Annotated in this window: 52 protein-coding genes and 6 pseudogenes (1 of these 58 running past the window's edge); 32 read left to right on the top strand and 26 right to left on the bottom strand. The window is 44.9% G+C overall.

Annotated elements, in window-relative coordinates; genetic code table 11:
- Positions 1-26: 26 nt before the first annotated feature.
- Complete coding sequence (locus A6D97_RS22105; RefSeq protein WP_206208204.1) at positions 27-983, bottom strand: IS110 family transposase; 957 nt, start codon at positions 981-983, stop codon at positions 27-29.
- A 401-nt stretch (positions 984-1,384) separates the two neighbouring features.
- On the opposite strand from A6D97_RS22105, the gene A6D97_RS02275 reads away from it, so the two are divergent.
- Together A6D97_RS02275 and A6D97_RS02280 are read left to right on the top strand one after the other, a co-directional pair.
- Positions 1,385-1,666 carry a type II toxin-antitoxin system Phd/YefM family antitoxin gene (locus A6D97_RS02275; RefSeq protein WP_011080399.1) on the top strand — a complete coding sequence of 94 codons (282 nt, stop codon included), beginning with the start codon at positions 1,385-1,387 and terminating at the stop codon, positions 1,664-1,666.
- Positions 1,663-1,950: a type II toxin-antitoxin system RelE/ParE family toxin gene (locus A6D97_RS02280; RefSeq protein WP_017064044.1), complete on the top strand. Its 288-nt coding sequence runs from the start codon at positions 1,663-1,665 to the stop codon at positions 1,948-1,950. Before A6D97_RS02275 ends, A6D97_RS02280 begins: the two co-directional genes overlap by 4 nt.
- Before the next feature lie 153 nt (positions 1,951-2,103).
- Here the strand turns inward: A6D97_RS02280 and A6D97_RS02285 are convergent, their stop codons facing one another.
- Together A6D97_RS02285 and A6D97_RS02290 are read right to left on the bottom strand one after the other, a co-directional pair.
- Complete coding sequence (locus A6D97_RS02285; protein WP_017064043.1) at positions 2,104-2,382, bottom strand: type II toxin-antitoxin system mRNA interferase toxin, RelE/StbE family; 279 nt, start codon at positions 2,380-2,382, stop codon at positions 2,104-2,106.
- Entirely contained in the window at positions 2,379-2,663 is a 285-nt protein-coding gene (locus tag A6D97_RS02290) for a hypothetical protein (protein WP_017059448.1), read from the bottom strand. The genes A6D97_RS02285 and A6D97_RS02290 overlap by 4 nt, the downstream gene beginning before the upstream one ends.
- 185 nt (positions 2,664-2,848) lie before the next feature.
- Here A6D97_RS02290 and A6D97_RS02295 point away from each other — a divergent pair, with 185 nt between their 5' ends.
- Positions 2,849-3,550 carry a lipoate--protein ligase gene (locus A6D97_RS02295; RefSeq protein ID WP_065583745.1) on the top strand — a complete coding sequence of 234 codons (702 nt, stop codon included), beginning with the start codon at positions 2,849-2,851 and terminating at the stop codon, positions 3,548-3,550.
- Positions 3,551-3,694: 144 nt separating this feature from the next.
- Positions 3,695-4,702, top strand: coding sequence for a LacI family DNA-binding transcriptional regulator (locus tag A6D97_RS02300; RefSeq protein WP_017059450.1), 1,008 nt, complete (start codon positions 3,695-3,697; stop codon positions 4,700-4,702).
- 73 nt (positions 4,703-4,775) lie between these two features.
- Here the strand turns inward: A6D97_RS02300 and edd are convergent, their stop codons facing one another.
- Positions 4,776-6,572: a phosphogluconate dehydratase gene (edd, locus tag A6D97_RS02305; protein WP_065583746.1), complete on the bottom strand. Its 1,797-nt coding sequence runs from the start codon at positions 6,570-6,572 to the stop codon at positions 4,776-4,778.
- On the bottom strand, positions 6,569-7,093 hold the full coding sequence (locus tag A6D97_RS02310; protein ID WP_017072143.1) for a gluconokinase: 525 nt from the start codon (positions 7,091-7,093) through the stop codon (positions 6,569-6,571). The genes edd and A6D97_RS02310 overlap by 4 nt, the downstream gene beginning before the upstream one ends.
- A 242-nt stretch (positions 7,094-7,335) precedes the next feature.
- Between A6D97_RS02310 and ascF the strand changes: the two genes are divergently transcribed.
- The 3 genes from ascF to A6D97_RS02325 all read left to right on the top strand — a co-directional run bounded on the left by ascF (position 7,336) and on the right by A6D97_RS02325 (position 10,965).
- Entirely contained in the window at positions 7,336-8,814 is a 1,479-nt protein-coding gene (gene ascF, locus A6D97_RS02315) for a PTS cellobiose/arbutin/salicin transporter subunit IIBC (RefSeq protein ID WP_017064040.1), read from the top strand.
- Between the two features lie 71 nt (positions 8,815-8,885).
- The gene (locus A6D97_RS02320; protein WP_017067568.1) at positions 8,886-10,316 is read left to right on the top strand and encodes a 6-phospho-beta-glucosidase; all 1,431 of its coding nucleotides are present in this window, start codon (positions 8,886-8,888) and stop codon (positions 10,314-10,316) included.
- Positions 10,317-10,347: 31 nt separating this feature from the next.
- Positions 10,348-10,965, top strand: coding sequence for a bifunctional 4-hydroxy-2-oxoglutarate aldolase/2-dehydro-3-deoxy-phosphogluconate aldolase (locus A6D97_RS02325; RefSeq protein ID WP_065583747.1), 618 nt, complete (start codon positions 10,348-10,350; stop codon positions 10,963-10,965).
- Positions 10,966-11,055: 90 nt separating this feature from the next.
- Here A6D97_RS02325 and A6D97_RS02330 read toward each other — a convergent pair.
- The 3 genes and pseudogenes from A6D97_RS02330 to A6D97_RS22285 form a co-directional block, all read right to left on the bottom strand.
- Positions 11,056-11,930 (bottom strand): annotated as a pseudogene (locus tag A6D97_RS02330) (radical SAM protein).
- 215 nt (positions 11,931-12,145) lie between these two features.
- The gene (locus A6D97_RS02335; protein ID WP_065583748.1) at positions 12,146-12,967 is read right to left on the bottom strand and encodes an SDR family NAD(P)-dependent oxidoreductase; all 822 of its coding nucleotides are present in this window, start codon (positions 12,965-12,967) and stop codon (positions 12,146-12,148) included.
- Between the two features lie 210 nt (positions 12,968-13,177).
- Positions 13,178-13,336, bottom strand: a pseudogene (locus A6D97_RS22285) (enoyl-CoA hydratase/isomerase family protein); the annotation flags it as partial.
- 446 nt (positions 13,337-13,782) lie between these two features.
- Between A6D97_RS22285 and A6D97_RS02345 the strand changes: the two are divergent.
- Together A6D97_RS02345 and A6D97_RS02350 are read left to right on the top strand one after the other, a co-directional pair.
- Positions 13,783-15,156: an MATE family efflux transporter gene (locus A6D97_RS02345; protein WP_065583749.1), complete on the top strand. Its 1,374-nt coding sequence runs from the start codon at positions 13,783-13,785 to the stop codon at positions 15,154-15,156.
- A gap of 9 nt (positions 15,157-15,165) precedes the next feature.
- Complete coding sequence (locus A6D97_RS02350; RefSeq protein WP_017059460.1) at positions 15,166-15,576, top strand: LysR family transcriptional regulator; 411 nt, start codon at positions 15,166-15,168, stop codon at positions 15,574-15,576.
- A gap of 127 nt (positions 15,577-15,703) precedes the next feature.
- Here the strand turns inward: A6D97_RS02350 and A6D97_RS02355 are convergent, their stop codons facing one another.
- The gene (locus A6D97_RS02355; protein ID WP_065583750.1) at positions 15,704-17,776 is read right to left on the bottom strand and encodes an alkyl sulfatase dimerization domain-containing protein; all 2,073 of its coding nucleotides are present in this window, start codon (positions 17,774-17,776) and stop codon (positions 15,704-15,706) included.
- A gap of 188 nt (positions 17,777-17,964) precedes the next feature.
- Between A6D97_RS02355 and A6D97_RS02360 the strand changes: the two genes are divergently transcribed.
- Positions 17,965-18,867, top strand: a complete 903-nt coding sequence (locus A6D97_RS02360; protein WP_017059462.1) for a LysR family transcriptional regulator — start codon at positions 17,965-17,967, stop codon at positions 18,865-18,867.
- Here A6D97_RS02360 and A6D97_RS02365 read toward each other — a convergent pair.
- Positions 18,864-19,763, bottom strand: coding sequence for a DMT family transporter (locus A6D97_RS02365; RefSeq protein ID WP_083190204.1), 900 nt, complete (start codon positions 19,761-19,763; stop codon positions 18,864-18,866). The two genes, A6D97_RS02360 and A6D97_RS02365, sit on opposite strands and share 4 nt — an antisense overlap.
- Positions 19,764-19,961: 198 nt before the next feature.
- Here A6D97_RS02365 and A6D97_RS02370 point away from each other — a divergent pair, with 198 nt between their 5' ends.
- From A6D97_RS02370 to A6D97_RS02390, 5 genes are all read left to right on the top strand, one after another.
- Entirely contained in the window at positions 19,962-20,351 is a 390-nt protein-coding gene (locus A6D97_RS02370; protein WP_017089523.1) for a VOC family protein, read from the top strand.
- 51 nt (positions 20,352-20,402) lie between these two features.
- Positions 20,403-20,927 (top strand): hypothetical protein, encoded by a 525-nt coding sequence (locus A6D97_RS02375; protein WP_065583751.1) that lies wholly within the window; start codon positions 20,403-20,405, stop codon positions 20,925-20,927.
- Between the two features lie 169 nt (positions 20,928-21,096).
- A complete protein-coding gene (locus tag A6D97_RS02380; protein ID WP_065583752.1) occupies positions 21,097-22,536 on the top strand; it encodes a 6-phospho-beta-glucosidase in 1,440 nt (479 codons plus the stop codon).
- 99 nt (positions 22,537-22,635) lie between these two features.
- Positions 22,636-23,634, top strand: a complete 999-nt coding sequence (locus tag A6D97_RS02385; protein WP_017064029.1) for a LacI family DNA-binding transcriptional regulator — start codon at positions 22,636-22,638, stop codon at positions 23,632-23,634.
- Positions 23,635-23,836: 202 nt separating this feature from the next.
- Positions 23,837-24,397: a sugar O-acetyltransferase gene (locus A6D97_RS02390; RefSeq protein WP_065583753.1), complete on the top strand. Its 561-nt coding sequence runs from the start codon at positions 23,837-23,839 to the stop codon at positions 24,395-24,397.
- Positions 24,398-24,471: 74 nt separating this feature from the next.
- On the opposite strand, the gene A6D97_RS02395 is transcribed toward A6D97_RS02390, so the two are convergent.
- The gene (locus A6D97_RS02395) at positions 24,472-25,659 is read right to left on the bottom strand and encodes an MFS transporter (protein ID WP_017062388.1); all 1,188 of its coding nucleotides are present in this window, start codon (positions 25,657-25,659) and stop codon (positions 24,472-24,474) included.
- 281 nt (positions 25,660-25,940) lie between these two features.
- Here A6D97_RS02395 and A6D97_RS02400 point away from each other — a divergent pair, with 281 nt between their 5' ends.
- The 3 genes and pseudogenes from A6D97_RS02400 to A6D97_RS02405 all read left to right on the top strand — a co-directional run bounded on the left by A6D97_RS02400 (position 25,941) and on the right by A6D97_RS02405 (position 28,824).
- Complete coding sequence (locus A6D97_RS02400) at positions 25,941-26,822, top strand: LysR family transcriptional regulator (protein ID WP_065583754.1); 882 nt, start codon at positions 25,941-25,943, stop codon at positions 26,820-26,822.
- 200 nt (positions 26,823-27,022) lie between these two features.
- Positions 27,023-27,106, top strand: a pseudogene (locus A6D97_RS22340) (TetR/AcrR family transcriptional regulator); the annotation flags it as partial.
- Positions 27,107-27,291: 185 nt separating this feature from the next.
- The gene (locus A6D97_RS02405; RefSeq protein WP_065583755.1) at positions 27,292-28,824 is read left to right on the top strand and encodes a phospholipase D family protein; all 1,533 of its coding nucleotides are present in this window, start codon (positions 27,292-27,294) and stop codon (positions 28,822-28,824) included.
- A 107-nt stretch (positions 28,825-28,931) separates the two neighbouring features.
- Here A6D97_RS02405 and nfsA read toward each other — a convergent pair whose 3' ends face one another.
- Entirely contained in the window at positions 28,932-29,654 is a 723-nt protein-coding gene (gene nfsA, locus A6D97_RS02410; protein ID WP_017066969.1) for an oxygen-insensitive NADPH nitroreductase, read from the bottom strand.
- Between the two features lie 279 nt (positions 29,655-29,933).
- On the opposite strand from nfsA, the gene A6D97_RS02415 reads away from it, so the two are divergent.
- From A6D97_RS02415 to A6D97_RS02440, 7 genes and pseudogenes are all read left to right on the top strand, one after another.
- Positions 29,934-31,178 carry an NADH:flavin oxidoreductase/NADH oxidase family protein gene (locus A6D97_RS02415; protein WP_065583756.1) on the top strand — a complete coding sequence of 415 codons (1,245 nt, stop codon included), beginning with the start codon at positions 29,934-29,936 and terminating at the stop codon, positions 31,176-31,178.
- Between the two features lie 236 nt (positions 31,179-31,414).
- Positions 31,415-32,397 (top strand): annotated as a pseudogene (locus tag A6D97_RS02420) (HAD family hydrolase).
- A 194-nt stretch (positions 32,398-32,591) separates the two neighbouring features.
- The gene (locus A6D97_RS02425; protein ID WP_065583757.1) at positions 32,592-33,287 is read left to right on the top strand and encodes an aspartate/glutamate racemase family protein; all 696 of its coding nucleotides are present in this window, start codon (positions 32,592-32,594) and stop codon (positions 33,285-33,287) included.
- A 223-nt stretch (positions 33,288-33,510) separates the two neighbouring features.
- Positions 33,511-33,633: a hypothetical protein gene (locus A6D97_RS22290; protein WP_258182976.1), complete on the top strand. Its 123-nt coding sequence runs from the start codon at positions 33,511-33,513 to the stop codon at positions 33,631-33,633.
- A 199-nt stretch (positions 33,634-33,832) separates the two neighbouring features.
- Positions 33,833-34,705, top strand: a pseudogene (locus A6D97_RS02430) (radical SAM protein).
- Positions 34,706-34,972: 267 nt separating this feature from the next.
- Positions 34,973-35,209 carry a YdcH family protein gene (locus A6D97_RS02435; RefSeq protein WP_017067743.1) on the top strand — a complete coding sequence of 79 codons (237 nt, stop codon included), beginning with the start codon at positions 34,973-34,975 and terminating at the stop codon, positions 35,207-35,209.
- A gap of 193 nt (positions 35,210-35,402) precedes the next feature.
- A pseudogene (locus A6D97_RS02440) lies at positions 35,403-36,299 on the top strand (LysR family transcriptional regulator).
- Positions 36,300-36,552: 253 nt separating this feature from the next.
- Here the strand turns inward: A6D97_RS02440 and glpD are convergent.
- The 5 genes from glpD to A6D97_RS02465 all read right to left on the bottom strand — a co-directional run bounded on the left by glpD (position 36,553) and on the right by A6D97_RS02465 (position 42,775).
- Positions 36,553-38,112, bottom strand: a complete 1,560-nt coding sequence (gene glpD, locus A6D97_RS02445; RefSeq protein ID WP_065583758.1) for a glycerol-3-phosphate dehydrogenase — start codon at positions 38,110-38,112, stop codon at positions 36,553-36,555.
- A 270-nt stretch (positions 38,113-38,382) separates the two neighbouring features.
- Entirely contained in the window at positions 38,383-39,168 is a 786-nt protein-coding gene (locus A6D97_RS02450) for a DeoR/GlpR family transcriptional regulator (protein WP_017064020.1), read from the bottom strand.
- A 292-nt stretch (positions 39,169-39,460) separates the two neighbouring features.
- Complete coding sequence (gene glpK / locus A6D97_RS02455) at positions 39,461-40,981, bottom strand: glycerol kinase GlpK (protein WP_065583759.1); 1,521 nt, start codon at positions 40,979-40,981, stop codon at positions 39,461-39,463.
- A gap of 59 nt (positions 40,982-41,040) precedes the next feature.
- Positions 41,041-41,895 carry an MIP/aquaporin family protein gene (locus A6D97_RS02460; RefSeq protein WP_004732234.1) on the bottom strand — a complete coding sequence of 285 codons (855 nt, stop codon included), beginning with the start codon at positions 41,893-41,895 and terminating at the stop codon, positions 41,041-41,043.
- A 448-nt stretch (positions 41,896-42,343) separates the two neighbouring features.
- A complete protein-coding gene (locus A6D97_RS02465) occupies positions 42,344-42,775 on the bottom strand; it encodes a PACE efflux transporter (RefSeq protein ID WP_017066100.1) in 432 nt (143 codons plus the stop codon).
- A gap of 130 nt (positions 42,776-42,905) precedes the next feature.
- On the opposite strand from A6D97_RS02465, the gene A6D97_RS02470 reads away from it, so the two are divergent.
- A complete protein-coding gene (locus A6D97_RS02470) occupies positions 42,906-43,796 on the top strand; it encodes a LysR family transcriptional regulator (RefSeq protein WP_065583760.1) in 891 nt (296 codons plus the stop codon).
- 89 nt (positions 43,797-43,885) lie between these two features.
- On the opposite strand, the gene arsB is transcribed toward A6D97_RS02470, so the two are convergent.
- The 5 genes from arsB to A6D97_RS02495 all read right to left on the bottom strand — a co-directional run bounded on the left by arsB (position 43,886) and on the right by A6D97_RS02495 (position 47,846).
- Positions 43,886-44,941 (bottom strand): ACR3 family arsenite efflux transporter, encoded by a 1,056-nt coding sequence (gene arsB / locus A6D97_RS02475; RefSeq protein WP_017065681.1) that lies wholly within the window; start codon positions 44,939-44,941, stop codon positions 43,886-43,888.
- A gap of 109 nt (positions 44,942-45,050) precedes the next feature.
- A complete protein-coding gene (locus A6D97_RS02480; RefSeq protein ID WP_017064015.1) occupies positions 45,051-45,392 on the bottom strand; it encodes a winged helix-turn-helix domain-containing protein in 342 nt (113 codons plus the stop codon).
- 192 nt (positions 45,393-45,584) lie between these two features.
- On the bottom strand, positions 45,585-45,992 hold the full coding sequence (locus A6D97_RS02485; RefSeq protein WP_029235181.1) for a glycine zipper family protein: 408 nt from the start codon (positions 45,990-45,992) through the stop codon (positions 45,585-45,587).
- Positions 45,993-46,023: 31 nt separating this feature from the next.
- Positions 46,024-46,686, bottom strand: a complete 663-nt coding sequence (locus A6D97_RS02490; protein WP_065583761.1) for an START domain-containing protein — start codon at positions 46,684-46,686, stop codon at positions 46,024-46,026.
- Complete coding sequence (locus A6D97_RS02495; RefSeq protein ID WP_017065679.1) at positions 46,683-47,846, bottom strand: glycosyltransferase; 1,164 nt, start codon at positions 47,844-47,846, stop codon at positions 46,683-46,685. Before A6D97_RS02495 ends, A6D97_RS02490 begins: the two co-directional genes overlap by 4 nt.
- A 262-nt stretch (positions 47,847-48,108) precedes the next feature.
- Here A6D97_RS02495 and A6D97_RS02500 point away from each other — a divergent pair, with 262 nt between their 5' ends.
- The 5 genes from A6D97_RS02500 (at position 48,109) to A6D97_RS02520 (ending at position 54,231) form a co-directional block, all read left to right on the top strand.
- On the top strand, positions 48,109-48,906 hold the full coding sequence (locus A6D97_RS02500) for a Cof-type HAD-IIB family hydrolase (RefSeq protein WP_017065678.1): 798 nt from the start codon (positions 48,109-48,111) through the stop codon (positions 48,904-48,906).
- Positions 48,907-49,086: 180 nt separating this feature from the next.
- On the top strand, positions 49,087-49,734 hold the full coding sequence (locus A6D97_RS02505) for a DsbA family oxidoreductase (RefSeq protein ID WP_017060931.1): 648 nt from the start codon (positions 49,087-49,089) through the stop codon (positions 49,732-49,734).
- 34 nt (positions 49,735-49,768) lie between these two features.
- Complete coding sequence (locus A6D97_RS02510) at positions 49,769-50,989, top strand: crosslink repair DNA glycosylase YcaQ family protein (RefSeq protein ID WP_065583762.1); 1,221 nt, start codon at positions 49,769-49,771, stop codon at positions 50,987-50,989.
- A 240-nt stretch (positions 50,990-51,229) separates the two neighbouring features.
- Positions 51,230-51,568 (top strand): hypothetical protein, encoded by a 339-nt coding sequence (locus A6D97_RS02515; protein WP_017060926.1) that lies wholly within the window; start codon positions 51,230-51,232, stop codon positions 51,566-51,568.
- 431 nt (positions 51,569-51,999) lie between these two features.
- Positions 52,000-54,231: a hypothetical protein gene (locus tag A6D97_RS02520; protein WP_065583763.1), complete on the top strand. Its 2,232-nt coding sequence runs from the start codon at positions 52,000-52,002 to the stop codon at positions 54,229-54,231.
- A 43-nt stretch (positions 54,232-54,274) separates the two neighbouring features.
- Here the strand turns inward: A6D97_RS02520 and A6D97_RS02525 are convergent, their stop codons facing one another.
- The 4 genes from A6D97_RS02525 to ulaR form a co-directional block, all read right to left on the bottom strand.
- On the bottom strand, positions 54,275-54,736 hold the full coding sequence (locus tag A6D97_RS02525) for a hypothetical protein (RefSeq protein ID WP_017060924.1): 462 nt from the start codon (positions 54,734-54,736) through the stop codon (positions 54,275-54,277).
- Between the two features lie 206 nt (positions 54,737-54,942).
- Entirely contained in the window at positions 54,943-55,185 is a 243-nt protein-coding gene (locus tag A6D97_RS02530) for a hypothetical protein (RefSeq protein WP_017065673.1), read from the bottom strand.
- Between the two features lie 68 nt (positions 55,186-55,253).
- Positions 55,254-56,321 carry an L-ascorbate 6-phosphate lactonase gene (gene ulaG / locus A6D97_RS02535; protein WP_017060922.1) on the bottom strand — a complete coding sequence of 356 codons (1,068 nt, stop codon included), beginning with the start codon at positions 56,319-56,321 and terminating at the stop codon, positions 55,254-55,256.
- A gap of 120 nt (positions 56,322-56,441) precedes the next feature.
- On the bottom strand, positions 56,442-57,197 hold the full coding sequence (ulaR, locus tag A6D97_RS02540) for an HTH-type transcriptional regulator UlaR (RefSeq protein WP_017064005.1): 756 nt from the start codon (positions 57,195-57,197) through the stop codon (positions 56,442-56,444).
- A 339-nt stretch (positions 57,198-57,536) separates the two neighbouring features.
- Here ulaR and A6D97_RS02545 point away from each other — a divergent pair, with 339 nt between their 5' ends.
- Positions 57,537-57,671, top strand: partial view of a PTS ascorbate-specific subunit IIBC gene (locus A6D97_RS02545; RefSeq protein ID WP_065583764.1) — the start only. It continues 1,704 nt past the right edge of the window; only the first 135 of its 1,839 coding nucleotides appear in the window; it begins with the start codon at positions 57,537-57,539; its stop codon lies off the right edge, out of view.

Genomic DNA, 57,671 nt, shown 5'->3' on the forward strand with positions numbered 1-57,671 from the left:
ATAACAAACGACTATGGCGTCAATGATTAATTTTTGGCAGTGTTTTCATCCCACATGGCGCCATCTCTCAGCATAGAGTTAAGAGTCACAACCATCTTTCGAACACACGCGATTATTGCGACTTTCTTAGGCTTTCCGGCAGCTACAAGTCGAGCATAAGTTGCTTTGAATACGGGGTTACATTGCATGGCTGACATCATTGCCATATATAACACTGTGCGTACTTGCGCTCGACCGCCTTGGATCACGCGCTTACCTTTGTAGCGCCCACTTTCGCGTGTTATTGGAGCGACACCAATTAGTGATGCCGCTTGTTTATTTGTGATGTAGCCAAGTTCTGGTACGTTGCTAATTATTGATGCAGCGGCAATGTTTCCTATTCCAGGGACGCTCTGCAATATTGTGTTTTTAGCCTGATATTCAGGGCTATCTTCAATGAGTTTAACGAGCTTTTCTTCTAACTTGGTGATTTGATTTTTTATCGTGGTTAGCATCGGTTTGATAGTCGGATGGAGAGAAGCGGGAAGTATCTGGATTCGGTTCTTTTCCATGGTTTGCATGGATAACAACTGGTTTCGGCGAATGACTAAGTCACTCATTAGGCGTATGTTTTTTGGCTTTATGACAGTAAGAGCTGGTTTGATTGCTTCTCCATAGTGAGCAATCAATTCTGCATCTAAACGATCATTTTTGGCTCTGCGGCCAATAGCACCAGCGAACCGTTTTATGTGGACAGGGTTTGCTCTGACAATAGGTAATTGAGCCTCTGCACATGCAAGAACAAAAGGCATTTCTAATCGGCCTGTTGCTTCAATAACGATTCGTTCAGGACTGTGACTATTAATCGTTTTGAGTGCTTTTTTGATGCCTTTATCATTGTTCTCTACTGAGAAAAATAGGTCTAGTGGCCTGATGTGGATGTCTAATTGTGTTTTGCCGGTATCAACTCCAACGTTGATGCTTTGATTGATTTTGGTATTCATAATAAGCTAACTCATGCTTGCGTAATGCGGGTTCGAGACCCAGTCGACTATTCGAGGTTTATGCTTGAAGTCCTATGTAGCGTTCATGTTTGTTATCGGTCTCTCGATAGAGGAGCCAGCGTTTAAACGAACTACTACATAGAAAGCTTTAGTTGCAGCTAAAGCCTGGGTCTCACATTACCCGATTGGAGTGCTTATTATCCATACAAACTGTTTAAGAGTGATTCGCAACGCGTGGCATTTTTATTATGCGTTGCGTTCAGTGTTTAAGGCGGTATACGGTAGCATCGGTATTGCGTTGCTCACACCTTAACAGGGCTATAACACAAAATCAGGCTATTGCTCAAAATTGCTATTTGAACTATTATTTGTACATTAAATTGTACCATAGGGAGTTCAACATGAGCCGCATCCATTTTGATCAAGATATTCAGCCTTTGTCTGAATTTCGTGCTGGCGTGACGTCATTTATTAAACAGATTAACGAAACTCGCAGACCACTAGTTATCACACAACGTGGTAAGGGTGTTGCGGTTGTCCTTGATGTTGCAGAATATGAAGCAATGCAAGAGAAGATCGAGTTACTGGAAGAAATGCGTACTGCTGAAGCACAATTAGCTTCAGGTTTAGGTGTTTCCAATGAAGACGCTCGTGCTCAAGTATTGGGGCGCATTAAGAAATGAAAGTAGTCTGGTCACCACTAGCATTACAAAAGTTAGGTGATGCAGCCGAGTTTATTTCACTGGATAATCCAGTGGCGGCAGAAAACTGGGTTAATGAGGTTTTTGATAAAACTGATTTACTCTCAAGTATGCCTGACATGGGGCGAATGGTTCCTGAGCTGCCTCATACCAATTACCGTGAAATTTTGTTTGGTCACTATCGCATCATATATAGCCTTAGCCATGAAATTCGCGTCCTCACAGTACGAAATTGTCGTCAGATACTAACGGAAAGTGACGTGTAGCAATTGTATTATAACAATCAATTTAAGAGGGATTCCCAACGCTTGGCATTTTTGCTTCTACTTCAAATTTAGTGTTTATGGCACAATGCTTTAGGTTGGGTGGAGGCGTTGTTCACCCCTTAATTGGGCTAGTTAGTTGCCCAGAGGAAGTAATCAATCCATTGGGAACTTTTGTTTCTGGTGGAGTACGCGCATAATTCGGATAATGTCGCCTTCGATCCAATAGGAGACGATCATTGAAATCTCAGGAATTATAAGTAATTGCCCACGAATGCCGTCTCTCTGTACACCCATTAGAGGCTGCTCAAGCAAGTTTTCTACTTTTGTTTCAATGAGGTTGTCAGCGTTTTCTGCCGCATCAGGGTTGAAGTCATAGATAAACTCAAAGATCCTTTCACGATCATTGAGTGATTCTTCTTCCCATAAAATCATTGCTTACCTCGATTACGTATTCTGGCTTTGCGTTCTTCCATTCGAGATTTAGCAGTTTGGTGTTCAACGAAAACGGATTCTCCTGAGTCAAACTTCTCAAATGCTAGGTTTACTTGTTCAGTTAGCCATGCATCGTGAGATAATGTTTGTCTTTGTTGCTCAGCGAGTTGCTCAGTAAGCTCACGGCAAGCACCACTCAGTGTGCGACCTTGGCTCTCAGCCATCTGTTGAGCTAGGCGTTTTGTTTCTTCATCAACACGAAATTGAATTCTAGTGTCCATGATGTATTCCTTTATTGGTGTGTGTACAAATGTTAGCACTCACCTTTGAGATGGGCAACTGACAAGCTACTATGGCGCCAATAACTAACTTTTGGTGCTATGTTTCATCGCACATAGTCCCATATCTCATCAACCATTGCAGAACGTTAAATGATAGGTCACCACAATCTGTAGAGGAAAGTGCATTGAAGTTAACCAATAAACTCGTACGTTACCCGCACATTGATGTTGATCGTGCGTTTGAAAAAGAAGCTGAATTATTGCAGCAAATTCAGGCGGGTGAGATTGGGCAAGCCTTAATGTTGTGGCAAGCAAAAGCGCCGACACTTGTTTTGCCCGCAGGTAAAAAGTGGCCTTTGACCGTAGAGTCTAGAAAACAACTCGCGGCACAAGGTTGGCAACTCACCTCACGTAAAACAGGCGGCGCTCCCGTTCCCCAACTGCCGGGGATCATTAACTTATCGCATATTTATCATTGGCCTCGTGATGAAGCCTACAACATCCAAAAAGCGTATCTACATCTGTGCAATGTCTTAACCCTGTTTTTTAAAGAACTGGGTATCGATGTGGATGTACACGCGACTCCCGGTTCTTATTGCGATGGTGATTACAACCTCAATATCAATAAACAAAAAATAGTGGGCACGGCGCAGCGTGTTTTGCTTAAACAAGGGGGCGGCCAAATCGTACTTTCGCAAGCTTGTATCTTGTTGGATGTCGACCTAGAGAACATCGTTGCACCCGTAAATTTTTATAATCAAGTTTGTGGCAATCCAACCGTGGTGGACGCGCAAGTTCATACTCCGTTGTCCGCACATCTGACAACTCTACCCAACGTAGACTCACTCTTTCGGCAGTTAAGCCAAGCTTTCATCAAGCATGCGTGATACCAACCTTTCGTTAACGCCAAACTAATTTGCCGATGGTAGAACGATTTCAATACTATGTGTCGATGACAACGAATGGGTTGAACTTAAGGCGGTGAGAACTTTATAATGTTACTTGTAACATAATAAAGAGTTCAAATAGTTATGACAGAACAGCAGAAGAAAACTCGAACCACACTTCAAGATGTTGCAGACAAAGTGGGGGTCACAAAGATGACCGTCTCTCGTTACATGCGCAATCCCGATTCAGTCGCAGCCAAAACTCGCGTTAAAATTGCAGCGGTTATTGAAGAGATGGGATACATCGAAAACAAAGCGCCAGCTATGCTCTCTAAATCGTCGAGTAAAGCGATCGGTATCTTGCTCCCTTCGTTATCAAACCAAATCTTTGCCGCGTTTGTTCAAGGTATCGAAACGGTTACTAAAGAGAATGGCTACGAGACGTTGCTTGCTCACTTTAGCTATGATGCTGTGGAAGAAGAGGAAAAGATTGCTTCGCTGCTTTCGTATCAAGTTGATGGGTTGATATTGACGGAAAGCCACCACACCCCCCGCACGTTACAGATGATCAAGAATTCAGGTGTTTCTGTTGTTGAAACGATGGAACTCCCAACCAATCCGATCGATATGGTTGTTGGCTTGGACCATATTGATGCTTCTTACCATGTCGTGAAGCGAATGATTGAAGCTGGTAAACGCTCTATTGCTTACTTTGGCGCTCGATTGGATGCGCGAACCAAGTTGCGTTTGCAAGGCTATGACAAAGCGATGTATGAGGCTGGATTAGAGCCTAAACACGTGTTGACTGAACAGCACTCTAACTTCTCTTTGGCTGAAGATCTGCTTGATCGCGCTCTTGCGGATTACCCAGATCTAGATGGCGTGTTCTGCACCAATGATGACATCGCGATAGGTACCTTGCTCATTGCCCAGCAACGTGGAATCCAAGTGCCGCAACAGCTATCTGTGGTGGGCTATAACGCGTTAGATATTGGTCAAACCATACGCCCAAAACTGACTAGCGTGGATACGCCACGTTATGAAATAGGTAAGAAAAGTGCCGAGCTACTGCTTGCCCGATTGAAAGGTGAGCCAGTTACGGAAACGGTAGTGGATATGGGCTATCGCATCACTGATGGCGAAAGCGTTTAACCAAGTATCGTGGAAACTGAAAGGGGCATCGAAATGATGCCCCTTTTGCTTTTACATTTAAGCGATGACACAGTTAGACGATAAAACTCGCCCCTTGTTCTGCACTCGAAACGCTTTGGCGCATCACGCTAAATAGGTTGCGCCCCATGGTTTGCTGGTTAGCGTCTACCTCAAACACCTTCGCTTGGCGAGACTGCATGTCGTTGAGGTTATTGAGTTCGCCACTCGCGCAATCTAAGCGCAGGATATCGCCTTCGCGAACAAGCCCAATAGTTCCTCCTCGAATGGCCTCTGGTGAGACATGAATCGCGGATGGGATCTTTCCTGAGGCTCCAGAAAGGCGCCCATCAGTAACCAGAGCCACTTTAAACCCTTGTTTCTGAACATTACCTAGAATCGGCATAAGCTTGTGCAGTTCAGGCATACCGTTCGCAGCTGGGCCATTGTTTATTACCACAACAATGCAATCTTTGTTGAGTTCACCTCGTTGATACGCAGCTTCTACCTTATGTTGGCAATCAAAAACTACCGCAGGTGCTTCTATTACACGTTGCTCTTCTGCAACCGCTGACACCTTAATCACCGCATTGCCAAGATTCCCTGAAAGGACTCGCGTTCCGCCTGTGCTTTGGAATACCTGTTCTTGGCCTGCAATTACCTCTGCATCTGCCGACTGTTTGCACTTTTTCCACGTTAGCTTTCCATTTTCAAGTTCTGGAATACTCATTTGATCTTCAAACGAGCCAAAGGTAGGTGTGACATCTCGGTGCAGTAAGTTGGCTTGATCTAAACGGCGTAACAGCGCGGGAACTCCTCCTGCCGCTTGGAACGCATTCATATCTGCTGGGCCGTTGGGATAAACTCGAGCAAGTAAAGGCACTACATCGGATAGATCGCTGATGTCTTGCCAAGTCAGAATAAATCCTGCTGCGCGTGCTACCGCGACCATGTGAATGCTGTGGTTGGTACTGCCACCTGATGCGAGTAGGGCAACAATGCCATTGATTAAGCTTTTAGCGGTAAAGACTTCAGAAAGTGGGCGGAAGTTTGCGGCTTGTGGTGTCATTGAAGCAATTTCAATGGCGGCATGCTGAGTGAGTGATGCGCGCAATTCAGAGTCAGGGTGAACAAACGCTGAGCCCGGAAGCGTCAGCCCCATCGCTTCAAATACCAGCTGATTGGTATTGGCTGTGCCGTAAAAAGTGCAGGTGCCCGCTGAGTGATAAGCGTTGCACTCCATGTCCAGCAAGGCACTTTTTCCTACCTTGCCAGCCGCGTATTCTTGGCGAATATGTACTTTCTCATCATTGCTGATGCCCGTTGCCATCAAGCCCGCCGGAACAAAAGCGGTGGGTAGATGTGCAAAAGAGAGCGCGCCCATCAGTTGTCCTGGAGCTATCTTGTCGCAAATACCAAGTAATAGGGTTGAATCAAACACGTTGTGACTCAGTGAAAGAGCGGTCGATTGAGCAATCAAGTCCCTTGAAAACAAAGACATATCCATGCCTGGTTGGCCTTGAGTTACCCCATCGCACATCGCGGGAACACAGCCCGCTACTTGAGAGGTGTGGCCGAACTTAGCTAACGCCTTTTTGATCTGATCTGGATAGTGTTGATACGGCTGGTGAGCGCTTAACATATCGTTGTAAGAGCTGATTAACGCCACATTGGATTTAGTGAGATCAAGAATCGAGCGTTTCTCATCGGAACAAGAAGCTGCGACAGCATGAGCCAAGTTGCCGCAAGAAAGCCCTTTACCACCTTTGCCAGCAGAGGCTTGGTGTTGGGTTCGGTTTAGAAACGCTTCATGAGTCTCTTTGCTTCGTTCAATTAATCGTTGAGTCACCGCTTGGATGGTTGGAAGGGTCATGCTGTTTCTGCCTCATCAGTCATTGAAAGCACAATCGCAGCACAGTCCACAACGTCATCAATACCGCCATCAATGCTGATGACAACCGTATCTGGCTCGTGATCGGGTCTTTCTAATGTTTCGAACTGGCTTTTAATCATGTTCTCTTTCATGAAGTGGCCTTGGCGCTGACGCATTCGATGCAAGATCAGGTCAATGTTGCCATCTAAAAAGAGAAAGGTGAGGTTTTTGTTCCCTTCGCGAATTTGGTCGCGGTACTTCTTCTTCAACGCAGAACACACAATAATGCCGTGCTCATTTTTACTTTCTAGGCTGTACGCTGCATCACGAACGCGTTCCAGCCATGGAATGCGATCATCATCATTAAGAGGTTGGCCTGACGCCATTTTTTGAATGTTTGCTCGAGGATGAAGGTCGTCACCATCAATGAACTTACGCCCAAGTTTTTTTGCCAACTGCTCGCCTATCGTGCTTTTCCCACAAGCACTGACACCCATGACGATGACACTACTACCAGCCATAACTCAATCCTCTTAACAAATTTGCGCGTGATCTCAATTTTGAACATCGCTTGTAAATATGGCTTTATCTTATAAGCGTTACCGGTAACATGTTACCGGTAACTTAAGGAAGTGTGATGAAGGACACAAAACAACAATTCACAACAATTGTGATTGTTTTTGCATCCTACTGACGGAAAATTAGTCACATCTCACTATATTCGCGTTTAAAAATCACTGGAAAGAGATCTTTGGGGGATAAAATGGCCAACGATTACCGCGCAATTGCGAAATCTGTTGTTGAGCATCTTGGGGGCAAGACAAATGTGGCTGCCCTAACACACTGCATGACTCGACTACGATTCGTTTTACACAGCCAAGATGGCGTCGATATTAACAAGCTAAAAGCACTGAAAGGTGTGATGGGTGTTGTTGATAATGGAGACAAAGTACAAGTTATCATTGGTAACGAGGTATCGTATGCATACAAAGAAGTGATGGCGCTTTGTGAGCTATCCACTGTATCTGAGTCAGAGGTTCCTGCTAAAAAAGAGAAGCTAACGGCTAAGTCAATTGGTGCGAAAATGTTGGACGCACTGGTTGGTACCATGTCGCCTCTTATCCCAGCAATCATTGGCGCTTCAATGGTCAAACTGCTCGCCATGGTACTTGAGATGCTGGGCTGGGTTGAGCCAAATGCACCTACCTTGATTATCTTGAAAGCGATTGGCGATGGCGCCTTCTTCTTCCTACCGGTTATGGTTGCCGCTTCCGCATCGATCAAATTCAAGACCAATATGTCTCTTTCCATTGCGATTGCCGGTGTCTTAATCCACCCGAACTTTATGGAATTGATGGCGCAAGCAGCAGAAGGCAAGCACGTTGATTTCTTCGGTATCCCAATCACGTCAGTGAAATACACCTACACGGTTATTCCTGTACTTGTGATGACTTGGGCTCTTTCTTACATAGAACGTTGGGTAGATAGCATTACCCCTGCTGTGACTAAAAACTTCCTGAAACCTATGCTTATCGTATTGATTGCAGCTCCGGTTGCTATCGTACTTATCGGTCCATTTGGTATTTGGGTTGGTACTGCACTTTCAGCGCTTGTTTACACAATTCATGACACATTAGGTTGGTTGTCGGTTGCTATCATGGGCGCACTGTGGCCTCTACTTGTTCTTACTGGTATGCACCGTGTATTTACTCCAACGATTATTCAAACCATTGCTGAGACGGGTCGTGAAGGTATGGTTATGCCTTCAGAAATCGGTGCCAACCTCGGTATGGGTGGTGCGTGTCTGGCTGTTGCTTACAAAACCAAAAACAGCGCACTAAAGCAGACATCATTAGCCGCAGGTGCTTCAGCTATCTTCGCCGGTATCTCTGAGCCTGCATTGTACGGCGTGCTTGTTCGTCTGAAACGTCCACTTATCGCAACAATGATTACTGGTTTTATCGTAGGTGCATTAGCGGGCATGGGTGGCCTTGCGAGTCACTCGATGGCAGCACCAAGCTTGTTTACGAGTGTTCAGTTCTTCGATGTGAATGACCCAATGAGTATCGTTTGGGTGTTCGGTCTGATCGCATTGTCTATTGTTCTGTCATTTGTTCTAACCCTAGTTTTAGGCTTTGAAGATGTTCCAGAAGATGATGCCGATGAGAAAGCAACTTCAGAGTCAGCAAACAAAGAAGCTGGTAAGGCAGAAGACAAGCCGACAGTAGTGTCCGCGTCTTAATTAGAATTGATTAATTTATTCAGTCACCTTACTTCAGCGTAAGGTGACTTTTATTGTTTCCGAGGTATTCGATGTCAAACATTCAATTTCCCGAAGATTTCTTATGGGGCGGCGCTATTGCTGCAAACCAGTCTGAAGGCGCTCACTTAGCGGGTGGTAAAGGCCTAACAACCGTAGATATGATCCCTTATGGTGAGAACCGCATGCCAATTAAGCTTGGTCAGGTTGATAAGGTGACGCTCAGCGAAGACGAGTTCTACCCAAGCCATAACGCGATAGACTTTTATCACCGTTACAAAGAAGACATCGCCTTGCTGGCAGAGATGGGATTTAAAGTCTTCCGCGTATCCATCGCTTGGAGCCGAATCTTTCCAAAAGGTGACGAGCTAGAGCCGAACCAAGCTGGCTTAGATTTTTACCGTGATGTTTTTGAAGAGTGTAAGAAATACGGTATTGAGCCGCTCGTTACCTTGTGCCATTTCGATGTGCCTATGCACTTGGTCAACGAGTATGGTTCGTGGCGTAATCGTAAGATGATTGAGTTCTTTAGCCGTTACGCGAGAACCTGTTTCGAAAACTACAAAGGCTTGGTGAAATACTGGTTAACTTTCAACGAAATCAATATTTTACTAGCGAGCCCGTTTTCTGGTGCTGGATTGTTGTTTCAGGAAGGCGAAAATCACGATCAAGTGAAGTACCAAGCAGCTCACCATGAGCTAGTAGCAAGCGCTTTGGTAACCAAGATTGCCCATGAAGTTGATGAGCAAAACCAAGTGGGTTGTATGCTGGCGGGCGGTAACTTCTATCCATATTCATGTAAGCCAGAAGATGTGCTGATGGCTATGGAAAAAGACCGCGAGAACCTGTTCTTTATCGATGTTCAATCGCGTGGTTACTACCCATCTTATGCTCAAAAAGTGTTTGATAACAAAGGTGTGGTGCTTGAAACACAAGATGAAGATTTCGAGATTCTAAAGAACACCGTCGATTTCATTTCTTTCAGTTATTACGCTTCACGCTGTGCTTCCGCTGATATGAATGCAGGAAATACGAGTGCAGCGAACGTCGTTAAGTCCATCAAAAACCCTCATCTTCCAGCAAGTGATTGGGGCTGGGTCATTGACCCTACAGGTCTTCGAATTACGATGAACACACTCTATGACCGTTACCAGAAACCACTTTTCTTGGTAGAAAATGGCTTAGGTGCTCGTGATACCTTGGATGACAATGGAGAAGTGAACGATGATTACCGCATTGATTACCTTCGTCAGCACATTGTTGCGATGCATGAAGCAATGGAAGACGGTGTACCATTGATGGGTTACACACCTTGGGGTTGTATCGATCTTGTTGCGGCGTCGACCGGAGAGATGAGCAAGCGCTATGGGTTTATCTACGTGGACAGAGACAACCTAGGCAATGGTACGTTAAATCGTATTCCTAAAAAGTCATTCCACTGGTACAAAAAAGTGATCGCAAGCAACGGCAGCGACTTGGCTTAATTTGTCTGTTTGATAATGAGAGAAATGAACAATGAAAACAATTGAACAGCGACTCAGAGATATTCGCATCGTTCCGGTGATCGCCATTAATGACGTTGCTCAGGCTGTGCCGCTTGCGAAAGTACTGGTTGAAAATGGCTTGCCTTGTGCTGAAGTGACATTTCGTACAGAAGCGGCAGCAGAGTCGATTCGTTTGATGCGTGAAGCTTACCCTGAGTTACTGATTGGCGCAGGTACTGTGCTGACTACAGAGCAGGTGGATACTGCCATTAATGCGGGTGTTGATTTCATTGTCAGCCCAGGTTTGAATCCAACCACAGTCAAATACTGTCAGCAAAGAGGGGTTACGATTGTTCCTGGAGTGAGTAACCCAAGCTTGGTTGAACAAGCAATGGAAATGGGGCTTAAGACACTAAAGTTCTTCCCTGCCGAGCCATCTGGCGGTGTCGCAATGTTGAAAGCGTTGACGGCTGTTTACCCGGTTAACTTTATGCCTACAGGCGGTGTAAGCCCAGCGAACGTTGAGTCTTACTTAGCACTGAAATCAGTCGTTGCCTGCGGTGGAACTTGGATGGTACCGACAGACAAAATGGACAAGGGTGATTGGGATGGAATCGCAGAATTAGTCCGAGCGGTCGGCTCCAGATAGTTCGATAGAGAGATACATAGCTAGAAAATGAAAGGGCCAGCTGACACTGGCCCTTTTTGTGGCTGCTTCAAACGATGTAGAGGTTACTCGTTACCAAGCAAAGGTTTTAATGACGTTTTGCTTAGTGATTGGGTTATGCGCGATGTCTTGATTTATCTTATCAAGAAACGGCTTACGAGCCTGAGGCAACATGCCACGCATTGGTGAGATGTTATTGCCGTGGTCACCCCAGTAGTAGCAATCGAAATCTTCTAGGTTTTCGAGCAAGTATTTTTCTTCTTCCAGAATCTGCAATGGCGTTGGTAAAACAAACTCGCCACGGTTTACTTCTTTTTCCAATACCGATCCCGGTTGAACGGCTAAAGCCATTGGTGCAATCGCATCCGGCTGCATGATGTTCAGCAAGCTGGTGGTATTAATCGCATGCTCTATAGAACGCTCTTTGCCGCCAAGGCCAAAGATAAATGAAGCCAGCACCTTGATGTCTGCTTCACGGGCTAGGTTCATACCTTCAATTGCATGCTCACGCGTCATGCGCTTTTGAATGCGTTCAAGCACAATTGGGTCACCGGACTCCAGCCAGAATAGGCCATGCTTAAACCTGCCGACTTAATCTCTTTTAATTCAGACAAGCTCTTACGACGGAAGTCATTGAACCCTGAATACAGAGAGATGTTCTTGATCTCTGGGAAGGTGATCTTGATGTAATCCAGAATCGAAATCAGCATCTCGGTTCTAATAGCCATCACGTTACCATCGACCAAAAAGATAGATTCAACATGCGGGTAGATTTTTCTCGCCGCATCAATATCTTCAAAGATGTCTTTGATGTCTCTTACTTTGAAACGCTTATCATCAAACATCGTGCAGAAGGTACACTGGTTATTACTGCACCCCAATGTTGTCTGGATGAGTACGCTCTCTGCTTCCATCCAAGGACGATAAACTTTACCTTCAAAACGCATAAATGCTCCTCGGCCGTAGCCTGTGTTGTTTCGACGGGGGCAAGTTTAGCAATCTGCATCTTGGGTGATAATTGGGCAAAGCGGGGAATCAGTATTAAAGAAATCTTAATAATCGAAAGAGCTCGCAGTTCTTTGTCTGTATAGATAGAACTGCGGCTTGGATTGTGTGTGGTGGTGGGGGGGAGTGTTAGTGGTCGTTTTTTACTAATGAATGATCAGTGCGTAACGCACAGCTTTTCTTCGAGTAATTGATTAAGCACTGTCACCAGCTTGTGGTTCTTAGTGTTGTCTAATGCGTCGGCGTGCGGGTCTTTGAACAACCCAGAATCATTATCAAAATATTGACCAGAAGCGTTGGCAAACTCATCACTGAGCGCAGCACGACAAAGAATATCGGCTCCAATCGCAAGGTCGTTGCCATCAACGCCATAAGCATCTTTCACTAATTTACTACCAAGGAAAGAAGCTGGGTTTACAGGGATAATTGCGGTGCCTTTGTCTAAAAGAGTATTGGCTAATTCGATGGACCACATCGTTAGCGCCAGCTTACTTTGCGCGTAAACCGGACCATCAAGTTCGCCCGCATTCGGACTGATTAATGCATCTAGATCTACGGGTGCTTGGGCTGCTGAAGATAGGTTGACGATACGACCTGTCGCATCAAAAAGAGGAAGCAGCTTTTGTGTCAGTAGATACGGCGCAATGGTGTTTACGACAAAACGCACATCAAGATTGTCTGGAGTGGTGATGTCCGACACCTTATACACACCTGCGTTGTTAATGAGTATATCGAGTCGTTTGTGATCGCTTTTGATTTGGGTTGCGAGCGCCTCAACTTCAGAGAGCGTCGATAGATCTGCGATGTAGCTTTCGATGATTGCATTCTTAGACAGGCGAGACAGAGCGGTCACGACTTTATTGACCTTAACTGGGTTGCGGCCATGAATCAGAACATGGTGCCCTTGCTGCGTTAGTGCTTTTGCGGTCTCTAAACCAATGCCATCCGTGGCACCTGTGATCAGAATTATTTTTTGCATATTCCGTCCTTCAAAAAATAGTTTGAACAACGTTATAACAAAGATTAATGACACATAGTTGCATTTGGCTCACAAGCTGAAGACTCAAATGTGAGTCTATGGGGCAAATAATGACCATTTTAACACTTGGTGGTTAACCGTTGGCGTTTAACGATTAAGTAAGACAATGGGTCAGTTTGTGACTGACCCAAATTAAGAGAAGTGACCGAGTTATTTGATGTCTTGAACGTTCATAACCAGAGTTTCCCAGTTACGTTGGTTTTCCATATCGTGCTCTAGGCCTTGCTCATCGGCAATTTGGAAGCGCTTAACCGCAGGGGTTTTGCTCGTAGCTTGATACAACCAATAAGCTTCCGCTTTGAGTGCTTCGGCTTCGTCAGCATCAAAGTCTCTTGCCCTTGAACATTCACAGTACCGAAGTCAAAAGTGACGGTAAGAATTCCATCCTCGGCTTGAGCTTTAAACGTTGTATAACCTTGATATACCATTTCCATATTCCTTCTGAGAGATTTCATTTCAGCCTATTCAGTGTGAATGCGACCTAAATTCAGGCTAGCGAGGAATGTTCGAACCAACAATTAACCATTAAACGAAACACTATTAACGAATTATTAAGAGTGTTGGCGCGTTTGATAATTTCAATTTATTCAGTGTCTTAGATGGATACTTTAACGTTGAAGGTATCTTGCTAATTCGATTGTCAACGAAATCTAAAAACTCATTCCTTGTTTGGCGCTCTTATCCTTTTCATTTAGCTTCGTATACTGCTCAACTAGGTAATTAGCCCCAAGGTACAGACAAGAGTGAACCGACTTATGCAGATGAGATCCGCGACTTTGAAAACCATCATTGAGAAAACGCTGCCACTGACGCTGGGTGTGTTTGCGATCATGATGGTGCAATTGGTCGATTCGATCTTTATTGGTCAGCTAGGGATGAATGAGTTGGCGGTTCACGGTATCACCTTGCCATTCCAAGCGGCGTTTACCGGTGTTCAAGTGGGAATCGGTGTCGCGGCAACGTCCATTATTTCTCAAGCGGTAGGGGCAAAAGAACAACGTAAATCCACCTCAATTGCCTCACTATCTGTCGGGTTCGGTGTCTTGGTGATTGCTTTGATCTGCATAGGCCTGATTGTTTTTAGCGATGCTGTTTTTGCGTCGTTTGTGAATGATGTCTCTGACGCTCAATACCAATCCATGCTGTTGATTTTTAATGTGTACTGGCCGTTGTGGCTATTCAGTGCATTGATGGTGGCGGTGCTTTATCTGGCCACCTGCGTTTATCGAGCCAATGGCGATACCAAAACAACCGGCAGTATGTTCTTGGCTGCCAGCGTGATTAACCTGATTCTCGACCCTATTCTGATCTTTGGATTGGACATGGGTATTGCAGGGGCGGCGATCGCATCGAGCATTGGCTACGCTTTCGGCGCAATCTACATGCTAATCAAGTCTCGTGGCAAAGGTTGGTTTGGCTTCAATGGCGCGTGCCGTAAGCAAATCAAAGGCTACAGTTTTGAGTTATTCAAGACGGTAATGCCAACCACTGCGAATCAGATATTACCTGCGGTCAGCGCGTTCTTCTCAATGTTATTGATTGCGAGAATCGGAACCGATGAGATGGCTTTTTGGAGCTTACTCGCCCGTGTTGAAAGTTTTATGCTGGTGTTTTCTCTTGCTCTGACGATGTCTATCCCGCCTATGATTGGTCGTTACCTAGGGGCGCAGCAGCGATGCAAAATCCCTGAGCTATTGAATACAACAGCGAAGTTCTTATTGGTTTTCCACACCGTGATGGCAACATTGTTGGCGCTGTTTAGTGGCTGGATTATTCCTGTTATCTCGGAAGAACAAAGCATACGCAGCTGGTTTGAAGTGACCTTGTTATTTATACCGTTCAGCTATGGGCCGCTTGGGCTTTGCATGTTGGTTGCGTCGGTCTTTAATGCCTTGGGTGTGCCGCGTAAAGCTTTGAATGTCTCTTTCCTACGCTTGTTTGTTTTCTACATTCCCGCTTTATGGATCGGCTCGATAACCGGAGACACGGTCAATGCGGTTATTGCTGCGACAGTCGCCAATGTTTTAGCGGGCGCTTTTGCATGGTTTAAGCTTAATGCCTATATTAAAACTCACATTATTCCCCGTGCCGCTGCGGCCAATAAGCAGCGTGTACTCAGCGCAGGCTAGCCATTATTGATGAACATTGAACATCTAAAATTGTTTGTGCGACTCGCGTCTACGCACAATATAGGTCAAGCAGGACAAGAGCTTGGGTTGTCACCTCCGGTAGCCAGTATTCATATCGGAAAACTCGAAGAGAGCCTAGGTGCTATCCGCGTCGATCACGGTGAAGCGGTAAGGGATGTATGTGTCGATGGCTTGGGCATTGCCATGTGCGCGAGTTGGATAGCATACAAGCAGCTCGCGGAAGGTTCGCTGGTTGAGGTGTTGCCGGATTACCCTTTAAAGGATGAGGCGGCTATCTGGGCGGTATACCCGAGTGCTCAGTTACTTGCACCAAAGGTGCGCGTATTTATCGATTACTTTGTTCAATATTATGGTTCACCTTCTTATTGGGATTGCGACGTAAACGGGCAAACTCAATAGCGATTCAGAAGCATATATTGAGAACAAATAAGAAAGCCCCAACCAAAAGGGAGGGGCTTGTTTTTATGTTCTTTATAGAACGTTTTTCTAGCTAACTGCTGTTGTTTTTATTTAGTGTATCCGGCGTTTAATGAGCGTGTACCGCTGAATCTTGGTATAGCTCTGCATCAACTTCTTCGCCTTTACTTGGGCGCGGTACAATCTCAAAAGAGGTGTCAGCTTCTGTCAGTGAAGACAGCAGTTTGTTAAGTGATGTCTTATCACCTTTCACGCCTGCTTGTCCGTCTTCTAACAGTTTTCCAAGGCTTGTTTTCTTAAGCACGATGTCAGACACGTCAGACTTATTGATGATCAGTGTCGTATCCGCATCTTGCAGCTCTGATACTTGGATGTTGTTCAGGTTGCCGTTAGACATCTCAACGTAGTAGAACTCTTTTACATCAGGCAACTGAATATTCAATGTAAATGGTGTTTCTTGTGCTTTTAGCGAATCCACTTTTACGGCTAAGTAATCGAGTAGGTTTTCAATCGTCATGTTCGCTAACACATCCGGAGATGCAGTTTTCGGTGCGCCCGGTTGTGTGCCAATACGAAGCTCTTGAGCGCCGGTTAGGTAGATGTTTCTCCAACCTGCACCTTCTGATTGATAACCCAACTGCTCGTATGTATCTGCCAATAAGCCACGTGCAACTTTGTTCTCTGGCTCAGCTTGAATCACCTTATTCAGTGCTGTTGCAACGAAGCGGTATTCACCTTCTTGGAAATCTTGCTGCGCTTTTTCAATCACAGCGTCGCTGCCGCCCATGTACTCAACAAACTTCACTGACTCTGGCTTGATTGGTAATGGGTTTAGGTTAGCTGGGTTCATGTCGAAGTAACCAAGGTACATGTTGTACACAGCGCGAGCGTTGTGAGAGTAAGTACCGTGGTAACCGTTGGTGTGCCAAGACTGTTGAATACTGTCTGGCATTACCTTGTAAATCTCGTCCCCGATGTCTTGTAGAACCACACCGTTATTGGCTAAGCGAAGCGTTTGGTTATGAGTAAAACCGTAAGCGTCACGCTGCATTTTTAGGTAATCAGAGATCTCTTGTTCACCCCAAATTGGCGATGAGTGAGACGCAAACAACACCTCTGTTTTTTCGCCCCAAGTGACTAACATCTCGTTGATCTTCTTAGACCATTTCAAGCCGTCACGTACTTTAGCGCCACGCAGCGTGTACAGGTTATGCATGCCTTGGTAAGTCAGCTCGCCAGTCCAAAGTGCTTTCATGCTTGGAATATACGTCACCATTTCAGAGGCCGCTTCGGTACCTGAAGCATCCATGAATTGCATTTCTAGGCCGTCAATAACCAGAGTTTCAATCTCTTCGTTATGGTTCAGCTCGTAGTCTGGCAGTACGTAAGTAATGCTACCGGTTGATAGGCCTTTCGACAGTGCAGCATCAACAATACCGTGCTCGTGTCGGTTCAGGGTTGCACCATACTGATAAGCGGTACGACGAGACATTGCATTACCCGCCAATACGTTTTCGTCGACGATCTCTTTAGTAATGTTTTTCGAACCGTACACTTTTACATCTGGGTATGCGTCTTTGATTGCTCTTGCGCCACCAAAGTGATCAGCGTGCGAGTGAGAGTAAATCATAGCAACGACGGGCAGTTCGCCGCCATCAGGCACATTGCTCTTGAAGAATTTGAGTGATTTAGCGGCCGCTTCTTTGGTAAGAAGAACGTCGTAAGCGATCCAACCGTTGTCACTACGAATGAAAGAGATAGACGCTAAGTCAGCACCTCGAACTTGGTAAACTTTACCCGGAACAACTTCATATAAGCCTTCTGCTGCTTGGTTCAATACCGCTTGGCGCCACAGTGAAGGGTTTACTGAATCTGGTGCTTGGTCTGCATTCGTCACACTTGGGTCGATAAAGTTAAAGCTATTGCGAATGATGTCGCCCGTCTCTTGGTCGAAGCTAGCAATAAGACCCTTGTTGTTATTGTCGAAAGCGCGAGTGTCGGCAAAGTTAAGTGTTTTTGCGAACTCTTGGTTTGCCTTAGTCGTCATCTCGGTTGCGCTTTTGCCACCTTGGTCGCCAATTTCGCTGAAGTGTGCGTGGTCATGGTTAGCTGCAACTGCAGGGAATGCGAGCGAGATAGCTAGGAACAGTGATGCATTTTTGAACGTGCGTGAAGTCGTCATAAGAGCCTCTTCATTTCAGAATTTTGTTTCGTTGAGGCGATTATAGGAATAAGACATATAGCAAAAAATAAAGTAAGCTTTATTTAATACATCACGATTGGCTATGTATTGAGTCATGCAATGGTTGGGGAACGAAGGCGAATCCTGACCTATGATTGATTAAGACCACATTGACAGGGAGAGTAACGGTGAGCGACGTGGAAAAGTTGGATTTAAATCTATTGAGCGTGTTCTTAGAAGTGTATCGATTAAAGTCGATCACGCTTGCATCAGAATCGCTTGGTATGACTCAGCCTGGGGTTAGCGGGGCATTGAAGCGATTGCAATCTCAGCTTGATACCGACCTGTTTATTCGTGAAGGGCGTGGGATTATTCCGACTAACGCTGCGGTGCAATTGGCAGACCGAGTAGAGCCTGCTCTAGAAGGGATAAGCAGCGCAGTAAGCACTTTAAAGACATTTGATAATCAGCAGCATCATGTGTTTCGTATCCTGGTGAATGAGATTGGATTAACCAAGCTTCAACCTCTCGTCGAGCAAGATGAGACGTTGGGCAATATCTCGATTGAATTCAATATGGTGCCGAACAACGAAGAAGAATTATTGCAAGGCTTGAGCATGCAACAAGCTGATTTAGCGATTGATATCCATTACCCGCAAGTTAACGGCTACATGAAGCAGCCGATGATTGAAGATGAGTTGGTGCTGATAGCTCGAAAGGGGCATCCGAGAATCAATGGCTCTGTGACGCAAGAGCAATATTACAACGAAAAGCATGTTACTTTTAGAATGCGTCGAACCCGTTTATACACGGCAGATTATTTTACCAAGTCGCCACTGAAACAGAGAAAAGTGAGTGCCGAGTGTGACTCGCTGATGACCATGTGTGTGCTGGTATCGGGCTCAGATTGTGTCGGCAGTACATCGCGTGATTTTGCCAATCAATTTTCCGAATCCTTCCAGCTTCAAGTCCTTGATCAGCCGTTTGAAATCTTACCTATGCAGCAATACATGATTTGGCATAAAAGAACCGATTTGAACCCTGCTCATCAGTGGCTGAGAAACAAGATTCAGCAATATATGGCTGATTAGCGAGCTACTCTTGCCGCTCGTTTCTGTTTATCGCTCTCTATCATCCTAGAAGGCGTCATACCGGTTACTAACATGGTACCGGTAATAACAAGAACCGAGCCGAAAATGGTGTTAAGGCCAATCGCTTCGTCTAAGAACAGGTTGCCCCACAAGATGCCAAAAACAGGAATCAAGAAGGTGACAGACAGAGCCGAAGGCGCACCCAATTCTGAAACGAGATTGAAGTAAAGCAGGTAAGCAAGGCCAGTACAAACGGCGCCTAGTAAGAGAACTGATGTGGTGATGGTGAGATCAGGAGCCTCTCTCATCGGCATAAAGAAGACAAACGGCAACACGATTAATACTGCAGCCCACATGCTGCCATGAGCGTTATTGAATGCCTCAACTTTAGGTGCTTGTTTGGTATAGTTTGACGCTATTCCGTAGCTAAAGGCCGCCATCACCGCCGCAAATATAGGAAGCACAGCCTCACGGCCAATGTTCATCGCATCCCAACCGACCAATACGCCAACTCCCGTTACCCCAATCCCAAGCCCTAATAGAACTCTTGCATCGAGTGTTGTTTTTGTCCATATCGCACCAATGATCGCCGCCCATATTGGCGCGGTAGAGTTCAAGATAGCGAGTGTCGACGCGTTCAGTGTCTGAGCTGCATAAGCGAAAAACAAAAAGGGAAGTGCGGTATTAAACAAGCCAAGAATGAAAAAGTGTTTCGCATGGGCATTAAAAGAAAGCTTCCTTTTCAGATAAAAAGAAACCAAGAGTAGAGTGACGGCAGCGCACAGAACTCGCGCCTCAATCAGCACCGCAGGGCCCAGCGGATTAGCGGCAATTCTCATGAACAGAAACGAACCGCCCCATATCGCAGCGAGAGTTATTAGTTTTATAAAGTTCACGGCTTATATCTCAGAATGTGTAAAACACCGACTATGTAGGAAAGATAACTATTACACAAACATAGATGCCAATACTGTGCAGTTATGGACATAAGATCGCGTCCATTAAATAGGAACAGTTTCGATTGATTTCGTTCTGTTTATTGTACCTTATTTGATGAGTAATCTAGCGTTAGACATCAAACTTAGGTGAACAAAATGAAGATTGAACACATCGCTATTTGGACAAAACAACTCGACGTGTTGAAGCAGTTTTATGAAAACTATTTCGGCGCGACATCCAACGTAAAATATCACAACCCAACCAAAGGGTTTTCTTCATACTTCCTCTCTTTCGAAACAGGGAGCCGTTTAGAGATCATGGAAATGGACTCGGTGCCTGAATCGAAAGATGACATCTACGATCAATTCACAGGCTTCATCCATATGGCGATTTCATTAGGTTCGGAACAAGCGGTGGATGAACTCACCAGTCGCTTGGTTAAAGATGGTTATGAGCGCTTAGATGGCCCAAGAAGAACTGGCGATGGCTATTATGAGAGCTGTGTACTCGATCCGGATGGTAATCGCTTAGAACTTACCGTTTAATGGAGGGAGCTTGAATAGCTTTTAACTCACTAACGGAACTGAGGTATTACAATGATGAAGCGTGCTTTGACTTTCCTTTTTAGTCTTGGGCTGATGGGATGTGCTACCTCAGAACCGGTATATGAACCAGAGGCTGACTCGAAGCCTGAACCATCCCAACCCATAGGTTACCTTGGCTTCAAAGCCCATCAAGAGTGGGCCATTCAATTTAACGACTGTACGGTCTACGATTTAACAGGCGCACAACCCTACCAGTGGTTTGATCGCATTTCAGCCGCTGTCAGCTGTTACACGTTTAAGCCAAACGATGCTATCGAACCTTTATCAGTCTATGCCGACGCAGATTTTGCCAGCAATAAGCTAACGCCGATCGACCGCTTTCAAGAGTTGCAGGTATCAGAGTCAGGCTGGGGCCATTTTCCTGCCGTCTATAAGACCAACGGCACCAATTGGCTGAAAGTCAAAGAGGGTTGGATTCACCTCACACTAGCCGATCAGACACTCGTTCAGTTCTACCCTGGAACTCAAGACCAATCTGGCAAATCACTGCATGATCAGTATTTTGAACAGCATTGATCGTAATGCTGACTGTTGATTAGTCTTTAGATCGATCAAAAAAGATCTTTTAACTGTTGCTGAAACCGGTTTCAATCTGTATCTTTGCTTTTATTGAAATCGATTTCAGAGTTGTAATTGCAGCTCAAATTCTGATCTTTTTCACGAATAACTTGTAGTGAGTAATGGTATGAACAACGAATTTTCGAACGATTTTTTATGGGGCGGTGCAGTAGCAGCGCATCAACTAGAAGGCGGCTGGGATGCGAATGGTAAAGGTGTCAGTGTTGTTGATGTATTAACAGCGGGCGCTCATGGTGTACAACGTCGAATCACCGATGGCGTGATTGATGGCGAAAACTATCCTAACCAAGTCGCAGTGGATTTCTACCATCGCTACAAAGAAGACATTAAGTTATTCGCTGAGATGGGCTTTAAGTGTTTCCGTACCAGTATCGCGTGGACGCGTATCTTCCCAAATGGCGATGAAGCTGAACCGTGTGAAGCGGGATTAGCGTTTTACGATGATCTGTTTGACGAGCTGTTGAAATACGACATTCAGCCTGTGGTAACACTGAGCCACTTTGAAATGCCTTACCATCTAGCTAAGGAATATGGCGGCTGGATGAACCGCAAAGTGATCGACTTCTTCGTTAAGTATTCAACTGCAGTGATGGAACGATACCAACACAAAGTGAAATACTGGATGACGTTTAACGAGATCAACAACCAGATGAACACCTCGGCAGATATTTTCGGTTGGTTATGCTCAGGCGTGAAGTTTCCACAATGCGAAAAGCCGCAAGAGGCGATGTATCAAGCGGTTCACCATCAGTTTGTTGCAAGTGCTTTGGTGGTTAAGAAAGGTCACGAGATCAATCCAGATCTTCAAATCGGCGCAATGTGTGCGATGGTGCCTTTCTATCCTCGTTCTTCTAAACCGGAAGACATTATGGTGGCACAACAAGCGATGCGTGACCGTTACTTCTTCTCAGATGTGATGGTTCGCGGTCATTACCCAAATTACGCTACGCGTGACTGGGCAATCAAAGGCTTCAACATTGAGATGCAGCCTGAAGATGAGCAGATCCTAAAAGAAGGTAAGGCTGATTACTTAGGCTTTAGCTACTACATGTCGAATACCTTGGATTCTTCTTCTCACCAATCTACAGAAGAAGCGATGGACGGCGGTCATGAAAATTCGGTCGATAATCCGTTCATCCAGTCTAGCGATTGGGGCTGGCCAATTGATCCGACGGGTTTGCGTTTCTGTTTAGCGTCTCTGTATGAACGTTATGAAGTGCCATTGTTCATCGTTGAGAACGGTTTTGGCGCGGTTGATACCATTGAAGAAGATGGCAGCATTAATGACGACTACCGTATCGCTTACCTTGGCGACCACATCAAAGAGATGAAAAAAGCCGTTGCGATTGATGGTGTTGATTTGATGGGTTACACCCCTTGGGGCTGTATCGACTTAGTTTCGTTCACCACGGGCGAGATGAAAAAACGCTACGGATTCATTTACGTAGATAAGCACAACGATCAATCTGGCTCACTAGAACGCAAGCGCAAGAAGTCTTTCGAGTGGTATAAAGGTGTGATTGCATCTAACGGTGCCACTATTTAGAATGCATTCCCCAGCGCAGTTATGTGAACTGTGAGCTGTCATTTTGCAATGAATTAGTCGGCCTATGTCGGCTAATTTTTTATAAAGGAAAAGAAGCGAATGGTAACCATGCTTGATGTCGCAAACCGCGCAGGCGTATCTAAATCGACCGTTTCTCGTGTCTTAAATGGCAAGAACATCGTGCGCCCAGATGTGGTGAAAAAGGTATTTGATGCGATTCAAGAAACAGGTTATCGACCGAACTTGTTGGCTCAGCAATTGGCGACCAAGAAGACCAATTTCATCGGCTTTGTAATTACCAATGAGTTGTTCAATGGCCCTTACTTCTCTTCCTTGATGTATCACGCGGCTTCTTATAGCGAAAAGTCGAATCACCAATTGGTGATCACCGATGGCAAACACAGCGCTGAAGACGAAAGAAAGGCGATCAATTTCCTGCTGGATATGAAGTGCGCGGGCATCATCATCTATCCGCAATGTTTAACCGAAAGCGAGATAGCTCAGATCATCGAAAGCACTGACACTCCGATTCTGGTACTCAACCGAGAAATGCCGTCGAAACCCAATCATGCTATTACCACCGACCATTATCAGAGCGCTTGTTTGATGGTTGAACACATCATCGAGCAGGGTCATACCGATATTGCAGTGATTCGTGGTAAAGCCGGTTCTTCGACCGATGAGCTGCGTTACCAAGCCTATCAAGATGTGTTAACTAAACATGGTGTTGCATTGGATGAGTCCAACGTTGTTCAAGGTGATTGGACGATGGAGAGCGGTTATCACGCGGCTCAGGCTTTGGCAAAAAGCAGAACCACATTCACTGCTATCTTGTCTGAAAACGATGATATGGCGATTGGTGCGATTAAGGCGTTAACCGAACTTGGGTACTCATTGCCTCAAGATGTTTCGATCGTCGGCTTTGATAACAGCAAAGTGGGGGCGTTTTTAACGCCAAGCTTAACGTCTGTGAGTGTACCATTAGAGCAAATGACGCAAAAGGCGATCCTGCAAATTGTCGGTGAAACAGAGCAAGCGACCACCATCAATACCACTGGTAGTTTGGTGTTACGTGATTCGATAGCGAAGCTAAATTAGCACTGTTCGAATTTCATATTTTACCTACAAAAAGTGACGAGCTGCGCATCTCTTAAACCAAGCTCAAACACTCCTTATTCACTGTTATTTAGATGTGCGATATTGCGTTTTTGGTCGATGAATTGACCACCATTAGTTAAGTAATGTGAAGCTAGATAAGTAATATGAAAATAGCTAATTGATGTGAGAACAGGTAAGTAACGTGAAAACAGAAAAACAAAAAATGCTAGCAGGTGAACCTTATCAGGCTTGGGATAAAGAGCTTTATGCAGCTCGTATCGAATGTCGCAAGGTGCTTCAAAAACTCAATAACAGTATTCCTGGCACATCTGAATGGGAAGCAGCAACGCAAGAGCTCATTCCGGACTGTGAAAATGCACATTTAGAACCTCCATTTCGTTGTGACTACGGCTCGAACATCAAGCTAGGCAAGAACTTCTACGCTAACTTTAACTGCGTGATTTTGGATGTGGCTGAAGTGACTATTGGCGACAATGTGCTGCTTGGTCCGAACGTTCAAATCCTGACTGCAGGTCACCCACTCGATGTGAAAGGCTGTGTAGAAGAAGGCGTTGAGTTTGGCACACCGATTAATGTTGGCAACAATGTTTGGCTTGGCGGTGGTGTAATTATCTGCCCCGGTGTCACCATTGGCGAAAACAGCGTGATTGGCGCGGGCAGTGTCGTAACCAAAGACATCCCAGCCAATGTGGTTGCAGTCGGTAATCCATGTAAAGTGCTGAAAGCGATCGATAACGAGTAATAATCAGATTGAATTGATAAAGCCCGAACCTAGGTTCGGGCTTTGTTTTTTCTATTCTTGCTAGATGCTAGATGCTAGATGCTAGATGGAACAGCTTGTTGTGCTTGCTTCTTATCTAACGCACCACTGAATCGAGTCAGAACAAGAGCGATCAAAACGATCACAGCACCTACCCAAGGGGTGTTCATTAATCCAGATTTCGCGACAATCAAACCACCGCCCCATGAGCCTAATGCAATACCGACGTTGAAGGCTGCAATGTTCAATCCAGAAGCGACATCGACGGCGTCTGGTGTGTATTTCTCAGCCAGTTTCACAACATACACTTGTAGTCCTGGAACGTTACCGAATGCGAATGCACCCCAAACCAAAATGGTAGCAACAGCTGCGTAAGGGTTTACTGCGGTAAAGTTGAATACCACCAGTACTGCGGCTAAACCAGAGAAGATAACGGTCAGTGCTTTAATTGGGCCCATCTTGTCGGCCATTTTTCCGCCCCAGATGTTACCGACCGCCACTGACACACCGTAAACCAACATGATTAAGCTGATTGAGCTCGAATCAAATCCTGATACATTTTCCAGTATTGGAGCAAGGAACGTAAACGCTGTGAATGTGCCGCCATAACCTAGTGCTGTGATAGCGTAAACCAACAGTAAGCGTGGTTGAGTTAGAACCTTTAGTTGTGCTGAAATCTTCGCCGCTGGTGGTTGCTTAAGGTTGCTTGGAACCAAGATAGCGCTGCCGATAAGAGCAATAAGACCAAGCAGAGCAACGATCAAGAAGGTCGCTTGCCAGCCAAAGGTTTGGCCGATATAAGTGCCCAGTGGTACGCCGGTTACCAATGCAACCGTTAAACCTGTAAACATGATCGCAATGGCACTGGCTGCTTTATCTTTTGAAACCAAACCTGTCGCGATGGTCGATCCAATCGAGAAGAACACGCCATGGGCAAGGCCAGTCAAAATTCGTGCGGCGATCAGCGTGTTATAACCCGGAGCTTGCCACGCCAATAAGTTACCAATGACAAACAATGCCATCACGGTCAGCAACACCGCCTTACGATTCCATTTGCCGGTTAATGCCGTTAATACTGGTGCGCCAATGGCAACGCCAAGCGCGTATAAACTGACTAATAGGCCTGCCGATGGCAGAGATACATTCAAGTCGCTCGCCATGGTAGGAATCAAGCCTACGATGACAAATTCTGTGGTTCCGATGGCAAAGGCGCTGAGCGTCAATGCAAGTAATGCTAATGGCATAATCATCTCTCTTACTGTTCTTTGTTAAATACCGAGCGCGATAAAATGGGGCAGCTTGTGACTGCAATAGGAGCGCTTCGTTTGATGGCGAGGATTATCTAGCAAAATATATTTGTGAAAAATGCCGCTATTCACAAATAACCTTTGTGAAATTTGCAATAATTAAAGAGTTAGCCGATCATTGGGTTAAGCTGATGAGATCGAAAAGACTCAGATGATTTGAGCTGTGATGAGCACAAGCGAGATGACATTAAACAAAATGAAGATAGCGAAGGAGCCTCATGTTAACCCGTTCAGATGATTTAGAAATGGTACTCACCGTTGTCGATGCTGGTGGTTTTTCTGCGGCGGCAGAGGCGCTGGATGTGCAGGTCGCCAAGGTGTCTCGTTCGGTGAGTAAGGTTGAGTCGCAACTCGGCGTCTCAATATTCAACCGAACAACGAGACGCGTGGAATTGACGGAGGAAGGACGGCAGTTTGTCGATTCAGTCAGGGTGGGATTACAGATGATTCAGAGCGCGGAAGAAGAAATCGTGTCGCGCGGAGAGTTGCCAAAAGGTCGTTTAAGAGTCGATGCCGCCAGTCCATTCGTATTCCATCAGCTAGTGCCGTTGGTGCAGTCATTCAAAGAGGCTTACCCAGACATTGAGTTGGAACTCACTTCCAACGAAGGCTTCGTTGATCTTCTCGAAAAGAGAACTGATGTTGCGATTCGAATCGGTAAGTTGTCCGATTCAACACTGCACGCTCGCCCGTTAGGAAAAAGTTTACTCCATATTGTTGCGTCACCTGATTATCTCGCTAAGCGTGGGCTGCCCACCAAACCTGAAGATTTGAGTTCGCATCAAATTGTGGGGTTTGCGGGTAACAAAGTGCTTAACCATTGGCCTTTACCAAACCAAAGTGATGTCGCGCCTACTGTGACAGCCAGTAATGGTGAAACCGTGCGTCAACTAGTCTTAGCTGGAAATGGGATTGCTTGTTTATCGGGGTTTATGGTGCAGGAAGATATGGCAGCAGGGCGTCTAATCCCTATCTTGGAACAAGACAAACTTGCCAACACAGACCGAGAGCGAGTGAATGCGGTTTATTACAAGTCGTCCTCTGTCTCTAAACGTATCTCGGCGTTTATTGACTTTATTCTGCCCCGTTTGAGCTTGTAGGGAAGGCTTGTGTAGGGACGATAAACGTTATGTAGTGTGAACAATGTTTTCGGTGTTGATCCTTACATGTCCCTTAGATGAACAACAGCTTTAGCGCTTACGTAAGTAATGCGTTTGCACGATCTCATATAAGTAAGTCGACACGCCTGTTAGTGTGAAATCAAGCGGTGAAACTAGATCTCCAAACAATGGTGAAGCATCACCCAGACCGAACTGAACTCACTATTGAAATGGTCGAAAAGCCGCTGAGTTTATACTGTTTAGCGCTCACTCAACTTAAGTGATCTGTAGGCCAATTTACCGACCTTTAAATTTATACTGGATAACTACCTATAAATTTATACTGGATAATTACCTATAAATTTCAGGATTTAGCAGTAATAATCAATGAATAGATCGGAATAGCTTGTTCATTGAAAAGCTGTACGGAAAGTTTCTAAAGACGCATCGTGAAAAGGAAGTCAGATACATGCCTGTGCTCCAACGCATCAGTTTAACGTTAATCTTAATCGCCGTTTTAGGTGGGTGTTCTTCACTTCCTGAAGGCATCGATCATCCAACAGAACCGCCAACCTCTCCTGCACCTAGCTCTTTATCGGTTCTAACCAATGAATTTCAGCCTGAAGCTTTAGAGCAAGGCAACACTGCGGTTCGTCTGCAAGAGTCCGGTTGGGATGCGTTGGCACAGCGATTAGCGCTGGTAGAAAGTGCCGAGCACACCATCGACATTCAATACTACATCTGGAACTCTGACGAATCGGGAAGCTATCTCGCTAGCCGTTTATTAGCCGCGGCTGAGCGTGGTGTGAAGGTGCGCGTAATGCTGGATGATATCAACCTCAACGAACGTGAAGGGTTGCTGTCGGCATTGGATGCGCACCCGAACGTCGAGATTCGTATCTTCAACCCAACACCAACACGCCGCGGCTTCAGTAAATGGCTGAGCTTTGTCGGTGATTTTTCTCGCTTAAATCGCCGCATGCACAATAAGTCGTTTACCGTCGATGGTACTTTGTCTGTGGTGGGTGGACGTAATATTGGTGATGAATACTTCGACCTTTCTGATGAAATCAATTTCCGAGACCGCGATGTATTAGTCATGGGCTCGGTAGTTAACACCATCCAAACCAGTTTTGTTGAATACTGGAACAGCCGTTGGTCTTACCCTGTCGATATGCTGGGTGATGACGAGCAACCTGATCTCTCGAAGATAGATAATATTGTCGTTCCGCATTATCAAAATTACCCGGAATTGCCACTAGATCGTAAGGCTGCTGATAGTTTGCTGAAAGAGGTGATTGGTGAGATGGCATGGGTGAATGCGCGTTTTGTTTACGATCAGCCTGTTCCTGATGATTCAGACAATACCGATGAACCGAAAGCGACCGCGATTCTTCTAGGTAAGTTAGCGAGTGAATCGAAACAAGAGATCTTATTGGAATCGGCTTACCTTGTATTCGATGATGGTCAGCTTGAAGAGTGGCAAGTGTTGAACAATAAGGGCGTTGAGATAAAAGCGCTAACTAACTCTATGGCCTCTAATGATCTGGTGACTAATCATTCTGCTTATGCGGGCAGACGTTACGATATGTTGGAGCATGGCATCGATCTGTTTGAGCTAAAACCAGAATCTAAGTTGTGTGAAGCATCGACTCAAGACGTGTCTAAATGTGCGCCTGAGACAGCCTATGGCTTGCACGCTAAATCAGTCGTATTCGACCGCAGCATCGCGAGCATCGGCTCATTTAACTTCAACTTGCGCTCTACCTACCTCAATACTGAATCGGTTTTGATCATCGAAAATAAAGAGATTGCTGAAACGTTAGCAGACACTATTGAGCAAGCAATGAGTGAAGATAATAGCTGGCGCTTGGAATTGGAAGACGGTGATGTGTATTGGTATTCAGGCGATCAACGTTGGGACAGCGAACCTGACACTGGTCAATGGGAACGAATGCAGTCAGGCTTCCTACAGTTGTTACCGATTGAGAAATATCTGTAAGCTAGCCGCCTCCGGATAAATAAAAATGTCAGCGTATATTACGCTGACATTTTTGTTTGTACTGCTGTTTGCTGTGGTTTGTTGCAAGCTCTTAACGGCTTAACGGCTTAACGCTTGGTCAGCTGCTTGCTGTTCAAGTAAGGCAGGATATGCGGGCGAGATTCGCCAGACAGCTTTTGCGTGATCTGCTGTGACCAACTGCTCTGTTTTTGGTTGCTTGAACGGCTTGCGTAGTAGCTTTGCATCGAATCATCGTAGCTGGCAATGTCATCTAGGCTCAGCGGTTGGTATTGGTTTTCGTGCATCACCACGTGAGCTGGAAGGCGAGGCTTGACCTCTGGTTGCTGTGCCGGATGACCTAAGCACATCCCAAACAACACGGCGGTATGTTGTGGTAGTTCTAACAGTTCATCGACTTGTTGTGCGCTGTTACGCAGCCCGCCAATGTACACGCCACCTAAACCTAGAGACTCAGCAGCCAACATGCAGTTTTGCGCCATGATGCCAGAATCGACAGCGCCAATCAGGGTCAGTTCAGTAAAGTCGGTTTTCACTTCAGGGTTGATTTGAGCGTGGCGTTGATAGTCGATACAGAACACCAAAAACTCAGCCGCGTTCTCCACGTAAGCTTGATTGCCTGCGTATTCGGCTAGCAGTTTACGCTTCTCTTTGTTTGTCACTCTCACGATAGAAACAGCCTGCAGTAAGCTCGATGACGAAGCCGCGAGACCAGCCTGAATAATCACATCAAGTTGTGCTTTTTCAATCGGTTGATTTGTATATTGACGAATGGAGCGGTGCCCCAGAATAGTTTCAATCGTGCTGTTCATAACTCTCAGACAGTCCTTGTGATGATGGCGTAGAGAATCACAATAACGACAATTACCATGAGCGTAAAGGGCATTAGAGCCTTTCTGGTTGACATATTTCAGCAGCGTCAGCCCAGTTTTTGAGATTCTATTTATAATCGATTAATGCCAGCTGCTATGCCGCTGGCATTTTATTATTGAGTGAAACTTGCTTCGAAATAGGCACCAAATGCTCAGAACTGTCGGATAAAATAGGGCATACTGGACTCAATATATAAACCCAAGAAAGTAACCACGCGCATGAATCCAATCTGCCTCAACGACCCTTTTTCTCTTCCTAATGGCCAAGTGATCAAAAATCGCCTGTTCAAATCGGCAATGAGTGAACAGCTAGGTGATAAACATCATAACCCTAAGCAAGGTTTAGTCACGCTTTACCAGCGTTGGGCTCAAGGAGGAATTGGTCTATCCATGACGGGTAACGTGATGGTCGATAGAGGTGCGCTTGGTGAACCTAAAAACGTTGTGTTGGATGAGCAAAGTGACTTAAGCGTATTTCGTGAGTGGGCGAAGTCTGGAACACAAAATGGTTCGCAGATATGGATGCAATTGAACCACCCAGGAAAGCAAATCCCTAAATTCTTATGTGATAGCCCGGTTGCCCCTTCAGCTATCTCTTTAGAGCGTGGATTAGAAAAAGGCTTTAATACGCCACGAGCTCTGACTGAGAAGGAAATAATCGCAATCATTGATAAATTCGCGCTGAGTGCAAAGCTTGCAAAACAAGCGGGTTTTACTGGTGTACAGATTCACGGTGCTCATGGTTATCTTGTCAGTCAGTTTTTGTCTTCTAGACACAATCAACGCCAAGACAAATGGGGTGGGTCACTCGAAAACAGACTTCGTTTCGTGCTTGAGGTTTATCGCGCGATTCGAAAAGAGGTTGGTGAAGATTTCCCTGTCGGAATTAAGCTCAACAGCGCCGACTTCATGAAAGGTGGCTTCACTGAAGAAGAGTCGATGCAGGTTGTGCAAACACTGAGTGATAACGGTATCGACCTGATTGAGATCTCTGGCGGCACCTATGAAAGTCCATCAATGATGGGTTCAAAGAGCAAAGCTGAATCAATCAAGTCCAGCACAGTAAAACGTGAAGCGTATTTTATGGATTACATGGTTAAGGCGAGAAAACTCGTGAATACACCGCTGGTGGTCACGGGTGGTTTTCGAACCGCGCAAGCAATGAATGAAGCATTAAACACCTCGGCGACCGATTTTATTGGTATTGCGCGAACAATGGCGGTTGATCCTGATTTCCCTAACAAGTTAATTGAAAACCCTAGCCACGGCATGCCACTAACGGTGCCAACCACAGGAAAACCCGCATTAGACAAGGTGGCGATGGTCGGGCTGGTTTGGTATGAACATCAGATGTGGCGCATTGCCTCTGGCAAGAAAGCCGACCCAAAACTAAGCGCACTCGGTGTGGTGGTAAAAACAATTCTCAGCGCTGGCTGGCACGCTTTCAAAAAGCGCAGAGTGTAAGCAGTCATGGATTGATAAAGCAGAACTTTGAGGAATTGAAGTTCTGCTTTTTTGTTTGTCTCCTTTTAAGTTCTCGATAAATACATCGCAGAGCACCCTCAGCCAGCTTAGCTGTGGTACTAATCTAATACCAACATGAGCATTGGTTATAGTGTTCATAAGTGGCAAATCAGAGTAGACCAACTAGGATGAATTGAATTAAACCCTACAATTAATTCAACAACATGGTAGTTGCTATGATGAAAATAACCCTCTTATCTGTCGCGATCTTATCCAGTCTCTCTTTCTCATCTTTTGCTAAAGATTGTGATCCCAACTTGCTGCCTTCTTGGAGGACAGCGAGAGCAAATCCGCTATCGTCGACTTTGTTGGGCAAGCCACTAAAGCTGAGTCTGATACGTTCGTGGCAATTGAAGATCGCATTGCCGTGTTCGATAACGACGGTACGCTTTGGTCGGAAAAGCCTTATTACTTCCAATTAGCCTTTGCACTAGATCGTGTAAAAGAGATGGCGCCTGATCACCCTGAATGGAAAACCGAAGCACCGTTTAAGTTTGTACTCGAAGATAATATTGAGAGCGTTCTGGGCAGCGGTGAAGAAGGGTTATTGAAAATCATCATGGCGACACATTCTGGTATGACTGTTGAGCAATACCAGCAAGACGTTGAGCAATGGTTGACGGTAGCAAAAGATAAACGTTTCAACAAAGCCTACACAGACCTTACTTACCAGCCAATGAAAGAGATGCTGACTTACCTTCAAGAGCATGACTTCAAGACTTACATCGTGTCGGGCGGAGGCGTTGATTTCATGAGAGCGTGGGCTCCACAAGCTTATAATATTCCTACAGAGCAAATCATCGGTAGCGCGCTTAAATACAACTACAGCTACAACGATGGTAAGCCAACCGTTACTAAAGACTCGTCCATTTTGACCATTGATGACAAAGCCGGAAAGGTCACTAACATTCAGCATATTATCGGCAAGAAACCTATTCTAGCGGTCGGCAACTCAGACGGTGACCAAGCGATGATGCAATGGGCTACGAGCCAACCCAACTCAATGGCGATGATTGTTCATCACACTGATGCTGAGCGCGAGTGGCAGTACGATCGTGAGTCTCACGTTGGCAAGCTTGATAAAGCGCTAGATGAGGCGAATTCCAGAGAGGATTGGACACTGATCGACATGAAATCAGATTGGTGTGAGGTGTACTAACGCCAAGTATACCCTTGGTCAAAACTTCAAAGGCTCGGATTTTAAATTCGAGCCTTTTTTGTGAGCGGAGGTTTTTGGAATGAATGGTTTGAAAGGAATAAGGTGTTATGGGTTCGCTTTAAGCAAGAACGTACTATAAATTTTCAATGCATGACGGTTTAATCGAGTTAGTCGGAAATTAAAGGAATAGCAAAATGAAAACGATCGGTTTGCTCGGCGGTATGAGTTGGGAGTCGACAGTGAGCTACTACAAATCCATCAACGAGGGCGTTAAAGCCACACTCGGCGGGCTCAATTCTGCAAAGGTTTGTATGTACAGCGTGAACTTCGATGAGATAGAAAAGCTTCAACATCAAGGTCGCTGGGCTGAGACGGCGGATATCTTATCGGACGCGGCTTTATCGGTAGAGAAAGCCGGAGCGGACTTCATCCTGATCTGTACCAATACCATGCATAAGGTCGTTCCTGAGATCGAAGAGAAGATCACGATTCCTATCTTGCACATCGCTGATACCACAGCGCAGAAGTTGCTGGAACAAGGAGTGAAGAAAGTCGGATTACTCGGCACGGCTTTCACGATGGAACAAGATTTCTATAAAGGCCGCCTGACTAACAAATTCGGTATCGATGTGGTGATTCCTGATGAGAGTGATCGAGAGAAAGTCCACAACATCATTTATCAAGAGCTGTGTCGAGGCCAAGTAAAAGAAGAATCTCGAGATGTATACCGTCAAATCATTGAGAAGCTAGGCCAACAAGGTGCAGAAGCCGTTATTCTGGGCTGTACTGAAATCGCCCTCCTGATTCAGCAGCAACACACTGATGTTCCCTTGTTTGATACCACAGCCATTCATGCAGAAGCGGCTGTACGTTTGGCGACGAGTGATTAACTTCTAGTTCTTATTCTTAGTTCCATAGCTGTCCTATTTTCGCTCTTGTACGATTTTCATTCGTTGAAGTGAAAGTTTTTTGTACAAAAGCAGGTCGTTAGTTAAAGAAGCGATGCTTTGTTCATTAACCAAGGCCTTATCGGTAGGTAAGGTTTTAGTTAATGACTGAGGTATCCGCGCTTTTAAGCACTATGCTTTAGTCATGACCGAAAGAGGATTTATTATGAAATGGCTTATCTTATCTGTAACGCTGTTATTCGTGGCAGGATGCCAATCGACGGGGTCTCAAGAAGCACAAGTCGGTGACGACATGAATCGAGTTCATACCCAAGGGTGCAGCAGCTAATCTTCTTTTGTGGAAACACATTTTCAGCTGCTCCGGTAGAGAGTTACCCCTACAAAGCCTTGTGTTGTCACAAGGCTTTTATTTTATACAAAATCTAAAAACTGATTCGACTATATCGCGAATTATCAATGAATACTGGTGTTGATAAACTCTGTTTTATTAAAGCACGCTCTCGTGCTTATAGACCGGAGAAACCAATATGAATTACGAGGGAAAAGTATATCGTCCATGGATAGAGGCGAAGAGCATTCTGATTCAAACCACTTTAGGTTGCAGTATCAACACGTGCACGTTCTGTAATATGTTCAGCGATAAGCGATTTAAGGTTCGCGACATTGAAGACGTGTTTAAAGATATTGAAGAAGCGCGCCTGATCTACCCTTACGTTGAATCGATTTTTCTTATTGATGGCAACGTGATGGCAGCTCGTACGGATTATCTGCTTAAGGTCTTGGATAAGCTTCGTCATACCTTTCCTGAAAGTAGAAAAATATCACTCTATAGCGGTTTGAATGATTTTCGTAGAAAGAGCTTGAGTGAGCTTAAAGAGCTGAAAAGTGCAGGGTTAAGCATGGCGTATGCAGGTCTTGAGTCTGGTGATCCTGTTGTGCTCGATAATATCAAAAAGCGTATGACACCAGAGCAAGCGATTGAGGGCATGGCGCAGGCAAAAGAGGCAGGTATCAAAACTCTACTGTCGTTTATTATTGGACTCGGCGGTCGTGAGCGTTCCCGCGAGCACATTGTCGAGACAACAAGGTTGCTGAATATCATGAAACCTGAGCAGATAGCGCCAATGGCGTTAGCAATATAACCAGGAACGGCTTTGGAGCAGCAAGTTAATGACGGTACGTTCATCATGCCGACTCAACTTCAGATCTTAGAAGAGGAAAAATACTTACTCGAGAACCTCAATAACGATACTTTCTATTGGGGTGACCACGGTAACAACATCGTGACTCAGAAAGGCTTCCTACTTGATTCTAGAGAGCAGTTCTTAGCCAAGGTGAATCATGCGATCACATCTAATCCAATGGCTAAAGACAGTGTTATTCAGACGTTTGCTTGGTAGCGTTTAGTTAAAAACGATACTTGCAGGCTAAGTAAAAATCGAAAGAAGTATTGTTTTCGAGGCGGGATAATCGCCATAAACCTACTTCCGTTACTGAGACAATTCAAAATCAGCAAAGCCATTTTCTTGGTGGATGTTGTAAATTTGTGAATCTGAATTGTCTATATTCTATGCTGTGTACTGGATCTCATTTGTTATTTGACTCCCTTGCTAAGGTTAATAATGAATGCGTAATACCAATCACTTTACTCAACTTAAGAGGTTTCTATGCTAGGTGAAAATCATTCTCTTGTTCACGAATTTCCTGAAATGAAAGATAAAATTGCTGAGCTTGTTAAAACTGACGATGGCTTTGCAGCAGACATGAAGACGTACGACAACCTTGATAAAGAGATTCGTAAGCTTGAGCTGAAAGATTCACCCATTGATGACGGCTCGATGCACCAACTGAAACATGATCGTTCTGTACTGAAAGATGCACTGCATGCACGTTTAACTGGCTAGTGAGCTAGTAATTTTGCTGATTAGCTAAATGGCGAATTGCAGACTTAGACAAAAAAACTCCTTCGGGAGTTTTTTTCGTTTTGGCACAATAACATCTTCACAATTCAACTGAGTTAATACGTTGTATTGTTATGTGAATGACGCATAATGAGGGTTACTGGTACACGATTTTTAAGATTTTATTGGTAATCTCATGAATATTGAACACCTCAAATTGTTTGTTCGTTTAGCTTCCACACATAACATCAGCATGGCTGGGCAAGAGCTTGGTTTGTCTCCTGCTGTTGCAAGCTCGCACATCAGTAAACTGGAAGACAATTTAGGCGTTCGCTTGGTCCACCGAACCACTCGTAAGGTCTCTTTAACCGAATAGGGGGAAGCATTCTTACCTCATGCTGAAGAAGTGTTATCGAGCGTGGATGCTGCCAAATCGGCGGTCGGTGTGGGTTGTGATTCTCCAACCGGAACGTTGCGAGTTACCGCATCTGCGTCTTTTGGACGTTTGCATCTTGTTCCTGCCTTACCTGGATTCTTAGAGCGCTACTCTGGGTTAAAAGTCGATCTCAGGCTATCAGATTCGATGGTGGATGTTGTTGAGGGTGGCTTTGATATCGCGATTCGTATCTCGGAGCTGAAAGACTCGACACTGATTGCCCGAAAACTTGCGACAGACAAGCGTATTGTGTGTGCATCGCCTGATTACTTAATCAAATATGGTAAGCCAGCCAAACCTCGAGATCTTAACGATCATCAATGTATTAGCTTAATTGGTTTAGAAAACTGGACCTTCAATACTGAAAGCGGGCCTAAGACGATTAAGGCATCTGGGTCGTTCAGGGCAGATAACGGGGAAGCACTGCGTGACGCAGCCTCAGGTGGTATGGGGATCACGGTGACATCGAATTGGTGTGCCTATGAACAACTGAAAAGCGGTCAGCTGGTTCAAATATTAGAAGATTACCCATTAACATCAGAGCCTGCAATTTGGGCTGTGTACCCAAGTACAAGGTTACTTGCACCAAAGGTGAGAGCCTTCATTGACTACTTCTCTGAATATTATGGTAATCCGCCGTATTGGGAGAAAACATAGAGACAAACGTTATTAAAGCGCTGACATGGTGAGCGTTTTTAAATGTGTTGTTTCGTTGAGATAAAGAATAGCAACCTTTTGTGAAGTTGATAATCAACCGGATTAATAAAACACTATTTAGTTTTTGTTGAAAATAGAGGTGTGAATAAAGTCTCAGGCTGAGCGGAATAGTAGACAATAAAAAAGCTTAGCGTGGGGAGCGCTAAGCTTTGTCATTATTTATATTCAGGAGCGGATGGTTTTGCTAGAAGAACTAACCGACTTGAGAAAAGTTCACCACAGTGCTTTCAAGATTCTCTTTTAAGTAGCTAGAAACTGCATGCTGCTCTGTTTCACTTAAGTACAGGCCAAGCTTGGTTCTGCGCCACAAGATGTCTTCGTCAGTCATCGCCATCTCTTCATTGATCAAGTAATCGATCTCAGCTTGATAAACGCCGTGTGCTTCGCTTGAGAATTGGGTACCAAGATCAGCTTCGCTCGTTGCACCTTCCAGCAGCTTCCAAGTGTAAGTACCAAATTGGGTCACGTAACGAAGTAGCAGTGCTTCTGGTGCCCAAGGGTATTTAGTGTGCATCATTGCTGCAAGCTGTTCGCGGCTGCAGCTGAAGTTACCACCCGGTAGTGTGTCGTTAGCTGTCCAAGGTGCGCCCATGTGTTTCAGGTAAGGTTCTAGCTTGTTCAGTGCCGCTTCACCGAGTTTACGATAAGTGGTCAACTTGCCACCGAAGATCGAAAGCAGTGGTGCTTGATCTAGCTCTGCGTCCAATTCCAATGTGTAGTCACGAGTGATCGCTTGTGGTGAATCAGATTCGTCGTCACAAAGCGGCCTTACGCCACTGTATGTCCAAACCACGTCTTCACGGCCAAGCTGTTTAACAAAGTGCTGGTTAACGATATCAATCAAGTAATCTACTTCGACATCATCAATTGCGACGTTACGTGGGTCGCCTTTGTATTCAAGGTCGGTAGTGCCGATGATCGAGAACTTATCTAGGTAAGGGATCATGAACACAATACGATTGTCTTTGTTTTGCAGAATGTACGCTTGTGGTTCGTCGTGAATGCGTGGCACAACAATGTGCGAGCCTTTGATCAGACGAATATTACGAGGCGAAGCCTGCTCTAACCCATCATCAAAGAACTGCTTAACCCAAGGGCCTGCAGCGTTAACAAGCGCTCTTGCTTTGCGTTCAAAGCGTTGGTTTGTCATCACATCAAGGATCGTCACATGCCAAATACCACCTTCGCGGTGCGCTTTTTCAACACGGCAGTAGTTACGTACTTCTGCGTTGTTTTCTTTTGCTGCCAACACGTTGAGCAATACCATACGAGCATCATCAACCCAGCAATCTGAGTATTCGAAGCCTGTCTTCATTTCTGGTTTCAGTAGCCCTGATTTTGCTAGGTTGACTGTCTTACTTCCAGGAAGAGTGGTGCGCTTACCCAAGTTATCGTAAAGGAATAGGCCACAGCGAATCATCCAAGCTGGGCGTAAAAATGGTCGATGAGGTAAACGGAAACGCATTGGCTGAGCAACGTGAGGCGCTTTTCTTAACAAGACTTCACGTTCAGCGAGTGCTTCCGAAACCAAACGAAATTCGTAATGTTCAAGGTAGCGTAGGCCACCGTGGATAAGCTTTGAGCTAGCAGAAGACGTCGCAGACGCGAAATCATTTGCTTCGTATAAGCCAACGTTTAGACCACGACCTGCTGCATCTGCCGCGATGCCTGCACCATTGATGCCGCCGCCAATCACGATCAAGTCTAAAGTGGAAGATGTACTGTTGTTTGAATTATTTTGTTGAGCACTCATGGTTTTGACCTCTTTCTGAGCGAACGAGCATTTTAGAACATAATTGAATCCTATATGAACTTTCGTTTGCGGTCATTTATTATTTTCGTTTATGCGCGTTTTATGTGATTTGGGCATAAAAAAACCTCTGCTTATGAAAGCAGAGGTTCAAATAAGACTAATTCGAGCATAGAAGCGACAGTGACAGCGAGCAAGTTTTACTTTATTAACTTTTCTATAAAGAATGGTGATTCATTTAAGAAAGTGGCGTCACTGAGCTCTTATGTTTAGTTATTCGCTCATAGGACGAGCGGTATCGATCACTTCTAATGGTATTGCCGAATCTTTAAGGATGTTGAGAATCTCTTCCGGTGGCTGCTTATTAGTAAACACCATGTGGGCCTGAGAGATATTGCCGAGCTTAACCATCGCGTTACGACCAAACTTAGTGTGGTCGACGGCTAAGAAGATGCTGCGACTGTTTTCGATGATGGCTTGTTTTACACGAACTTCGTGGTAATCAAAATCGAGCAGTGAGCCATCAAAGTCGATGCCGCTGATGCCTAAGATGCCGAAATCGAGGCGGAACTGCTTTACAAAGTCGAGTGTCGCTTCGCCAACAATACCGCCATCGCGGTTACGTACTTCACCGCCCGCCAAGATAACCTTGATCTCTGGGTTCGGAAGAAGGATGCTGGCAACGTTAATGTTGTTGGTGACGACTCTTAGCTGTTTGTGATTTTTATTGAGTGCACGTGCCACTGATTCTGGCGTGGTGCCGATATCAACGAACAGGGTTGCACCATCTGGGATGTGCTTAACCAGTTCGTCGGCGATCACGTCTTTTTCGTTGAAGTTAAGCGCTTTACGCGTGTTATAAGAGGTGTTTTCCGAGCTTAAAGGAATGGTTGCACCACCATGATAGCGACGAATTTTGTTTCTATCGGCAAGTTCATTGAGGTCTCGTCTGATGGTTTGTGGGCTGACATCGAACTTTTCAACGAGCTCTTCGGTGCTCACATATCCTTGTGTTTTTACCAGATCTACAATCTGCTGGTGTCTTGGTATCTGCTTCACTTAACTTACCACTCCCTGCGCGCAAAGGGCTCTAGCGCGTCAAAATCGAAAATATAAACTCACGCTATTGTGCTCGAATTGATGAAAAGAGAGAAGTAATGATGGTAAGGAATCATGTCTAAACCGCAAAAACGCTGGTCAAAAAGTGGAATTTGAGCCTGAAACGCAAAAAAGAGCACAAAATAGTGCTCTTTTTAGTTTCGTTTGCTGAGGTTCGAGCAATCTAATCGATGAGGCTGCTCGAGTTCCTAGGTCAACGATTAATGATTAACGATGAGCTGAATACTCAGTATTACTCTTCGTCGTCATCGTGCAGTTCAGACCAAACCTGTGCACACTTGATTGCACGCTTCCAGCCTTTGTAACGGCGGTTACGTTTCTCTTCGTCGTGGTGCGGCATGAAGGTGCGGTTAAGAACGGCTTTGTCTTGAAGCTCGTCAATGCTGTCCCAGAAACCAACCGCTAGGCCAGCAAGGTAAGCGGCACCCAGAGCCGTTACTTCCGTTACTTCAGGGCGGTGAACCTCAGTATCAAGCACGTCTGATTGGAATTGCATTAGGAAGTTGTTCGCTACTGCGCCGCCATCAACACGTAGGTTTGCTAGCTTGATGCCAGAGTCCGCTTGCATCGCGTCTAGTACGTCACGCGTTTGGTAAGCAATACCTTCCAAGGTTGCACGGATGATGTGGTTAGAGTTAACACCACGAGTCAGGCCAACAATCGTACCGCGAGCGTAAGCATCCCAGTATGGTGCGCCTAAACCAGTAAACGCAGGGACTACGTAAACGCCGTTTGAAGAATCTACTTTGGTTGCGAAGTACTCAGAGTCTTCTGCGCCAGCCAGTAGTTTCATTTCATCACGTAGCCATTGGATTGATGCGCCGCCCATGAATACTGCACCTTCCAGTGCGTATGCAGGTTCGCCTTTAGGGCCACATGCTAATGTCGTTAATAGGCCGTTCTTCGATGTTACTTTCTCTTGGCCTGTGTTCATCAGTAGGAAACAGCCCGTGCCGTATGTGTTTTTCGCTTGACCAGCTTCAACACACATTTGACCGTAAAGCGCTGCTTGTTGGTCACCCGCAATACCAGCGATTGGAATACGAGTACCGCCTTTACCACCAAGGTTCGTTTGGCCGTAAACTTCAGAAGAGCGTTTCACTTCAGGCATCATTGATGCTGGAATACCCATCTCGTCTAGTAGCTTGCTGTCCCAGCATAGGTCGTTGATGTTAAACAACATAGTACGTGATGCGTTAGTGTAATCCGTAACGTGTACACGTCCTTGAGTCATTTTCCAAACCAACCAAGTATCAACGGTACCGAACAGTAATTTGCCAGCTTCAGCGTCTTCGCGAGCGCCTTCAACGTTGTCTAGAATCCATTTTACTTTTGTACCTGAGAAATACGGGTCAAGGACTAAGCCTGTATTGTCACGTACGTAGTCTTCTAGGCCACGTGCTTTAAGGTCTTCACAGATGTCTGCAGTACGGCGACACTGCCATACGATTGCGTTATAAACAGGCTTGCCTGTCTCTTTGTTCCAAACAATGGTGGTTTCACGTTGGTTCGTGATACCAATGCCCGCTAGCTCATCGCTGCGGATGCCTGCTTTAGCAAGAGCTTCAACCAATGTAGAGCTTTGAGTCGCCCAGATTTCCATTGGATCATGCTCAACCCAACCGGCTTTTGGATAAATCTGAGTAAATTCTCGTTGAGAAGAACTAACGATGTTTGCATCGTGATCGAGGATTACAGCGCGAGAACTTGTGGTGCCTTGGTCTAGGGCAACAATGTATTTTTGCTCGGTCATGGTAAGAATCCTTTTTCTTTTGTTATTTATATTTTAGTAAATGTAGGGTCGCTTAGGAATTAAGCTTGAGCTTGTTCAGCTTCTTCTTCTGTTTCACATTGGTTTGGAATTGTGCAGCCTTGGCCTTCTACTGGTAGGTAAGCACCGATAACACGTGGGTACAACCAACCACCAAAACACGCACCAGCAATTGGAGCAAGAATTGGAACGATGAAGTAGGGAATATCACGAGCACCGCTTAGTGCGAAATCCCAACCTGCAAAGTAAGCGAACAGTTTTGGTCCGAAGTCACGAGCAGGGTTCATTGCAAAGCCAGTCAGTGGACCTAAAGAACCACCGATAACCGCGATAAGAATACCGATCAGTAGAGGGTTCATTGCACCGCGAGATGCGCCGTTGTTCTCATCACCTAACGCTAAAATGGCAAACATCAACACTGCAGTAATCACGAATTCCACAGCAAAAGCGCCGAAGAAAGAAAGTGAAGCATGTGGGTAAGTCGAGAAGATACCAGCAGTTGATAGTGCGTCTTGGCTGCTACGAACGAAGTTATGTGCGATTTCGTAGTCAGTAAATAGGTTGCTATACAGGCTGTAAACCAATGCTGCAGAGCAGAAAGCGCCAAGCAGTTGCGAAATGATGTAAGGCACCACTTTCGCTTTATCGAAGCCATGGAACATGGCCAGTGCAATCGTTACGGCTGGGTTGATGTGTGCGCCTGAAACGCCGGCAGTACAGTAAATTGCAATCGCAACACCGAAGCCCCAGATGATGCTGATTTCCCATTGTCCGAATGTCGCACCAGTTAATACCAGAGCGGCCACACAGCCAACGCCAAAGAATATGAGTAATCCTGTGCCGATAAATTCAGCCAAGCATTGCCCAAATAAAGAAGGGTGTTTGTTTGTTGTCATGTTCGAGTCCTTTTTAGTTTTGCTTATCTAGCACGTGTATTGTGCATATATTTGCGAACTCGAAAATAAACGAACATCAAAAGTGAGCGTTTGAGCATAAAATTGTTAATTAAAGTCACTTGAAATGTTAATCCGAACACTTTTGCTCGAAAAAGATGCTCGCATGAACGTCATTGCTCGAATTGATAGGTTGCGAAGCCGCTCAAACTACCTATATGTAAATGAATGCGCAACTGGTACGAGGAGTTTATGTTTGGATTTGTGATGCTACTTCGTGAGTGGCGGATTATTAGACTTAATTAGGGAGGGCTGTGTGATGTTTTTGCTATGTAACAAGGGAGTTAACAAATGAGCTTATATGCATAAATGAATAAACTGCCAACTATGTTGTAGTTTGGCAGTTTTCATTTGGGTGTATGTTCTTGTTATACGAGACGAACTTACCGCTCTAAACCAGAGCTGCCACTTTTCCTTTCGCAACCAATTGATATCGAACCGAGTCATACGCCCAGTTGAACGCAATCGCGTAAAGTACGAAGAAAATAACTAGGCCGATGTCCATGATCAGTACGGTTAGGAAGTCGAGTTGTAGAACCCACATCAAGACAGGTAGAGTCACTGTCATTAAGCCAAGCTCAAAACCTAATCCGTGCAGGATACGTGTTTTCGTGGTTCTTTTGCTTCGGTCTGCTCCGTAAATTTTGTCGTAGCCATAGTTGTAAACGTAGTTCCAAGCCATCGCTATCAATGATATTGCGAGCGCTAAGCCTGCCATTTCACCTGCGCCGTTTCCTGTAATATAGGTTGCAAGCCCTGCCATCAAAACCAAAGCAACCAATTCAAATAGCACCATGTGCAACATGCGTTCTTTATGTGACATTTTTCTAACTCTCTTTACGATTAAATAGCCGCCGATGGGCTAATGACTTGGCTAAATAATATCTACTTAAGTGATAATATAAAGATAGTTAGCATCACATATAGTGATAGTAAGTTTTGGGAGACACCGAATGTACAACATTGAACAACTGAAAATGTTTGTGTATGCCGTTGAATTAGGGTCATTTTCTGCCAGTGCTCGTCATTTGGGGAAGGTGCAGTCGGCGGTGAGCCAAGGCATCAGTAATCTTGAAATAGATTTTAATGTTGAGCTTTTTGATCGTTCGACTCGAAAGCCTTCACTAACCAAAGCAGGCGAGCAGTTATTTAAACAGGTGAAAGCGATCGTGCTTCAGGTTGAAGATCTGAATGTGACGGTTAGTGCGATGGGTAGCGGTGAAGAGGGGCTCATCAAAATTGCATTAGATGATTCATTACTGGTTCCGAACTTATCTAAGATCCTTAGTCAGTTCAGTCAACAATTCCCTGCTACTGAAGTTGAACTGGTTGCGTATACCACAACAGAGGTCAATCCGTTAATTATCGAAGAGAGAGCCGACATTGGATTGATGTTTACCAACTTGGCTTTTGATGTCGGTTCTGAGCCATGCTTTATCGGTCACTTACCGTTTATTGCTGTGTGTCATCCAAGTCATGCGCTCGCAAAAACAGGTGTGGCGAAACTCTCTGACTTACTCCCGCATCGTCAGTTAATGTTGAGGGGAGACAAAGGTAAGGTGATGGATCAGTTTCCGCTGATTGCCGGAAAGGTATGGTGGTCAAACAGCTTTATCGCCATTAAAGAGATGATTCTTGGTAGCGATATCGGTTGGGCATACTTACCGAAACACCTTGTTGAAGAAGAGCTTATTAAACAGCGCTTGGTAGAGGTGAATGTGTCATTTGACCATAAAACTTGGTCGCCTCCGGTTGATCTTGTTCTGTCTAAAACACGCTCAAAAGGTCCTGCATTACTTTGGCTTGAACAAGCATTGAAAGGCCTATTAGACGAAACTGAATAAAGAAAAGGCTCACCGTTTAACGTGTGAGCCTTTCTGTTCAAAGTGATGCTGCTTTTTGTTAGTTCTAGTTCTAGGTGTAGACGTAGATGCTATACGCTAGGTTTAACCGTTTGACCGTTGTAGTACTTGTCTTTCATCTTAAGCGCCACGTTCACAAGGTAAATCAGCACAGGGACTTCAATCAGTGGACCGATAACGCCTGCAAACGCTTGGTCTGAGTTGATACCGAATACTGAGATAGCCACGGCAATCGCTAGCTCGAAGTTGTTACCTGTTGCTGTAAATGCAATTGATGCGTTCTTGTCGTACTCGATGCCCATCTTTTTACCGATGAAGAAACTGATGAAGAACATCGCAGTGAAGTAGATAGTCAGTGGAACCGCAATTAATAGAACGTCCATTGGCAGTTCAACAATCATTTCACCTTTCAGGCTGAACATCAGAACGATAGTCGCCAGTAGTGCAATCAGTGTGATTGGAGAGATGCGTGGAATAAATACGTCGTTGTACCACTGCTCGCCTTTCATCGACACAAGGATCTTACGGCTTAGGAAGCCCGCTAGGAATGGGATACCTAGGTAGATAAGTACACTGTGTGCAATGTCGATCATCGAGATATCAACCAACATGCCTTCGTAACCAAATACTGGTGGAAGAACGCTGATGAACAACCACGCCATAAAGCTGTAGCTCACCACTTGGAACGCACTGTTTAGAGCAACCAATGCCGCGCCGTACTCTTTGTTACCGCCGCCGATGTCGTTCCAAACCAGAACCATCGCCACACAACGAGCAAGACCAATCAGAATCACCCCAACCATGTAACCTGGGTGGTCTCCCAAGAAAGTTAGTGCCAATACAAACATCAGAATTGGACCAACGATCCAGTTCATGATCAAAGAGAGCTTAATGGCTTTCTTATCTTTTACCACAGTGCCTAGCAGGTTGTAGTTAACCTTAGCCAGAGGTGGGTACATCATTAAGATAAGGCCAATCGCAAGCGGAATGTTAGTGGTGCCAACAGACATTGAATCGTTCCACTGTTCGATCTGTGGGAATAGGGTGCCGAGTAGTACACCAAGGCCCATGGCAATAAAAATCCACAGTGTTAAGTAGCGATCTAGAAAACCTAACTTTGGTTTCATGATAATCTCTCTTAGTTGATATCGTAAATCGTCGAAAAACGATTGGTTGTGGCAAAAAAACACGCTTAAAAGTAAAGGCTATCAAAGCCGATCATTCAAGCGTGAACTTCTATTTTAAAATGCTGTTAAATATCGATTCGAAGCGTTGAATATTGTCGCGGTCGATGCGGTAACACATCTTCGGCGGAATCGACTCAGCCGTAATAAAACCTGAGGCTTTCAATATTCTTAAGTGCTCTGATACCGTTGATTGAGCTAAACCCAATTCACTCACCAGATCACTGTTCAAGCAGCCGCCCGATTTTTCTAACGTGGAAAGGATACTCAATATACGTATTCTTGCTGGGTGAGCGAGTGCTTTCGCCAGTGCGGCCATTTGCTTTTCTGCTTTAGCATCACCGTGTTCGATGGGCAGAGAACAGCCACCAGATGTCGAGCAAGTTGAGTTCATATTGACGTCTCACTTTCATTAATCGTTAAAAGACGATTAATGATAAGCCTATTTTAAATAGGGGTCAATGCTCACTGTCTATTTGAACGAACTTTAAGGTGGCGATTCAGGGACTATGGTTGAACTCTGCTTTGACTCAGCTACGCAAAATGGCGTGAACATCGATTAAACGCCATTTTGCTCGGTTATCCGCTAGTTAAGAACGGTATAGCCTCGGTTGATCATACAGTTACGATTCACTTGAAACTTCTGCTGCTCAGATAGCTCGGCGGATTGTCTTTTTTGAGCACCGTGCTTTAAAGCGCCGCTGATAATACCGATGCCAGCACCAATTTTTGCACCATCATGACCACTCCCGCCAGAGACGGCTCCACCAACCGCACCCAGCGCTGCACCCTTAGCGGTTGAACCGACAATATCGCTGCCAAGAGAATCGACCTCTTCAGGCTTCACTTGTTGAGCGTATTGCTCACATTCATACAGATCGGCGTGATACTGTGTTTCATCAACACCTTTAGTATCGACAATAATTTGATTAGCAAATACTGAACTTGATGCTACAAGCAATATCGCTGCGATTGGAGAGAATGGAAATTTCACAATATAGACCTCTAGAGTATTCATTGCATTGTTAAAGTGACGTGTAGTTCTCGATGAAATCAAGGCGACGATCGGTGTACTCACCAGAATCCAACATCTTAGATAACCCGCGAAGCGTGTTGTAAGGCTGAGAAACGGCCACCATGTTAATGAGCCAATACGGAATATCGCCACCTGGATCACTCAATACTCGATAAGAGATATGGGTGGTGTTTTCGTCGATTGGTGTCAGGATCCAACTCGCCTCTAATTCAGCCACTCTGATGATTTTTTTATTATTGTTTGGCAGGTAATCAGGCCTACCATGCTGATCAATGGTGACAACCATCGTCTCTGGATCTTGAGTGATGACGTTCTCTACGATAGCTTCACGATCGGCAACTGGCCAAGGTGCCTTGGTATAGGTTTTGGTGATCGTGTGCGCCGCACTAAAATGCTCTATTTCTTCCATGTCATCGATGTTTTCTACCCATTGCGTGCCAACAGAGGTATCGATAAAGAGTGCGATAATAGAAGTGAGGGACGCGTTGATGTCGCCTTCTGCTCGAAATTCTTTAAAGTGACTGCCTTCAATTTTACGGTTATAAACCTCGATGCCTTTTTTATCGCGTGCCAGTGACCAGCCATCGGTGTCTGATGCAAACACCGAAACTGAACAAGCAAGAAGAAGCAAAGTAATAATCTTATTCATCATGTTAATGAGCGCCCTTTCCAGCTGATTTTATTGGTTTTAGATAAGCGGTAACTGTTCAGCACGAGTAGGCTTTGAACACAAATACCGAAGGGTACGGTTAACGCAAATTTTGCGGGAACAAACAGTTCCTTAACCAAAATGAAGTAGGTGACGATCGACACCAAGAGCATCACAGAGCTGACAATGAGCGAATAAGCATGAATGGCAGACATGTCACTGATGAAGGCGTTCGCCGATACCAGCATCAAAAGCGGTCCCGCCCATGCGATGATGTTGGCTTTGATGAAGACTTTTAAAGCTTGTGCTTGCGATTGACAATTCACAATAAGATTCATGTTTTTGGAAAAGCCAGCCCAGATTGAGTTGAAGTCTGAATACATGTGCGTACTCATTAGTTTGTCTGCAAATGCCCAGAAAATCTTAAATCCATTGACCTTCATGACTTTTGCAAAGGCGATGTCTTCCGATATCGCGTTTGCTACTGCGGCGTGTCCACCGACTGCGTCGTAGGATTTTCGGGTAAACAACATCGCCTGACCGTTAGCAATCGCTTCTTCCTTAGTCATGTCGTTCGAGTTTTTAAAGTTCATATAAGATGCGATCGATAGAAAGATGCCCGGCAAGGTCGCTTTTTCTGCCACAGACGCAAAAGTTTGTTTTGGATTAAACGATAAGAGATCAGTTTTTTGTTGGATAGCAAAGTCGATAACGCTCTGTAGCATCGCGGGTGCTGAATCGGTATCTGCATCAATGAAATACACATATTCACCGCTCGCGTTGAGTGCGCCAGCCATACATGCATTGCTCTTACCAAGCCATCCGGTCGGTAACGTTCTACCTGAAATACAGCGCGCGTTAACGTCGAACTTACTGATCAATGCTTCTACTTTTTCACGGGTTGAGTCAGTAGAAAAGTCATCAACAACAATGACTTCAAACTTGTCTTTTGGGTAGCTCTGCTTCAATAGAGAGCCAAGGCTGATTTCAATATTGTCTTCTTCATTTCGCGCAGGAATAATGACGGAAACAGTCGGCCACTCAGTTCTTTTGAACGATATTTTAGGTTCAATGTGAATACGATGGCGCTCTAAGTTCGCAAGTGTGATTAGAAACTTGACGGTAACGATGCAAAGCAAGGTCGTAATAATAGCTAAAATCATAATGACTGTGGTCGGAATAAAGTGATGGAGAGACAGGAAAGAATATAGTGGAGTGTGACCTAACGCACATCTTGTATGTAGGACTTAACCCTTCAAACTGGAATGCGCTTCTGTTAGCGTTTGCCTTGGAAAGATGTGAAACAGTGACTGACAGGCGGTAAAATAAGCATTGTATTCACCAGCGACTCTAGCGATATAATCGAACCCAGAACCGTTACTCAAGATAACGAATGATCATAATCCAATAATAGGTACGCCCGACATGCCCCAACAAAACATCAAATTTATCGCGACTGATATGGATGGCACCTTACTCGATGAGCATGGAAAGCTCGACCCAGAGTTTTTCAATCTTTATGAGCGCTTAGAAGCGCAAGATATTATTTTTGCTGCCGCGTCTGGCCGCCAGTATTACAGCTTGCTAGAAACATTTTCCCCGCTTAAAGATCGCATGATGTTTATTGCTGAAAACGGCACATTAGTGATGCACAAAGGCCAAGAACTTTACAGCTGCTTGCTTGATACCGATGCCATTAAAGAGATCATTAAAGAAGCTCGAGCTATTGAAGGCGCGCATGTGGTGCTATGCGGTAAGAAATCGGCATACATCGAAACCCAAGATGAGCGTGCTCTGGCGGAGATCTCTAAGTACTACCATCGCCGTGAGCAAGTAGAAGACTTACTGGCGGTAGAAGACGATTTCATCAAGGTGGCTATCTGTCACTTCGACGGTTCACAAGAGAAAGTGAACCCAACTATTGATGCCAAATTCGGTGAGAACTACCAAGTGGTTGTAAGCGCAAAAATTTGGTTAGATGTGATGAACGCTGAAGCGTCAAAAGGTGCGGCGATTAAACATCTACAGAACACATTAGGTTTCACTTACGAGCAGACCATGAGCTTTGGTGATTACCTAAATGACTTGGAAATGCTTAAAGAGAGCTACCACTCTTACGCGATGGAAAACGCGCATCCAAAGTTAAAAGAGATCGCGCGTTTTGGCGCGCCAAGTAACGTTGACGCGGGTGTGTTCCAAGTACTTGAGAAGTTGCTAGCGTAACGCTCTTAAGCTAGATTCGATTTTTATCAAAGCCAACTCGTGAAAATGAGTTGGCTTTTTTGTTGGCTGCTGTTGTATTGAGTTAAATTTGAACGAGTGTTCAGCTTGTTGTAGTCTAACCAGAAAGATGGGTATTCACTTTGAATTGGATACGCCTTAGTAACGATATTTGGAATGATTATGAGCAAGAAACTTCAACTTGATATTATTTCTGACGTAATGTGCCCGTGGTGCGTAGTCGGTTACAAAAACTTAGAGCTAGCCGTTGCGGAACTTGGTTTAGAAGACCAGATTGAACTTGAATGGCAGCCGTTTGAGCTTAACCCTGACATGCCGCAAGAGGGCGAAAACCTGCGTGCCCATATCATGAGAAAATACGGTTCTAGCGCAGAAGAGAGCCAACGTTCACGAGAACAGCTTTCGGCTCGCGGCCAAGCGGTTGGTTTCGATTTCAATTTCTATGACAGTATGAGAATGGTCAATTCACGTCATCTACATGTACTTCTCGATTTTGCACTAGCGCACGGCAAACAGACTGAGTTAAAGCTACGCTTCTTTGCTGCTCACTTCACAGAGCAAAAAGACCTGTCCGATCTTGAAGTCATTGCACAAGAGCTTGAAGCGGTTGGCTTAGACTCAACGAAGGCACTGAAGCGCCTAAAGAACACCGACAACTTGAAGCAAATTGAAGCGCAAGAGTTTGAATGGCAACGCATGGGGATCTCTGCGGTTCCTACTGTGGTGTTCAACCGTAAGAGTGCAGTAACGGGCGCGCAGACGGTAGAAACCTACAAGCAGATTCTTCAAGAGCTTATTGCTGAATCATAAACGGATCATTGCTATCAATTAGAGTCTGAATTTCATGGAATCACTGTCACTCGCTCAAGCGCAAAAACTGGTATTGCTTTCGCAAAAGCTGCCGCCTAAGAAGTTGCCACCTAAAAAGCAACGCAATGGGGGCGCTTTGGCGAACACGTTGTCTGCGATTGAAAACCTTGGCTATGTGCAAATTGATACCATCTCTGTGATTCAGCGAGCTCACCACCACACGCTTTGGAATCGCAATCAAGATTACCAACTGAACCATCTTGATAAGCTGTTAGAGCGTCGAGAAGTATTTGAGTATTGGTCGCATGCCGCCGCGTATTTACCCATGCGTGACTTCCGATTCAGCCTACACCGCAAGAATGGCTTTGCGAGCGGTAAGCTCAAGCATTGGTATAAAAAGAATGACGCACTGATGGCTCATGTTCTCAAACGTATTGAGAATGAAGGGCCGTTGATGGCGAAAGATTTTGAAGGGGATAGGCCAAACCCCGGCGGTTGGGGCGGTAAACCGGCCAAGCAAGCATTAGAAACATTGTTCATGCAAGGCGACTTAATGGTGCCAAGCCGAGTTAACTTTCATAAGGTGTATGACCTAACCGAGCGAGTTTTACCGAGCGGAATTGATACCTCTGAGCCGACAGAACAAGAGTACATCGAGCATCTGATAACACGTTATTTAGAGGCTAACGGAGTTGGAATAGCGTCGGAAATGAGCTACCTACTCAAGAACACAAAGCCTTTGATTCAGAGAGCACTCCAACAGATGCTTGAAGATAAGCAGGTTCTGAAAGTAGATATTCAAGGCTCTGATTACTATGTCCTGCCAGGTGCTTTTGAACTGCTGAATCAACCTCTTTCCAGAACCAAGCTTAAGATACTGTCTCCGTTTGATAACCTGCTGATTCAACGAAAGCGAATGCAATCATTGTTCAACTTTGATTACCTCCTAGAATGCTATGTTCCAGAGGCCAAGCGTCAGTTTGGTTATTTTAGCTTACCGATTCTGTGGCAAGGTAAGCTGGTGGCGCGAATGGATTGTAAGGTCGACAGGAAGACCCGTTTACTCAATATTCGCAACTTGGTTGTTGAAGAGCGAATTAGAAACCATGAGTCATTGGTTCACGCTTTATGCGATGAGCTTAAACACTTCATGGTGTTCAACCAATGTGATGAGATGATCGTCCATTACACTACACCTTCTGATCTTGGCAAGCGCTTGATGAGCCAATGGCAACCCACCAAGACTCTCGCGTAATCATGAAGTTATTAACTGATTGGGAACAAGCGGCGAGCTAATGTTTTAGTAAATTCTATACTCGTCTCATGTTTGATCGCCTCGTAAGCTATCAAACATGAGGCGTTTCCTCTATATCTTCCAGTCGACTCTCCCCAATAAATACTTTGCATTTGAAACCGCCACAGTGTCCAATATCAGGTAGTACGAAACTGACCGAAAAACCTTATTTTTTAAGGTGTTAAATAGGACCTTTGCCGCATGCGTAAATCAGATAAGAAAATCGAGAATCAAATCAGAGACGTGTTAACTGACGTTTGTGAAGACACGCTGAAAGGCTTCGATGGTTTTTTGTGGGTGACTCACTCGGTCAACTTTTCCTCTTTTCCGCAAAGTTTGAAAATTGTCTGTGTATTCGATACCAATCAGGATAGAACGAACTTCTTAAGTGGCGAAGGTCAACAGAGTGTCTCAGGGGCTATTCAACAAGCGTTCAATCAAGTTGGAATTCAACTGAAGAATATCGATAAGCATGTTAGCTACGATACGCAAGAAAATTGCGATCGCGACCATCAAGGGAAGTGGAACAAGAGGCTTTAAGGAGCGTTGTCATCGTTCTTGTTTAGACAGCCTATCCAAATTGAGTTTCAATAGTGTGGCGCTCAAACTGAGATTCGATACAGCAAATCCAAGTCCTATTCTGAGTTCTAGGCTCTGATAACTTCTCATCTTCCAAACCGTATTATTCTCATTTTGAGAAAATCTGAGCTGATTTCTCGTTAGCCGGAGATACTTGGTTTCCAAATAAAATTAAAATCACAAAAACTTATATTTTCCTTAATGCATTGATTTTGAATCGGCATTTGCTCGTCTTACTTGCCACCGATGAAACAAGACAGACGAGCACTTGAACAATAGAGCCATGTAGTCGATACTTTTTTCGTATTTTGATTCCTAAATTGACACGTAAGTTGGCTGACTTTTCGTTTTGTGATTTAAGGCATGACAGTATCGATTAGGAACTTTTGATAATGAAAACCTACATTCTTTGGGTACTAGCGCTCATACCATCATACTTGGTTGCTAGTCACTCATTTGCCGTTGGTACAGCGGTAGTATTACCTGGGCAACATGAAGCGGGTGTTGATCTTTCGGGCTCCCCACTATCTACGAATGCCGTCATTGATTGGGAAATTTCCAACAGTGATATTGTGTTCGGAGCTTATGCCGACAAAGCCGACAATGAGCGGGCCACGACAATTGGTTATATGTACAACCAAGTCATGGCGATGAACTCGGGTTGGTTGGAGAACGATCTCCGTAACCAAGCTGAGTTAGAAGGCCTCAATTTCGAAGACTATTTCCTGCACTTTTCTGAAGATACTGTCATTGCCGAAGTTGATAAAACTCATGGCGAAAAGACCCTTTTAAACCGAAAACCTATGATCTTGGGTTATACAGCCAGTGAAGACCATGCTGGTTTTTGGTTGTATCAAGAGCCTCCGTGGGATGCCGATGTGTTTGAGAATTTCGAACAGGGTGGGGCTTTGTATGTCTATCATGCTGAACAGTTCGAACGGCTGACCTTTAAGTTCTCACAGTTTGCTGGCAGCGGTGAATTTTGGATTGAATACCCAACTGCTATTGATTCTCAGGGTAGGGTTTCACAATGGGAAAGGCTTGATGTAAAGAAAGACAAAACGCTCAATATGACCAAAAACCAATCGGTGATCTGGAACCTTCCGGATAACTGGTTAAGAGCTACAACTCATGATGGGAGCGGTGCGAGTTATGGCGGCGGCCAGTATTTTGGTTCAACCTTTTTGAGAGATGGTGGGCGCTTATACGTTGTGAGAGTTCGTTGGCAAAGTGAGAATGCCGACGACAGGCCGCGTTTAAAAGAAGTAAAACTCAAAAACAGTTTTCCAACCGTCAAGTTAACCGATGCTCCGACTTCAACCCCGGACGGCAATGCTATCAGCCAATGGCGAAAAATCCGTGGTTTTGATGTGTCTGCAGATCTAGATGGTGATAACTACTTGTCGCCAAGCGAGTATCGAAATCGAACCAATAAGAACGCGACAGCACGTTTTCGTTGGGAATCAAGAGTGGTGCCATTTGGTCGAATGTGGAGCGCTAACTCATCTTGGTCGCTAACGAACGTCGCAAACGCGGATTATCTATCTGCTATTCATCGCTACTACAAGCAAAGCTGGGCAAGACAAGGTTTGAATGGTGCGTACAACGACGACACAAATAAACTCATTGGCTCGAACCAGTTCTATGTTCACTCTGGCGGGCATGTTCAAGAGTTAGGAGCTGTTGCGGGTTCGAATCAAGCGGATGATCTCTACAAGCAACAATTTTCAGCGTTTCTCAAAAATCTTTCTGCTTTAGAAAGTGATGCGTCGATTGGGTTGAATATCGGAACCGCGAACTTACTGGGTCGAAATGGACAGTCTCATCTTAGCGAGGCGGGCTCTCTGTATTTACGCGAGCACTACATTTTTCCGTCTACTGGGTTTAGTGGTTACTCGGGGCTCTCAAAATTCTGGGATAATTCTGCGCTCGCCTACAATGGGCAAAGTGTTATTTTTCAGGCGACAACGCGTTATGGGCGAGTTCAGTATCTTGGAAATAGTGAAGATAATTGGAAGCAAGACCAATACTCGACCCTAGCGATCTACCACCTCAATCGACACGCTCAACATAGCTACTTTAATCAGTGGAACAATGGTTACGTCTATGGAAGTGGCAATACGACGGCTGACACTTTCTGGCAAAGTGGTGTCCCTAAAAACATCGCCTACCAACCCAGTTCGTTATTGGCCGTTGACTTGGGAGAGCCGAGTCATCAAATCCCACATGGCTTTGCGCCGATTCCTTTGATGCTTTCGACAACGACACCTCAGCCTGCTGACTACACCATCGTTGGCGATTCCTCGATGAACGAAATGGTGCATGCTGATCTGCCCAATGGTATCACTCACGTTCTACCGACGTTCACGTACTTTATGTATCAATCTGAAAATCAGGTGGTTGCTGGTGGCCCTGAGGACATGGTGTTAGCGAGAGAGTTCAGCAATGGTCGTGTGTTGTATCGCACGGATTTCCACGGTAAGAATCCGAGCTTTTATGACGCGGCAAAACTCACCATCGCGCTGGATGTTCCAATGAAACCTGTTGATGCCAACGGTAACGTTGGTGACTATGTGAGTGAAATCGAAATTGGCGGTTATGAAGGGCTGTTCTTACTTTATTAGAACCAATGTGAGTGAGTACTCTCGAACCAGAGCAGACTAGAGCTTAGGTTCGGGATATGAGCTTATTCTTTTTACACTGCTTAAACTCTTTGGCGATCCACGATTGCTCGTTTAAACCATTGTCGATTAAAGCAAAAAGGTAGCCATCGACTTTGCTTGAAGCCGCAGGATATTCTTGAAAAGCGTGCTTAGGGTAGCCGGGGTAATCTGTCTCGTATTGAGCGTCTAACTGCTTACCGAGTTGACGCCATTTTACGAATAACTCAGAAGAAGATGTCTCAACCTTATATTGGCCCAAAATGCGTTGGTGATGGGTTAACGCCACTTTAGCGCAGTGGTTGGTCTGTACGACTTTTTGTATCAATTCAACTTGTTCTTCACTCATGGTTTTCGCCAGTACATTCTCTTGTTCGATGCGCGCCATTCGCTCACCAAACGTTTCAGCATGGATGGGAAACACAAAAGTAAGCGGTAAAGCCAATACCAAAAGACGCTTGTAGAACATAACCAAACTCGTTAGAAGGATTCGCGGCTATTATGCCGCCCGCCGCCAATATTATTAATGAATATAAACGCTTAATTGTAAGAATTATTTTTATCGAGTGGATTAATAAATGCTTTCTGTTTTCTTTTATTCGCTAGGCGAATGGTTTGCTTGTTCCGCTGGAATAACGGCTCTCTCCGATCTTAATTTAATCGGAATATGAGCGGTTAGAGATGTTGGATATCGATCGAGTGGTAAGGAAAGCCGATCGCTTTAGCGGCGTTCAACAAAGCTTGTTGAGTCTTGAATACTCTGGGTTGCATTTTTCTGTCGGATTCAAGAAAGCTGTTTACTCCCCACTTATGACTTTTGACCATTAAGTAATAACCATTAGCTCCAGGGGACACGACACCAATTGCTGCTTTCAGGTCGCCACGACTGAAATGTTTTTTGAACTCACGTAATACCATATCAACATCCTTATTCGATGATAAAAAAAGGGAGCGCATTGCTCCCTAGTTAGTGCTTTTCTTAATGTTTACAAGAATGCGCGGTATGGCAGTTCTGGGTCATTTGTGAAGATGTCTGCAAAGCCACGGAAGTGCTGGTAGTGCATGCGGCCTTTATCTGTTGGGTATGTGTATTTACCACCAACTTGCCAGAAGAAAGGTGCGAAGCCGTATTGAAGACGTTCTTTCTTCATGTTCCACAGCATTTCGATTTCACGCGGGTCATTTTGGAAGTTAGCCCAAATGTCGTGGTGGAACGGAACAACTACTTCACAGTTCAAAGACTCAGCAGCACGAAGAATGTCTGAAGATGTCATTTTGTCTGTTACGCCACGTGGGTTCTCACCGTAAGAAAGCAGTGCAACGTCGATCTTGTGGTCATTACCGTGTTTAGCATAGTAGTTTGAGTAGTGAGAATCACCAGAGTGGTAAACTGAACCGCCTGTTGTTTCTACTAGGTAGTTCACTGCACGGTCGTCCATTCCGTCTAGAATTTCTTTGTCTAGGGAAGATGTTCCTTCAGGAAGTGTCACTAGAGCTGTACGGTCGAATGCGTCAAGAACCTTGATGTTCACGTCTTTGATTTTGATCTCGTCGCCAACTTTAGCAATAACACACCGATCTTCTGGCACACCCCATTTCATCCATAAATCAACACACGCTTTAGGGCCAATGAATTTAACGTGGTCGCCGCAGTTTTGTAGAACTGCCGCTGCAACGTTGATATCAATGTGGTCGCCGTGGTCATGAGATGCCATAACTGCATCGATCTCTTTGATAGCGAAAGGGTCCAATGGGAAGATCGCGGTACGTAGGTTTGGTTGAAGTGCTTCCACACCGCCCATACGCATCATTTGGTGCTGGTTTTTCATTTTTTGAACGGCTTGTGTTTTTTTACCAGTACCACACCAGAAGTCCATTGATAGGTTTGCACCTTCTTCTGATTTTAGCCAAATACCTGTACAACCCAGCCACCACATAGAAAACGTACCCGGTTGCACAACTGTTTGTTCAATCTCTTCATTTAACCATGTGCCCCACTCAGGGAATGTATTTAGGATCCAAGACTCGCGAGTGATTTCGTTTACATTGCTCATGATAATACCTTTTATTTCAATAATTTGATTAATTTTGGATGTAGGGAGCCGAGCGCCTTAATTTGGATTAAGGCACTGAGCTAAATTTATTATTATTGGTGGGCTAGTTAGCCCTGCGATTTAAACTAGGATGACTTGCGTCCCTTGAGCTTCAATCAGTTTTACGACTTCGGGATTGGCGTCTTTACCGGTGATGACAATGTCTATTTGCTTGGTGCTGCAAAAGAGCATTCCGGTACGTTGTCCAACTTTTGAGCTATCGACCACGACGACAAGCTTATCGACCTGTTCGAGCATTTGTTGTTCGGCTACGGCCGTTAACATGTCGGCTTTGTACAGCCCGGCATCGGTTAAGCCTTTACCTGAGGTGAACATCCAGTTTCCCGCATAGCCGCCTAATGAATTAGGGGCAGGGTTTAGAAAGATGTTCTGCGCTTTGTTGTATTGACCACCAATGATGATGACATCGTCATGATCTTCGTTGATCAAGTAGCTTGCGAGTGGAAAGTAGTTCGTTACGATTTGAACGTCATCGCCACATAATTGCTGACCGAGTAGGAAAGCCGTCGAACCACAGTTGATCACGACTGTATCGCCAGCCTGACAAAGCCCTGCAGCTGCTTGAGCAATCTCTGATTTCTCTTCATAGAACTCAGTGCTGTTGATATTCAGTGGTGACCACTTTCTCTTCTGAGTTTCTACTCGTTCCGCACCATTTCGAATTTTTCTAAGTCGGCCAACTTCATCTAACTTAGCGATATCGCGCCTAGCAGTAGCAGGAGAAACGCTAAATTTATCAATAATATGAGAGACGTTGATTGTCTGCATATCTTCTAACAGCGACAAGATGCCGTTATGTCTTTGTACTTCATTCATATTTATCACTCTTTTTGTCGTTGTGACAATTTAATGATTACTTTTGATTTGTTTTGATTCTAATAATCACCATCATGATTGTCAAACCACATCGCTATAAAAACCAGATATTAATCACAATGTTTTATAAGTGGTTGATTTTATTGTATTTATAATTTTTACGTGTGATCTAAAGCTCAATTAAGCACATTCTGGGTGTGGTTAATTGATATAAATCAAAGTAATCACAAGTGAGCATTGAATGATTACTTTTGATTGGTAAAGTCTAGTTCGTGAGCAAAACTAGAATCATCACATCCTACAAATCATTAAAATTAAAAATCAATCAGGGGTAAAGATATGGAATTCTTATACGATATTTTCTATATTTTTTACAGTCAGGTAATGACCAAAGCACCGTTGCTACTCGGTCTTGTTACTTGTCTCGGCTACATCCTTCTAAAACGTGACGCAACAACTGTTATCTCCGGCTCT

Origin of the sequence: Vibrio sp. ZF57 (assembly GCF_001691235.1) — a bacterium.
Taxonomy (GTDB): domain Bacteria; phylum Pseudomonadota; class Gammaproteobacteria; order Enterobacterales; family Vibrionaceae; genus Vibrio; species Vibrio crassostreae_C.

Coding starts and splice junctions, on each gene's coding strand:
- A6D97_RS02320 (WP_017067568.1), top strand. CDS start 8,886: ATGTCAAACATTCAATTTCCCGAAGATTTCTTATGGGGCGGCGCTATT.
- A6D97_RS02280 (WP_017064044.1), top strand. CDS start 1,663: ATGAAAGTAGTCTGGTCACCACTAGCATTACAAAAGTTAGGTGATGCA.
- A6D97_RS02285 (WP_017064043.1), bottom strand. CDS start 2,382: ATGATTTTATGGGAAGAAGAATCACTCAATGATCGTGAAAGGATCTTT.
- A6D97_RS02480 (WP_017064015.1), bottom strand. CDS start 45,392: ATGAACTCAACTTGCTCGACATCTGGTGGCTGTTCTCTGCCCATCGAA.
- A6D97_RS02505 (WP_017060931.1), top strand. CDS start 49,087: ATGAGCAAGAAACTTCAACTTGATATTATTTCTGACGTAATGTGCCCG.
- A6D97_RS02275 (WP_011080399.1), top strand. CDS start 1,385: ATGAGCCGCATCCATTTTGATCAAGATATTCAGCCTTTGTCTGAATTT.
- A6D97_RS02500 (WP_017065678.1), top strand. CDS start 48,109: ATGCCCCAACAAAACATCAAATTTATCGCGACTGATATGGATGGCACC.
- ascF (WP_017064040.1), top strand. CDS start 7,336: ATGGCCAACGATTACCGCGCAATTGCGAAATCTGTTGTTGAGCATCTT.
- A6D97_RS02495 (WP_017065679.1), bottom strand. CDS start 47,846: ATGATTTTAGCTATTATTACGACCTTGCTTTGCATCGTTACCGTCAAG.
- A6D97_RS02400 (WP_065583754.1), top strand. CDS start 25,941: ATGTTAACCCGTTCAGATGATTTAGAAATGGTACTCACCGTTGTCGAT.
- A6D97_RS02380 (WP_065583752.1), top strand. CDS start 21,097: ATGAACAACGAATTTTCGAACGATTTTTTATGGGGCGGTGCAGTAGCA.
- A6D97_RS02405 (WP_065583755.1), top strand. CDS start 27,292: ATGCCTGTGCTCCAACGCATCAGTTTAACGTTAATCTTAATCGCCGTT.
- A6D97_RS02325 (WP_065583747.1), top strand. CDS start 10,348: ATGAAAACAATTGAACAGCGACTCAGAGATATTCGCATCGTTCCGGTG.
- A6D97_RS02370 (WP_017089523.1), top strand. CDS start 19,962: ATGAAGATTGAACACATCGCTATTTGGACAAAACAACTCGACGTGTTG.
- A6D97_RS02470 (WP_065583760.1), top strand. CDS start 42,906: ATGTACAACATTGAACAACTGAAAATGTTTGTGTATGCCGTTGAATTA.
- A6D97_RS02490 (WP_065583761.1), bottom strand. CDS start 46,686: ATGATGAATAAGATTATTACTTTGCTTCTTCTTGCTTGTTCAGTTTCG.
- ulaG (WP_017060922.1), bottom strand. CDS start 56,321: ATGAGCAATGTAAACGAAATCACTCGCGAGTCTTGGATCCTAAATACA.
- A6D97_RS02385 (WP_017064029.1), top strand. CDS start 22,636: ATGGTAACCATGCTTGATGTCGCAAACCGCGCAGGCGTATCTAAATCG.
- A6D97_RS22105 (WP_206208204.1), bottom strand. CDS start 983: ATGAATACCAAAATCAATCAAAGCATCAACGTTGGAGTTGATACCGGC.
- A6D97_RS02290 (WP_017059448.1), bottom strand. CDS start 2,663: ATGGACACTAGAATTCAATTTCGTGTTGATGAAGAAACAAAACGCCTA.
- A6D97_RS02395 (WP_017062388.1), bottom strand. CDS start 25,659: ATGCCATTAGCATTACTTGCATTGACGCTCAGCGCCTTTGCCATCGGA.
- A6D97_RS02530 (WP_017065673.1), bottom strand. CDS start 55,185: ATGGTATTACGTGAGTTCAAAAAACATTTCAGTCGTGGCGACCTGAAA.
- glpD (WP_065583758.1), bottom strand. CDS start 38,112: ATGAGTGCTCAACAAAATAATTCAAACAACAGTACATCTTCCACTTTA.
- A6D97_RS02375 (WP_065583751.1), top strand. CDS start 20,403: ATGATGAAGCGTGCTTTGACTTTCCTTTTTAGTCTTGGGCTGATGGGA.
- A6D97_RS02520 (WP_065583763.1), top strand. CDS start 52,000: ATGAAAACCTACATTCTTTGGGTACTAGCGCTCATACCATCATACTTG.
- A6D97_RS02300 (WP_017059450.1), top strand. CDS start 3,695: ATGACAGAACAGCAGAAGAAAACTCGAACCACACTTCAAGATGTTGCA.
- A6D97_RS02350 (WP_017059460.1), top strand. CDS start 15,166: ATGAACATTGAACATCTAAAATTGTTTGTGCGACTCGCGTCTACGCAC.
- arsB (WP_017065681.1), bottom strand. CDS start 44,941: ATGAAACCAAAGTTAGGTTTTCTAGATCGCTACTTAACACTGTGGATT.
- A6D97_RS02355 (WP_065583750.1), bottom strand. CDS start 17,776: ATGACGACTTCACGCACGTTCAAAAATGCATCACTGTTCCTAGCTATC.
- A6D97_RS02345 (WP_065583749.1), top strand. CDS start 13,783: ATGCAGATGAGATCCGCGACTTTGAAAACCATCATTGAGAAAACGCTG.
- A6D97_RS02460 (WP_004732234.1), bottom strand. CDS start 41,895: ATGACAACAAACAAACACCCTTCTTTATTTGGGCAATGCTTGGCTGAA.
- ulaR (WP_017064005.1), bottom strand. CDS start 57,197: ATGAATGAAGTACAAAGACATAACGGCATCTTGTCGCTGTTAGAAGAT.
- A6D97_RS02515 (WP_017060926.1), top strand. CDS start 51,230: ATGCGTAAATCAGATAAGAAAATCGAGAATCAAATCAGAGACGTGTTA.
- edd (WP_065583746.1), bottom strand. CDS start 6,572: ATGACCCTTCCAACCATCCAAGCGGTGACTCAACGATTAATTGAACGA.
- A6D97_RS02425 (WP_065583757.1), top strand. CDS start 32,592: ATGAAAACGATCGGTTTGCTCGGCGGTATGAGTTGGGAGTCGACAGTG.
- A6D97_RS02525 (WP_017060924.1), bottom strand. CDS start 54,736: ATGTTCTACAAGCGTCTTTTGGTATTGGCTTTACCGCTTACTTTTGTG.
- nfsA (WP_017066969.1), bottom strand. CDS start 29,654: ATGAACAGCACGATTGAAACTATTCTGGGGCACCGCTCCATTCGTCAA.
- A6D97_RS02415 (WP_065583756.1), top strand. CDS start 29,934: ATGAATCCAATCTGCCTCAACGACCCTTTTTCTCTTCCTAATGGCCAA.
- A6D97_RS02335 (WP_065583748.1), bottom strand. CDS start 12,967: ATGCAAAAAATAATTCTGATCACAGGTGCCACGGATGGCATTGGTTTA.
- A6D97_RS22290 (WP_258182976.1), top strand. CDS start 33,511: ATGAAATGGCTTATCTTATCTGTAACGCTGTTATTCGTGGCAGGATGC.
- glpK (WP_065583759.1), bottom strand. CDS start 40,981: ATGACCGAGCAAAAATACATTGTTGCCCTAGACCAAGGCACCACAAGT.
- A6D97_RS02310 (WP_017072143.1), bottom strand. CDS start 7,093: ATGGCTGGTAGTAGTGTCATCGTCATGGGTGTCAGTGCTTGTGGGAAA.
- A6D97_RS02435 (WP_017067743.1), top strand. CDS start 34,973: ATGCTAGGTGAAAATCATTCTCTTGTTCACGAATTTCCTGAAATGAAA.
- A6D97_RS02465 (WP_017066100.1), bottom strand. CDS start 42,775: ATGTCACATAAAGAACGCATGTTGCACATGGTGCTATTTGAATTGGTT.
- A6D97_RS02510 (WP_065583762.1), top strand. CDS start 49,769: ATGGAATCACTGTCACTCGCTCAAGCGCAAAAACTGGTATTGCTTTCG.